Below are 55,077 nucleotides of genomic sequence, written 5' to 3'. Positions count from 1 at the left end.
GGGCCGCCATGATCGGGGTCGGGGCGGTCTGGGTCGAAGGGGCGCATATGCGCGTCTCCATCCTTGAGAAACGTGTCGCGCCGCCTCTCCGCAGGGTGATCATCACTTACCAATGGGTGCTGACCGTTGCATTGGCCGGGGCGATGACCTGGTTTTCCTACGAATATGTCGGCAAGGTCGGGTTCTTCAAAACGCCAGGGTTGCAGATCTCTCGTTCCTGGCCTGTCGCGATCATGCCGCTTGGGTTTGGGCTGCTGTTCCTTTTGGCGCTGTTGAACGGGCCCAAAGCCATGCGCGACCAGGTGGTCGAGGGTGATCAATGATAACTGTTATGCTTCTTGTGATGCTGATCCACGTGCTGATCGGCATGCCCTTGTTTATCAGCCTCATGGTGACGGCTGTGGTCGGTTTTGGCTTTGTCGGCTTTGATCAAATGAGCCGCATCTTTCCGCAACAAACTTTTGGCGGTATTGATGTGTTTTCCCTGATGGCTATCCCGCTCTTTATTCTGGCCGGAAACCTGATGAACAATGGCAATATGACGCCGCGTTTGCTGCAACTTGCCGACCGGCTGGTCGGGCATCTGCGCGGCGGGTTGGGGCATGTGAATGTTGTGGCCAGTGTGTTTTTTGCCGGGATCAATGGGTCTGCCGTTGCGGATACCTCTGCCTTGGGGACGCTTTTGGTGCCGGGAATGCGCAAAGCGGGCTTTCCGGGGCATTACGCAGCCGGTTTGACCGCTGCCAGCTCGCTGATTGGCCCCATCATTCCGCCGTCGATCTTTATGATCCTTTATGCCAGTCAAACCGGCACTTCTGTGGGCAGTCTGTTTCTTGGTGGAATTTTGCCCGGCCTGGCGCTTGGGTTGGCTTTTATCGCGATGAACGTGATTTATGCGCGGATCTATGGTGTTGAAAAACAAGCGAAACGCGCAAGGTTGCGTGAAATCGCCTGTGCCGCCTATCGCGCGCTACCCGCATTGGTCGCGCCGATCATCATTGTTGCAGGCATTGTCTTTGGCGTTGTCACGCCGACAGAGTCCGGGGCCCTGACGGTGGCCTATGTGGCCATCTGGGGCGTTGTCAGTGGCAACCTCAATCTTCGCAGTCTTTGGGCATCGTTGCGTGACACGGCGGTTCTGACCTCTGCTGTCTTTGTGATCATTGCCATCTCTTCGGTGATTTCCTGGCAATTGGCCTTTGCAGACGCGCCAGAAGCCTTTGCCGAATTGCTGGCGCCCTTTGCCCATAGCCCGACCTTGACCTTGATCGCTATTTCCCTCGTGACCTTTGTCACCGGGATGTTCATGGAGGAAGTCTCGGCGTTGATGCTGCTCACACCGATTTTCTTGCCGGTTGCGCAGGTGACTGGCATTGATCCCGTCCATTTGGGCATCGTGATTACCCTGAATATCACCATTGCCCTGATCACACCGCCTATGGGGGCCTGTATCTTTGTGGCCTCGGCTGTAGGTAAGGTCGATATTGCACGGCTTTTTGTGGCAATCTGGCCGTTCATCGCGGTGGCGCTTAGCGTCTTGATGATCATCATTCTGGTGCCAGGTCTGACCACCTGGCTCCCCTCAATCCTGAAGTAACCATGACATCACCTCAAAATCACGCATTGGATTGGGACGCTGCCGGTCAGATTGCCCCCGGAACCAGTGATGAGCCGCTGGTTCCAACCTCGACCTGCGCGCACTGGATCACATGGCCGGTCTATTTCAAGAATGGGCTGGATGGGGCTTTGGCGGAAGTGTTGGTTCGGGCAAGTGTCTATGACCGCCTTATCAAGGCGTCGTGCAACCTGCCCGAGGGTTACCAGCTGGTGCTGCTGGATGGCTGGCGCTCCAAGGAGGTGCAAAACACCTTGTTTCACACCATTCGCCAGCAAGTGATCGCGGATCACCCCAAGCTTAAACCCAACGAGATTGAACGCTTGACGCTACAATTCGCCTCGCGTCCGTCAGACGACCCTTTGCGCCCAAGCCCGCATATCACCGGAGGGTCTGTTGATGTCACTCTTGCTGACCCGGATGGGCAGTTTCTGGATATGGGCAGCCAGTTTGACGAGCCAAGCGAGCGTAGCTGGACGCTGGCTCAGGTCGAGCCGCACCATATGGAAAGACGTCATGTGTTGTTGCAGGCCATGACCACGGCCGGTTTCACAAACTTACCCAGCGAATGGTGGCATTTTGACTACGGGAACTGGGTTTGGGCCTGGTACAGCCAAGAGCCAAAGGCAATCTTTGGACCGACTGACGCCGCCTGACCTAAGCTCACGTAAAGGCTGCAGTGCATACTCAGGTGGTGGCAACAGGGTCTGCGTTAGGTCTGATTTTCCAGCTCTTTCAGCAGGTTTCGAAACACTTTCCGGGCACTGCCGGGATGGCGGATTTTCTTGGCGGTCTGGAGGTTGTGCAGGTCTCGACCAACCACAATCAACCCGACCATACCCCAATCATAGTGGGGCAGGCAGATATGGCCGTAGATGCCCGGTACTGTGAATTCCACCGTCAATTCTTCGTCCAGACCGCCATTCCAGGCGGCGGCACCTTCGGGGATCATGCCCTTTTTCGAGGCGGAGTTATGCCCCGCATCCGTCGCCAGAAACGTCACGCTATCGCCGATATCAACATGCAAAAGCGCCGGTTCAAAAACGTTGGGAATATCCGGATTGCCGCAGGCTGCGTTCAGCATCAGAACAGCATGTTTCTTGCCGTTGGACAGGGGCGCGGGACAGGCCAGCGCTCCGCTGGCCCCGGCCAAAGCCCCCATGGATAGAACAAATTCACGACGCGTAAGCATGAACCAAAAGATCCTCTCTTGGGCCGGTGCTGATTTCGATATCAACCCCGTAAGTTTCTGAAATCGCGGCCGAGCGCAGAACCTCGTCGGGGCTGCCCTGCGCCAGAACGCGGCCTTGCCCGATCAGCACCAGATGGTCAGCAAACCGGGCGGCCAGGTTCAGGTCATGCAAGGCCACCATGCCAATCGCCCCCCGCGCCGCCATGGCGCTTTTGATCTGGCTTAACACTTGCAATTGGTGGCGCAGATCCAGAGCCGAGGTTGGCTCATCAAACAGATAGACATCAGATTTGCGGATAAGCGCCTGGGCGACCGACACCATTTGCGACTGACCACCGGACAATTCGCTGACATAGGCTTCGGCCAAATGACCAATCCCGGCCAGATCAAGCGCCTGACCAACGGCGCGCATATCAGCCTCGCTGACCCGCCATCCTCGCAATTGCTTATGCGCCATCATCACCACGTCAAAAACCGTCAGCGCGGCGTTGGCCGTAAAGAATTGCGGCATAAAGCACACCCGTTTGAGCCTTTCGCGGGTGGGCAGGCTGGCGAGGTCTGTCTCGCCCAGATGCACCGCACCAGTTTCCGAGCGCAATAGCCCCGCAATCAGCCGGAACAGGGTCGATTTACCCGCAGCGTTTGGCCCGATCAGTGCGGTCAAGGTGCCGGGCGCGATTGGTGCAAAGCCGACGTCACTCAGCACCTTGTGCTTTCCATATGAAAACGACAGCCCTTTGGCCTTTAGTTTAGTCATTGCCAATGCCTCTTGCGCTGGCCCAGGATGAGCAGGATGAAAAAGGGAATGCCGATCAGCGACGTGATCATGCCAATCGGATAGACGATGCCCGGCGTGATCGCCTTGGAGGCAATCGAGGTGCCCGACAAGATCAGCGCACCACAGAGTGCCGAGAGCGGTAGAAAGCCGCGCTGGTCCTCGCCCACGATCATGCGCGCGATATGCGGTCCAACCAGCCCGACAAAGGCAATCGCCCCGACAAAAGACACCGCCACGGCAGCAAGAACCGAAACGCCCCCAAGCACGGTGATGCGCAAAAGCGAGACATTGATACCAAGGGCTGCGGCCTTTTCTTCACCCATGCGAAGCGCCGTCAAAGCCCAGGATCGCGACAGGAAATAGGGCAGGATAACCAATAGGACAGCCGCGCAGACACCAACCTTGGTCCAGGTGGCCCGTGCCAGTGACCCCATCTGCCAAAAAATCAGCTGCGCCAATTGGAACTCAGAGGCCCCGTATTGCAAAAAGGCCAGCAAGGCGTTGCAGGTGAACAGAACCGCGATGCCCACAAGGATCATCGCTTCGGGGGATACACCGCGCAAGCGCGTGAACAGGAACAGCAAAAACGAAGTGCCCATCGCGAAAACAAACGCGTTAACGGTCACCATCACGCCGCCGAACCATGGAATGACCGACCAGCCCAAAACAATCGCCAAAGCGGCCCCAAAGCTCGCCGCCGAGCTCAGGCCAAGGGTAAACGGGTCGGCCAGCGGGTTGTTGAGAATGGTCTGCATTTCAGCACCTGCCACACCCAACATCGCGCCAACAAACAGCGCCATCAAGGCCACGGGCAAACGCACCTGCCAGATGATGACCTGTTCCTTGTTGGTGGCGACATCGGGATCCAGGATCACATGCAGCGTGCGCCAAAAGCTCATATTGGCGGGGCCGGTGTTGATATCCACAACCACCAGCGTCACCAGCGCCAGCACGGCCAGGCCAACCAGCGCCGCGCGCCACATTGACCGGCGTTTATAAGCGGAAACCAGGGACAGCGCGTCGGCGGAAATAGTCTGGTCGGACATTCGAAAACCTTTCCTTTGGCCCGCAAAGGCAGATCCTTTGCGGGCGCATGTGGTTATTTTGCAGCCGGGGCTGACATCCAGAACGTGCCCGAAGGTTCAAATGGCAGGAACCGTTCGTGCAATTCTGTAAAGGTCTCCCATGGGTCCAGATCTTCAAAATCATCGGGATGGAACCATTTCGCCAATTGCTGAATGGCCACAAAGTGATAGGGCGAGTTGTAGAACTGGTGGAAAATGGCGTGGTAATTGCCGTTTTTCACAGCATCGAGGTCAGCAAAACCGGCCCGTGCCGCCAGCGCTTGGATCCGCTTTTGGTTGCCCTCATCATCAGCCTCATAACCCAGCAGGACCGAGGTTACTTCGGGTTTGAATTCGGCCCAATTGGCACCAGTGGCAACGAAATGTGTCGGATCGGCTTCGATGACACCTTCGAGGTTCAGTGTGACGGAATAGGCATTCGCCAGGGTCGAGGCATAGTTGGTGCCCCCCGCCAATTCGACAAAGCGGCCATAGTTATAGGGGCCAAAGGACCAGCAGCAGAAATCAACCTGCCAGCCGGCGGCATTTTCAACCACGACCAACGGGCGCTCTTCGGCGGGGATGGCATCGACGATATTGGTCACTTTGCGCATCTGGGCGATGTAGAAATCGATGAATTCGGCGGCGCGCTTCTCTTCACCCAGAATACGCCCCAGCGCCAGCAGCGACGGCACCACATTTTCGGTGGCATTGCGGCGGAAATCGATAAAGGCCACCTGCACACCGGCGCTGTCCAATTTTTCGATCAGGCCGGTTTCCTGTGCCTTGAACAGGCTTCCGGATTCCAAAAGCACCAGGTCCGCTTCGGATTCCAGAACCGCTTCGATGCTGAAATCACCCGCATAGGGATTGCCGAAATTGATCATGCGCGCGGTGTCTTCTGGGAACACACCTTCGAACTTGCGGAACCCATCCGGGTCATAAAGGATCAGGTCGTTGTTCCAGCCGACAATCTTTTCGAACGGGTTGCCGTCGGTCACGGCGCTGATCGCATACATCATCCGGCCTTCGCCCAGGATGATCTTGTCGGGCATTTCTGGTAGGGTGACTTCGCGGCCTGCGATATCGGTAAAGGTCAAGGCTTCTGCTTGAGCATCGGTTGCTGACACGATCAAGGTCGCGCTGGCTGCAATGGCCCCAAGGAAGCCGCTCAGGGATGTCTGCAAAGACATGGCGGTCTCCGAATTGGTTGATTACACCGCGCCTCTTAGGGGGAGTCGTTTAAAAAGCCAAGTATTTTTGTCAGTTAATTTCGGACGGTTTCGAACATGGGTGAATCTGCCCACAGAGATGGCCAGTTAGCTCAACATGTGTTAGGTCGTGTTGACATTCATTTGCACCATTTGAGGGCACAGACGAGGTTTGTGAAGCCTAGATAGTTGCGTGCGAGTTTATCGTAGCGGGTTGCGATGCGGCGAAAGTGTTTGATCTTGCTAAAGAACCTTTCGACAGCGTTGCGGTCCTTATAGAGCGCCGCATCGAACCTACGCCACGATGCCGTCGTGGTGCGACGGGGAACCACAGGGATCGCCTCTGCCGCAGCGATTGCACGCATTGCGCGCGCGCCATCATACCCTTTGTCCCTTGCCCGACAGGGTATTTGCGCCGCAAATATCCCGAGAGGGAACCAGATCGAACTCAGCTTTCAGCCCCTCAAGCAGGGGTTCGGATTGGGTGATGTCATTGCGTTGCCCGCCTGTCAGGATCAGGCGGACTGGATTGCCATGCGCATCGGCCGCGAGGTGAATTTTGCTGCTGATCCCACCTCGTCAGCACCCTAACGTTTGAGCTTCAGCCCTCCTTTTTGCGCGCCCGCGCTGTGCTGATGGGCACGAACGATGGTGCTGTCCACAAGGATATACTCGAAGTCTGGATCATCCACCATCGCATTGAAAAGACGATCAAACACGTCATCTCGGCACCAGCGATTGAAGCGCACATAGACCGAATTCCACTTCCCGAAGTGCTCCGGTAGGGCCCGCCAGTGCGCTCCAGTTCGCGCAAGCCAAAGTATGGCTTCCATGAATTTTCTATTGTCTTGACCGCTACGTCCCGGGTCCGTCGGTTTGCCGGGTAAATGAGGTTCCAGCTTCGTCCAAACTCTGTCGCTTAATTCCTGTCTGCTCAATCATGCTGGCCTCCTAACCAGTAAACAGTTTGAATCACAAACAGACACTTCTGGGAATCCTAAATGTCAACACGACCTAGGGTCGGGATCGGCTCTGTTGCACAAAAGGTTTGGAGGTCGAGCTTCCCCTTTCCCCAGCGGATTTATCCTACGGATTCAGTGAAGGGTATGCCAAGAGCGGTGTAGCGGTTTAACATCAGGATCCTGACCTGGAGCTCAACAACGTGTCGGTCGAAGTCTCGGGCCATGAGGCCTTGGCCAAGGAGTTTGACGAAATTCATCTTTGTCTCTGCGCGTCTTCGACGGTGATATTCTGTCAGTTTTCGCCAGAGTATTCGCCCAAGATACTTGCACGCCCTTACAGCTTCGTTTCGCGCGATGGCACCCGCCTTGGTTGGTGTCCAAGGTTGGGTGTTCCTGCGCGGAGAGATGATGGCAGCGGCGTCGCGAGCGGCAATTACGTTCTGGCATCTACGCGTGTCATAGGCTCCATCGGCGATAACCGTGGCGATGTCTTGGCCCGGTGGGACCTGCTTAAGCAGGTCAGGCAACATCGAGGCATCGCCGACATTGCTTTTGGGGACCCCGACCGCGCGAACCGCCAGTGTTTTCACGTCCATTCCGAGGAGGTGCTTGCGCCACAGGCGCTTTTTGCAACCGCCATGTTTGCGGGTGCTCCATTGGCCTCCACCTTCGGCCTTGATCCTGGTCGCATCAACCAACAAATGGAGCGAGCCCGATCCACTGCGGTAAGGGATGGCGACGTTCAATGCCTTCTTACGGAGGCACAGAGTGCTGAAGTCGGGAGCTTTCCAGTCAACCCGGCAAGACGCAGGAGGCTCTCGACGAACTCGTTCGTTTGCCGAAGGGGCATACCGAAAAGCACCTTCATCATAAGGAAAACCTGGATTGCTGCATCGCTGAACTCACGTTGACGACCAAGTTTGCCTGTTGGACATGCATGCTAAGGCATCTCGGGATCAAACCAGATCGGTAGCGAACCATACTGCTTCAGCGCCGTGTTGTAAGAAGGAAAGTTCCTGGTCTTCTGCTTCGCAGGGGAACAACTGCTCATGCACACTAGCTACCCCACTGGATTCAAACAGCGAAGCCCTCATACCATTTGTGCAACAAAGTCTATCCAGTGTGTCGCGGTCTGCCGGTGGAATAAAATACCCGACCACAAAGGTTACGATCGCCACGATGGCAGGTTCCAACGTTATGGGGAGTTGCCATCCCAAACGCTCTCGAAGCACCCATAACAGCACTGAAGAAACGGCTGCGGCAAATGCTGCTCCGTTAACTTTCCTCGCGGGATAAGGCGTGGCCATGTTTGCCATAATACCCTCCTGTTTTTTACTGTGATTTTAGAAAATTGCGTACAATTGGAGGCCGGGTTAGAAACGCGGGCCACCAATTGCGACAGGGTTAGTGATCGGGGTTTTCCATCAGAAGCGCCGCGCGCAAGAGCGCGGGAAAGCTGTCGACCAACTGACCAGATACACGCGGTCCATCAACTGGATGCCAACGTCCTTCGTGAGAGCCAGGCGTCTCCCATACGGGGTTCGGACCACGCAAGATGAGGCCGATGATCGTGCCTGCCACGATGTGACTGCCAAGTGGACCAAGGTGCTGACCACTGCCTAAAAGCTCGGCCTCTTTTAGCGTGTAGAACCACAAGGGGGTTTCATCGTCGAACCCACCGCTCTTGATCTCGCCAGAAGTCCTACCGGAGCAAATTTCAGCCTTTGTCAATTTGCGGAACGACATGCCCAGCGCCTCAAGCCCATTTATCGCGGACTGTGCGGTTGGAAGATTGTGCAAGAACCCACGCCGTACATTGCGTGCCAATAGATTTCTGGCAATCGGGTTTGGCTTCTCGTTTTCCATCCGCGTCAGTGGGTCGGCCAGGACGGTGTCAATGCGACGGGTCGAGCGATCTGCAAATTGGGACAATGGATGCACCAATCGATCCCAATCGGCCCCCCAATTTCCTGGCAGTTTTGGTCCATTGCCGCCCATTGGTTCTCTGGGCGGGATACCATTTGCCGGATCACCGGCGGATTTTGGCACTGACCCAGTGAAAAGGAACATAAACTCAAAAGCTGCGCCCGAGGGGATCAACGGCGACGGGCCACGTCCGAAATTCTCGTTCCAATCATACGTTCCGCGAACCATAGAGTGACCAAAGCGGAAGCAGGCGGTTGCAAACTCCAGAGGCATAGGCAAGGGGTCGCCCTGGTTCCAATGACATTGATTTAACAGCGCGTCATAGAGTTTCGGGCCATCGGAAAGGATTTCCCGTACAACTTTCGGATCGCAGATGGCAGGGAGCCAGATGTTGAGAACTAGCCACTGATAATACAAACGAACCTGGTGGCGCGCCCATTCAAACACTTCGTTCTCGTCACCTGCTTTGCGCGCATGGGGCCATTCTTGAACCACCCGGTTGTGAAAGCGTAAAAAGGCAAGATGTAATTGAGCGATGAATAAGTTCTCATCGTTTCGCGCGTCGGCGATAATGGCGCGTGACCGATTGAGCGAACCGTCAGGATGCATGAACAATGCACGGTGTGCTGCCGGCAATGCTTCGATGTCGCCCTCTGTAAAAGCGCCAGTTTTAAGAAGGTGATCCAGTCGCAATAAGTCGCCGCCAGGATCGTTTTCCGGAAACCTTACGCGCCGATCCAGATTGCCGTACGTACCAATCCACATCATCGCACGATCTTTTGGAAAACGTAGCAAACCATTGAGCTTGTTCAACGAGGCGTTTCCTGTGTCGCGCTCGGACCCGTACAGGCTGTCGAGATCGAAGCGACCCGTGCGAGTATTGATCAGTTTTGCCAAAACATGATTGCGGGATTGTGGTTCAAATGGACCGTCTATTTCGGGCAAAGGGGCTGCGTCATCGCGTTGTGATAAGCCCGTGATATCGTGGTCCACGAACTGACCGAAATACGTAAAAATTGGAGGGAGGCTGGAATGATTCTTGTCTGAGGGATCATCACTTTCCACCATGTCCTGGTGAACGGCATCCAACGCCAAAAGCGTGCCCTCGCCAAACTCAGCTTCAGCGGCAGTTTTGAAGAAATAGTCAAAACTGGAGCAATCGGTTTCTTCTTGCCCATCGGTAATTGGGATGTGTTGGCCGTGACGAAATGAAACAAGCATTAAAATATCTCCAGGATCCGGAATGTCTTGATATCGACAACATGAAACAGAGAGCGTGAACTGATCGTGATTGGGGGGCATCAGGGCAAGACGGGCTTTGGATAAGCGACTTTGGTTTCGTGGGGCACCGGTTTGTGACCTTGCTTTTCGCCTGCATGGGCGTGCCGATTTGACTGAAATTGCGTTATGTGTTTCTATTTTTGGCGGCCTTTTTGTTGGCCTGGGAGGTGCACGGTTTCCATCACACCTGAGTTGTGGGGCAAGCAAGCTATGGGGGACAAATGCCAGTCGTGGCACATACATGCGCGCGGACGCTTTAAGATAGTTTCCGCCGATAACGGCGATTTGACTCCAAGCAATCGAAAAGAACGTGCCATTGTTGCGTTGCTTGCCACATGCAACGATTTCCGAGCATCGCGACTGTGGTTGCAATCTATACTTTGGTCCAACAGTCCTGCTGAAAAGTCCGCTAGCAGTCTGCGAACTGCGCTCAAAAACTTGCGGCGCGCTTTTTCGGATCCTGACTTGATTGATGCCGACCGACATGAAGTTTGGTTGACCAAAAATGTGCAAGTGACGCGTGACACGACCGACGGTACACCTGCTGAGCTATTGGAACTGGTCGACGCGCCGGATCCGGCTTTTGATGAATGGTTGCGTGATCTAAGAGCACAAGATCCTGCGGTTACAACCGAGCCAGCTGCCCATCCTTCTTCTGTGAACACGGGTGACGAGGAGCAGTGTGGTACGACGTTAATCATCATTCGCTCAAACAGCGCTGATGCAACGGCACAGACCAAATTTCTCGAAACCGTTTTGGCGGACACAATATCCCAAAGGTTTGAATCGGAAGGGGCGGATACGGTTTTTGCGCTGGCGGAACCTTCGGAAGATCGCTTGGCGCAGGCGTCTACGATCCTTCACCTTGAAATGGTTTCAGTGATCGAAGCCGGGTTCTGGTCTGTTCACTTAAGATGTTTAGCCGACAAGGATCGTCGTTTTCTTTGTTCTGACCGATTGCGCCTAGCCTTGGAATCGAAACACGACTCGCTGACTGCGCAGTTGTCGAGTTTTGTCTCGCGCGCAATCAGCCAGATTATGGCGCGGTATTATGCGTGCCGTAACGCGAGCGTTTCGCCTTTGATGATGACCACGCGGGCTGCCGCGAGGCTTTATGACCCAAGTCTTGAAAGGGTCATCGCCGCGGAACAGGATTTGTCTTGTCTTGAGACGAGTGAAGCCTTGGCTACGTCCATATCGTGGAGAGGATTCGCAAAACTGGTACGCTGTCTGGAATTCCGTGAATCAAACCAGACAGAGGAAGCGCGTGCTCTGGCACAGGATGCTGTCGACATGCGCCCCGGCAATCCGTTGGTTGTCGCCATTGCGGCGCGGATCGAAATGGATCTCATCGGAGACCTGGATTATGCGGATTGGTTGGTCCAAGCTGCGCTCGGCGGTTCGGATGGAAACCCTTACGTCCTACAAGCCGCTGCCCGCATCGCCCTTAAACGCGGTCGAACAGAAGACGCGCAGCGCCTCGCGCAAACCGCGCGTCTTGCGGCTGATGGATTGCCGCACGCCTTTGCTTGGGACGTTGAGCTATGTCTCACCGCGTTGGCGCTAGGAGATTTCTCGGGTGCCCATGACGCTGCGCGCCGGGCCCACCGCAGCAATACGCGTCACCGCGCATCGCTTCGTTACCTGATTGCCACCAGCCTTTTGGTTGATGACCAGTTCGAAGCAAAACATGCGGCTGACCGTTTGGCTGGGCTGGAGAGCGGGTTTCGGATCGAACATCTAAGGAAAAGTGATTATCCGATCCACACGTTGCAAAATCTTGGATTGGTGGGTGAACTCCAGTATCAGTAACAAGCGAGCACATCCTCTGTTCAAGGTGTACTCGCCTGGTTGCAGATCCAATGTTTTCAGCAGGATGCGCTGTTAATGCGCAAGTTCTCCAGCTTTCAAGGCCGCTGCCATCGAAGTCCCTTGTCCCCGGAAGCGATCTTTACTTGCGTTGCCTAGGACTGCTGGGCCAATGAAAGGACCGATAGGCAGCAGGTCAAACTCCTCGATCGGATCGAAGCCCGTTGATAACTTTACTGCGTGACGTGCCGCTGTCCCGTCTTGGGTTAGGCTTGCATAGTTCGCAGGTTTGCCGGTTTCATCTTGGCTGGTAACAACGACCACATTAGGGTGTTTGGAGGTCGCAATAATCGAAGCGGTGCCTTTGCGGCGCACAAGCGGCAGTTTTGCGTTAGCGTTGGACGGATTATCTTCGAGCAAAGGCATCCCAACAGCATCCGCCTTTTCATAGCCGACATCCTCGAACCAGGAAGAACGCGCCGGCTTAAACGGGTCTGCCTCAAATCCGGTTTCATCGCGCAACACCCAAAGATCCGCGGCGCCGCGGCCCGCGCTAAAAGACCAACAACCAAATGGTGCTGTCGCAACACCGCTTTTCCGCGTGGCGGTTGGAATCAAACTGAGCCGTGAGCGTTTGAGTCCATTGTCGTCTTTCACCCACAACGCGCCTATCGGTGTGCCGTCCAAATCTACACGATGTAGCCCAAGCACTTGAGGTAGTTGTGCAAATGCGCCTCCTGGCGCAGCGACCTCAATTGGGGGATCGTCCATGCCCTGTACGACTTCTAGCGTGTTCGCAGAGAAATCTTCGGGTTGAATGCGCCAACCTATCTGCTCTCCCGTATGCAAGGTCGCGTGCACCTGATCTTGGAGGTGGTTCCCTATCGGAACAACAAGCTCGACCTTCCCATGCCGTGCATGTAGTTCACAGAGGGTTTTTTCAAGCGGGACCAAGACGTCGGATCTTATTTTTTGAGGCCCCCCAGTAAATCCGTAGGCCATCAAAATGACCATCCTGAACCTGTCGCTTAGTTCCTTTGACTTCCTGTAAATCGACACTTGCTGCACAAGGGCGCGGATCGCAATATGCATGATGCCCGACATCAAGCCTCCCGACAAATCCCGCAGAACCGACGCTGGCAATTCCAACGCGTGCAAGGGTTTGTCCTGTGGCATCGTTCGCAACAGCAAGTCCATCATCGCGGTGCCGTGAGCTGACCCCGACGGCGAATTCAAAGGTCGCCGTGCGCATTCGGCAAAGACACTTTCAGGAAAGGCTTTCTCCATTTCCTCACGGTTTTGTTGATCCGAGCGATCAACAAAGTCTGCAATCTGCGTTGGCGTCAGGTGTGGATTGGTGATCACCCCGTTTTCCAGTTTGAGACCGCCGATGGTGGCAAACCTACTGGTTTTTGTTGCGTTGGTCGGATCAGTGGTCACTGCGACAGGATTCCAAAATGAGATACCCGCATCAATCATTCCGATTTCAATATCGTCGGCGGCCGTTTGGTCCTCTTTGTCCCCGGTGAATGGCAATTGACTTCCAAGCCTTAATCCGCCGGCAGGCACAAAGTGCCCCAACGAAACCGGCTGGTATTTTTGAAGCAAGATGAGCGGGTCGTCTGAATTCAGTTCGTCCTCTCCAGCTATGCTAGGCCATAGGTTCTTGAACGGGTCTTCCACGTCGTCACTGCGTTGGAGTTGGATGACACTTAGCGTTTCAGGCGTATCAGCGAAATAAACTGCTTGGCGCAACTCGTTGTTTTGAAACGTGTCTACGATCATCGGAAGACCCGCAGGCAACAGGTTCACAGGTGCTGGGGCTGGGGTTTCGAGTGGTGTGAAACTTAACATTTTGAGCCCCTTCCTAAGCGTAGCCCAGTTCTGCCCGCGACAGATCCATCGCGTGTTGTAGCACCCCAGCATTTGAAGGGCTTGCAGCGATGTAGTTCGGTTGCTGGGGTTGCGCCTGTTTCGTGCCTAGTTTTCCGCTTTTCATCAAACCTGCTTGCCCTGCGCCTTCCCAAACAGGTTCGCGCGTGGTGTCCAGATGGCCGCTGCTAATGCCCAGCCGGACAGCAAATTCCTTTGCGACCAGTGTTGCCAGAATGCGTCCGGCATACCCGTCTTTTTCGTAATGTACTCCAGCCACAATTCGGTTCTCTTCGATACGCGCTGCGATCAGGCGAAGCTCTTGCGACGGTTTATTGAAGATCATGGCTTCCATTACATAGGCCATGGCCCATGCCTCTGTTGCGTGTCCGCTTGGTGTCGCGCCGTGTGCAGGGGTTCGGATCACCGGACCAATACCACCTGTGACATCGGCGGGCCTTGGAACGTTCAACAGAAACTTTGCTTCTACTACTAGTTTTCCGACGGCTGCCAGAACCGCGTCTAAAATCGACATGGTAAACGGATGGGTATCCCGAGTCATCGGATAGGCCAAAGCGAGAAAGCTCAGAATATCGGCTTGCTGGCCAACGATTTCATTCATTCGTTCCGCGCGAAGCCATCGACGGTTCTGGATTTGGGTCAAGGCGGGACCATCGGGAACTGCAGGCTCTAAGTCACCAGAACCACCTGCCAACGTCTGTTTGGTTCCGTCTTTCTCAACGTGCACTTTTGTGTGGTCGCCGCTGATGGACAAACCTTTGGACAAGGCTTCCGTCATCAAAACGTGACGGTGCAAGGGTTGAAGTTTCCGAAACTCTTCTTTGCTCGCAGCCTTCGGCGTTTGGGCCGTCACAACAAAGCTACTTGTTGCAAAGCTTTGCGAAACTGAGTTCAGCGCATGGCTCAATTGGGTTGAACTGGCACCTCCGGCGTGATTCAGGTCCGGCAGTGCTGAAGTTTGGCTGGTTTGGGACGTCTGGCTGGTTTGCGACGTCTGGCTTGTCTGCAAAAATGGCATTTCTAGGTTCCCCCGTTTGTCAACACACCTGGCGAATAGGTTAAGTGTCGACCTAGTCGCCTGGCAAACACTGAAATTTCACGGTGGGTTCACGGAATTCCTGATCTGCCCTATTAGCCGCAACTAGGCAAATTCGATGATAGCGCCGAGGTGGAAGCTGGTCGGGTGACTGCGTTTCTAGCATGGCAACCGTTCGGCACGAATTTGTCATGTTTGCCAGTAGCGAAGATCATGCGCTAGCCCAATGGCGTTATCCAAAACCTGGGTGACGCTCGAGATAGGACACGGCCAAGGCTTCCGCATCTCTAATGAACCGGGCGTTTCGTGCGCCCGTTTTATCCTCGTTGGTACGGCTGATATTCCAGCCGACATAGGTCACGGCCCTGAGTGCAAGGAACAGGTCAAGATGGGTCATATCCAGCTGGCGTTCCGCGTGATAGCCCGAGATCAAAGCGGATTTCAGGGTGTCAAAGTCGGGCAAGGTTAGGTTTTTCAGCAGGGCCGTTGCGATCTCGAACAGGCGAAAACCAAACCCGCCATCGTCGAAGTCGATGAGATGAAGTTGGGGCCCCTGAACCATTACATTGCCTGGCACCAAATCAGCGTGGATCAAACCGAAGTCGAGTGACGGGGCAAGTGCGGCGAGATCGCTGCGCGCTTTTTCGCGAAACGCGAGCAACAAGTCCCGCTGCCCGTTCGAGAGAGCCGGGTTGTCCCAGAAGCGATCCCAAAGTGGGGCGTCTCCCACCAGCCCGTTGGCATCCCAAACAGGGCGCGCGCTGTCCGCAGCCCCCGGCCAGGCGTCGCTTGCTATGTGCAGCTTTGCCATGTTGCGCCCCAAGGTTTCAAAAGTGAGCTCCCGCGCCGCCGCGCCCATTTCGAGCAAAGAGCGATCGAGCGTGCTGCCCTCCAACCAGCCAAGGACATCGACCTGTATGCCATCCACGATCTGGAGGTGCGATCCACTCAAGCTCATTCGCGGCGTCGGCACGGATAAGCCTGATTGCGAGACCCATGCCATCCAGTCAAGCTCCGCCGTCAATTGTGCATCGGTCCGGTATCTGGCGCGATGCAAACGCAGTGCGAATTTACCCGCCGGGTGATCAAGACGGTAGACGGTGTTTTCGCGGGCAGCGATCAAGGTGACCTCTGCCCCTTCCAAACCCCAAAGGGGAAGGGCTTTTTCGGCCGTCGTCATAGGTGCACCGGCGTTTCTGACACCACCTCATCCAGCGTATCAAACAGCAGATCGGCGTTCTGGATCGAGAAGGGCATTGGTGGGCGAATTTTGAGCGCGTTCTTGTAGCGTCCCAGTTTCGAGAGCACGATCCCGCGATGGCGCATGGCATTGATGACACGGTCAGTGAATTCGCTTGCCGGGGTTTTGGTGGTGCGATCAGTCACCATTTCTGCCCCGAAGATCAGGCCTGAGCCGCGCACGTCCCCGATCACCTCATGCTTTTTTGCGAGCTGGTTCATGCGCATGCGCGCATGTTTCCCGACAGCGAGCGCGTTGCTTACAAGATCTTTGTCTTCGATTTCCTCCAGCACAGCCATTGCCGCCGCACATGAAACAGGGTTGCCGCCAAAGGTGTTGAAATAGCGATATCCCTTGCGGAACTCGGCAACGATCTCGCCACGGGAAACAACGCCGCCGATGGGGTGGCCATTGCCCATGGGTTTGCCAAGCACCATCACATCTGGCACCACACCCATCTTTTCATGCGCCCACATATGGGTGCCCGTCCGCCCGAAGCCCGATTGCACCTCGTCGCAGATAAGCACCCCACCGGCCTTGCGCACGACCTCTGCTGTAGGTTTCAGCCAGCCATTTGGATGATCTGGGAAACCTTCGTTGAGAAAATAGGGGCAAACGACAAGGGCGGCAAAGCCGGTGTCGTCTTCGTTCAAAGCCTCAATCTGGTCGGCGACCTGAGCGGCGAAAATTGTGCCATCGGGATCAGGGTTTCGATAGCTGTCCGGTGCGTCCACAAACCGAAAATACTGACCCAACCCAAAGCCAACGGTCGGGATGTTGGACTTGCTTAGCTGGCTGACTAGAGAAGTGTTGCCGTGATAGGTCGCGTCAGTGGCAATGATCCCGCGTTTGCCCGTGACGGCTTCGGCCATGCGCAGGGCGATGTCATTTGCCTCGGATCCAGTGCAGGTCAGGATCGCGGTATCCAAGGATGCGTCCATCGTCCCGGTCAGGCGTTCGATATAGGCAAGGATGCCCTCGTGAAGGTAGCGGGTGTGCGTATTAAGCGTTCTGGCCTGCTCGCAAATCGCGTCAACAACACGTGGGTTGCAATGCCCGACATGAGGCACGTTATTGTAGCAATCCAGATATTTGCGTCCATCGGCATCCCATAGCCAGACGCCTTCACCCTTCACGATATGCAAAGGGTCCTCGTAAAAGGTGGAAACGTTTGGCCCCATCAACCGTGCCCGGTCGGCCAATAATTCAGCGTTTGTACGTGTCATAGATCAATGCGAATGCCGTCGTGACCGACAACAAGCTCTCCAGTATAGTGATCGGCGCAGGCGTCCTGCCAATCCTTTGGACCATAGGTCGGATCGTCGGACGGGATCAGGTGGGACAAGGCCAGGCGCTTGACGCCTGCATTTGTAGCCGTAATGGCGGCATCATGGGCAAAAGTGTGGGAGCGCAGCCAATGCTGCATCAACTTATCTGACCCATTGCCGACCCGTTCCATGAGCGATGGAAGAGCGGATTCAAGCATGGCCTCGTGAATGAGCAAATCAGCACCCCGCGCAAAGTCCTCAAGCGCCTTGATCGGTGCCGTGTCGCCGGAAAACACAACGTGTTTGGTTTCCGTTCTGAACGAAAAGGCGAAACTGTCGATCAGGGGGGGGTGCGCGTTTCGAATTGCCGAAATCGTCAGCCCATCGCGCTCCAAAACCACACCTTCGTCAATCTCATGCACCCGCACGAACGCACGTAGATCGTCGCGGCCGTCGTCATCGATGCGCAGGTCGATATCAGCCTTCATGGAGGCTACGAACCCGTCCCAATAGGCCCGAATGCCTTTGGGTCCGTAAATGTCTACGGGCGTCACAAGCCCCGAACACCAAGCGGTGTGGATTAGGGGACCAAGTTCCAGATAGTGGTCCGAGTGCATGTGGCTGATAAAGATCGTTGAGAGCGTCTTGAGGTTCATACCTTGATCCACCAAGCCTCGCGTCACGCCGAGGGCGCAATCCAAAACGATCTGTTGTCCATTCATGACGAGTAGGTTGGAAGTGGGCATTGACGATCCCGGACGGACCGCAGGCCCACCTTTGGTGCCCAGAAGGGCAACGTATTCGCTGGTCATAGTGTGGCCTTTCAGATGGCAGCGAAACCGGCGTCGAGCGCGGTTAGAATTGTGTCGGCGTCGGCTTCGGTCAGAACCAGAGGTGGCGACAGGATCAAGTTGGGGCCAGAAACACGCACCATGGCCCCGTTTTGATAAGCAACTTCTTGAACCTTGGCGGCGGTGCCCCCATCGATAGGTTTCTTGGCGGCGCGGTCGCTGACCATCTCCATGGCCGTCATGAGGCCATGGCCGCCGCGCACATCGCCGATGATGTCGTATTTCTCCATCAGGGCCTTGCACCCTTCATAGAGCTGCGTGCCGCGTGTCGCGGCATTGTCAACGACGTTCAAACGTTTGGTTTCTGCCAAACAGGCCAAAGCGGCAGCTGCGCCGACGGGGTGGCCGGAATAGGTGTAACCGTGCCCGATTTTTGCGGCCGGGTTGCCTTCGAACACCTCGATCATGCGGTCGCCAAGCATAACGGCCCCAAAGGGGAAGTAGCCGTTGGTGATGGCTTTGGCTGTACACATCATGTCTGGCTGAATGCCCCAAAGGCGTGCACCGGACCATGCGCCGGTACGACCATAGGCGGTGATGACCTCATCGGTGATCAGCAAAATACCATTGCGGTTACAAATCTCCTGAACCGCAGGCGCGAAAGAGGGATGCGGCGGGATGACACCACCTGCGCCGAGGATCGGCTCCATGATCATTGCGGCAATCGTATTGGCACCCTGAAAGGCGATTTCGTCTTCCAGCGCCTGAAGGCAAAGCTGGGCCAGCCGTTCCGGATCGCTCTCATTGAACGGGTTTCGATAGGTGTAGGGCGCTGGAATATGGTAGCAGCCCGGCAAAAGTGGTTCGTAGGCATTGCGGAAGTTTGCGTTGCCGTTCACCGAAGCCCCACCGATATGCGTGCCGTGATAGCCTTTCTTGAGGCTCAGGAACTTGGTGCGTCCCGCATCACCGCGCAATTTGTGATACTGCCGTGCCAGACGCAGCGAAGTCTCGACGCTGTCGGACCCACCCGATGTGAAGAACGCGCGCGACAACCCGTCAGGCGCGAAGAACTCGGACAATTCGTAGGACAGTTCGATTGCCGCGTCATTTGATGTGCCACGGAACGTGGAGTAATAGGGCAGGGTATCAAGTTGTGCCGCGATGGCGTCTTTCACAGGCTGGCAGGAATAACCAAGGTTGACGTTCCACAACCCGCCAACCCCGTCCACGACACGATGCCCGTCAATATCGACAATCGACACGCCATCTCCGCCTGTGATGATCTTGGGGGGCTGTTCGATACTGTCTTGGGGTGATGTCATAGGGTGCCACATCATACGGCCGTTGTGTTCCTTGAGGAAGTTCGAGTCTTTCATGATGTGGATTCCATTTCGGTTGGATTGTTGAGAGAGGCGGTCCATAGGGCCTCGATAGCGTCAGGGATGGTGCCGCCCCAATTGCGGGTAATTTCCCGTGCGGCGATAATGAGCTCGGATTTGATGCTGCATTCGAGTTCAGCGGTGAACCTCGACGCGACACTTGCCACTGCCACGGCACCTGCAAAATGGCCTGTGTGGTCAAAGACAGGTACTGCGAGGCCTTGGGTTTCGGTTGCGAAGCTCTTGTCGCCTCTCCCGAAACCGGTGAGACGGACATCCTCGACCAAGGTCTCAAGCTCGGCCTCGGTGGTCGCTGTATTTTCAGTGAAGGCTTCCAGATTGGTGACGGCTGTGCGCAATAGCTCTTCCGGCCCAAAGGCCAAAGAGCACAGGCCCGAGGCTGTCGCGTGTAGTGGAAAGACATTCATGTCTATGACTGCCCGCGTCGAGTGGTGTGGGGATTCGCAATCGCACAATCCATAGAGGACATTGCCTGAGAGTAAGGTCGCGTGTGCAGTTTCACCGGTTGCGTCTGCCAGGGCGGCGAGCGCTGCTTTGGCACCATCTTTACGCGGAACAGTTGCTTCTCTTACCTGGGCCAACTGCAGAAGGGCGGGGCCAAGCCGATATTGCTTTGTTGCGGGGATTTGCTCAACAAAGCCTGCTGTTTCAAGCGCTTGAAGGTGTCGGTAGGTGGTTGCCTTGTCGCGTCCAGCGATACGGCACATCTGGGACAATCCGATCTCGGGACGAGACGTTGAGAAGTAGGACAGGAGCGTAAGGGCTTTGGTCGCAGATGACATTATTCGCATCTCATTTTGGCTGATCTGAAAAAAAGTTTGACACAAGTAAATTAACAAGGCAACCTTTTTGTGCAACGACGGTTCAATATGCGAACCGCAGTAGGGAGAAAGAAATGCCGAAGTTTGCTAAATCTGTTTCTGCGATGGCTCTCGCCATAATGGCCGTCGCGGGTGCCGCGCAGGCGGAGTACCCGGAAAAGCCCGTTGAGTTTGTCGTGCCGTGGCCTCCAGGCGATTTGGAAGATGTGCTGACCCGAATGATCGCCGATGATTTCTCTGAGGCCTATGGGGTGCCAACAGCCGTCGTAAACAAGCCGGGTGGGGGTGGCGGCCCGTTTCCCGGCGCGATCGAAGTCGCGAACGCGCCTGCGGATGGTTACACCATCGGCTCATTCATCATTGCGATCCCCGTAGTTGGGCCTCAGATCGGCATTCCGGAACTGAACCCTGACCCCTTCGTGCCGCTTGGAAACTTCCTGACCTATCCCTTTGTTGTCGCAACCAGCGGCGATGCGCCTTACAGCACGATGGAAGAACTGGCGGCCCATGCAAAAGACAATGACGTTGTACTTGGGCACTTTGGCGCGCCTCTGGTTCCGACGCAGGTGACCATGGGTCTGGCCAAGGAAATGGGCTTTTCCTATGCGTCCGACGCTGCATTTGATGCGCTGGACTGCAACACATTGGCTTCGGGCGACGTGGACGTGATCAACACGACCCTGCAACTGATCTTGCCGTGCCTTGACGATGTCAGCGTGCTGGCCTCCATCGGGTCCGAGCGGATCTCGCTGACACCTGACACACCGACCGTGGCCGAACTTGCCCCAGGTCTTGATGTTGCTCTGTGGAACGGTTTGTTTGTTCACGCCGACACCCCGCAGGACGTGCAAGACAAGATTATCGCGGTTGCAGAGAAGACTATGATGTCTGAGCGCGCACAGACGCTCGCAGCGGAGACTGGTGCATTGGTTTATTGGCAGTCTGCTGCTGATGTCGTCTCGCAGATCGAGAAGGATATCGACACAATGTCCCGTATCGAAGGCATGCTTGCTGAATAAAGCGATACGCAGACGGCTGGGCGGCACCCTGTTGCCCAGCCGTTCTTAGATCAGGGGGGCGACATCCGCCATGTTACGCGTGAAAACGCTTCAAGCACTCTTCAAGCGATACCGCAGACCCGGTGACATTGTTTTTGCCTGGTTCGCCTTGTTCGTTTCCGTTTTCCTTTTGTCGCAGCTTGCGGATCAAACCGCGTGGCGAAGCGGTGGGAAACTGTTTGCTCAACCTCGCTTCTGGCCAGCCGTTTCGCTGGGCGCGATGACATTGTTTGCAGCGTTCCATTTGCTTGGTTCGGCATTGTCTGAGCGGATCCACGGGCGCTGGCAAGAGGTCTGGCTGTGGATCAGTTCGCTGGAATTTGCGGGCTGGTTTATCGCCTATGCGGTTGCGGTGCCCTACGCTGGGTATCTGCCGTCGACCGTAATCTTTGCCGTCGTGCTTACCTTTCGCGTTGGGTATCGCAAAGCCTCAACCCTTGGCGCTGCAGCGATCGCCGCCATCGTCATCGTCTTGCTGTTCAAAACGATGCTGAAGGTCAATCTTCCCTCCGGCCTGATCTATGAGAGCTTGCCCGATGGGCTGCGCCAGATCATGCTGACCTATTTCTGATCGGAACTGGAAATGGAAAACCTCCTAGCCGGACTTGAACTGCTCGCCCGATGGGATGTGATGCTTGCCCTATTGGTGGGATCCATCGGTGGCGTCATCATTGGCGCTATTCCCGGGGTCGGGCCAGCTGTCGCGATTGCGATCTTGTTGCCTGCAACTTTCTCCTTTGAACCGATTGTCGGGTTAACGATGCTGCTCGGCATCTACGGATCCTCCATGTACGGCGGTGCCATTCCAGCGGTTTTGATCAACACACCGGGTACGGCGGTCAATGCGCTGACGTCATATGACGGCTACCCGATGACCCAAAACGGTGAAGCCCACCGTGCTGTTTCCATCGCCTATTCCGCGTCGTTCTGGGGCGGTATCTTTGGCATCTTGTGCCTGATCCTGCTATCACCCGTGTTGGCCTTGGTTGCACCTATGTTCGGGAGCCGAGAGATTTTCCTAGCGGCCCTGCTTGGAATCATCCTCGTCATCCTGGCCCATCGCGGTCAGATTTTTGCAGCCGGTTTGCTGGCGATGCTTGGTATATTCCTGCAAACAGTCGGCCTGGATGCCGTGACCTATACGCAGCGTTACACCTTTGGCCAATCCTTCCTGTCATCTGGCGTAAACCTGATCGTTGTAGTGCTGGGGCTTTTCGCGCTCAGCCAAGCCTTCTTTCTGTTAACAGCTCCTGACAACAGCCCCGACGCAAAACCCATTGCAGGCCGCATGACGGCAGGGATCAAGGAACTGTTGAAACACAAGCGTGTGGCCAGCGTTGCATCCGGATTTGGTGTCATCCTTGGCATGATCCCAGGCACCGGTGAATTCACGGCGCAGTTCATGTCCTACACCTACGCGCAAAAGACCTCAAAGGACCCCGATCTGTTCGGCAAAGGGTCTCCCGAAGGATTGATCGCGTCAGAGGCTGCCAACAACGCGGTTCCTGCCGCCGCCATGATCCCGCTGCTGGCGCTGGGTATTCCGGGTGAGGCGCTGACAGCGATGATGTTGTCGGTGTTCTACGTGCACAACGTGATCCCGGGCCCCCAGTTGTTCCAGAACAATATCGATCTTGTTTACGGCCTCTATTTCGCGCTGATCGCACTGAACGTTATTGTTATGGTCTTCTTGCTGTTCTCGACGAATTTGCTGACCAAGATCATTCGCGTTCCCACGCGCTTTTTGGGTGTCATGATCCTGTTGCTGTCGTTCGTGGGAGTTTACTCGCTGCGCAACTCTCTAACGGATTGCATGATTGCGGCGGGCTTTGGGGTGTTCGGTTTGATCCTCAAACGCCTCAACCTGCCGATTGTACCAATCATTCTGGGCATGGTTCTGGGTGGCATCATGGAGGTCAAACTGCGTTCGGCCATGCCGCGCCTGAAGACGCCACTTGATATGATCGACCGGCCTATTGCGGCCATTCTGTTCGGGCTGATCCTTTTGGTGCTCGCACTCCATGTGCGCACGCTCATCAAAGAATGGCGCGCGCATCTGCCCGAAGAAGACCACGACCTGCACGACAGTCAGACAAGGTAACCCCTGATGGACCAGACCAAAATTGATGTGCTCCGCGCGCAACCCCTTTCTGCCTTTACCCATCTGATTGATGGAAAACAGGTGCCTGCGTCCGATGGGGGTACGATGGATGTCATCTCTCCGATTGATGGGCAAGTCATCACAACTATGGCTGCGGGTACAGCCGCCGACATGGAGGCGGCGATTGCCTCAGCGCGGGCTGCCTTTGAAGACGGCAGATGGGCCGGCCAACCTCCTGCGGCGCGCAAGAAGGTGCTGTTGAAATGGGCCGACTTGATCGAAGCCAATGCGTTGGAACTGGCTGTTCTGGGTGTGCGAGACAATGGCACAGAGATCGGCATGGCGATCAAGGCCGAGCCGGGATCGGCGGCCGCGACGATCCGCTACTATGCGGAGGCTCTCGACAAGATTTATGGCGAGATCGCGCCGACCCCCGGTGACATCCTCGGGTTGGTTCACAAGGAGCCTGTCGGGGTTGTCGGGGCCATCATCCCGTGGAATTTCCCGATGATGATTGGCGCGTGGAAGCTTGGGCCCGCCCTAGCGATGGGCAATTCGGTGGTCCTGAAACCCGCGGAGACAGCGTCTCTTTCGCTGATGCGAATGGCCGAGCTCGCGTTGGAGGCAGGCCTGCCTCCGGGGGTTTTGAATGCCGTCACCGGCGAGGGGCGCGTGGTTGGCGAAACGCTGGGTCTTTCCATGGACGTAGATGTGCTGGTTTTCACCGGATCCGGCGGCACAGGCCGGCGGTTGATGGAATATTCCGCTCGCAGCAACATGAAACGGGTCTATCTGGAGCTGGGCGGCAAATCTCCGAACATCGTTTTTGCAGACGCCCCCAATCTGGATGAGGCGGCAAAGGTCGCGGCAAGCGGTATCTTCCGCAATTCAGGTCAGGTCTGCGTGGCCGGATCACGGTTGCTGGTTGAGGCTGCGATCCATGATGAGTTTGTCGCCAAGGTCGCTCAGGCTGCCGAAGCAATGCGCGTCGGCGACCCGCTCAAGGTCGACACTCATGTTGGAGCGGTCAACTCAGAAGAGCAACTCAAGGCCAACCTCGGCTTCGTGGAAATCGCGAAAACCGAAGGCGGAGAAGTCGTCACTGGCGGGGATCGGATACTGCAAGATACTGGCGGGTACTACATGGCACCGACCATTGTCACCGGAGTGACCCGTGACGCAACGCTCGCCCAAAAAGAGGTCTTTGGTCCCGTGCTGGGCGTTACCCCGTTTGAGACGGAAGGCGAGGCCATCGCCCTGGCGAATTCGACCGTCTACGGTTTGGCGGGTGCGGCATGGACATCCAATCTTGGCCGCGCGCATCGGATGGTGCGAGGGGTTCGCACGGGCGTCATGCACATAAACACCTATGGTGGTGCCGATGGGACAGTGCCTTTGGGCGGCGTTGGTCAATCGGGCAACGGGGCCGACAAGTCTCTGCATGCCATTGAAAAATACGTAAATCTCAAAACCGCATGGATCAAGCTGTAGGGCCTTATGATGTCTGACAAAACTATTCTGGTGATCGGCACTTACGACACAAAAGATGACGAACTGGGATTCCTTTCCGATGTGATCCGCAATCAGGGCGGCAATGTCGTGACGATGGATGTCTCTGTCTTGGGCGATCCGTCCAAGCCCACGGACTACTCCAAACACGATGTTGCGGGGGAGGGCGGCAGCACCATTCAGGCCGCCATCGATAGCGGTGACGAAAACCACGCGATGCAGATCATGGCCAAAGGGGCCAGTTTGCTTGCCGCGCGGCTACATTCTGAAGGCGTGTTCGACGGGACGATCATTCTTGGCGGCACAATGGGTACCGATCTGGCGCTTGATGTCGCCTCCGCGCTTCCTTTGGGCGTGCCAAAATACATTGTCTCAACGGTATCGTTCTCGCCGATTATCCCGGCTGAACGACTGGCGGCTGACACGCAGATGATCCTTTGGGCTGGCGGGCTTTACGGGTTGAATTCGGTTTGCAAGGCGTCGCTGTCTCAGGCGGCGGGTGCAGTTCTGGGCGCGGCGCGCGCGGTGCAAAAACCCGACCCAAGCAAGCCTGTGATCGGGATGATGTCGCTGGGCACTTCCGCCTTGAAATACGTGATCCCCCTCAAACCCGCCTTGGAAGCGCGTGGTTTCGAAGTCGCGGTGTTCCATGCCACGGGCATGGGCGGACGCGCTTTCGAAAGCCTTGCAGGGCAGGGTGCCTTTGCCTGTGTCCTCGATTTCTGCACGCAGGAGTTGGGCAACCACGTGAATGGATCCAATATTTCTGCGGGGGCCGATCGCCTGACAAATGCGGGTCTCAATGGGACGCCTCAGATTGTCGCCCCGGGGTGTTATGATCTGGTGGATGTGGTTGGTTGGAAACCGCTGGATGCCAAATGGAAGGCCCATGTGAAGCACGAACACAATCGGCTATTAACGTCTATCGTGCTTGAACCGGCCGAAACAAAGCTGGTTGCGCAAGCACATGCAAAACAACTGGCGACGGCCAAAGGCCCGGTGGCTATGATCCTGCCGCAAGACGGGCTTGGTGAATGGGATCGCGAAGGCGCAGAATTGCATAACCCCGACGGTTTGGCGGCGTTCCTGGCTGAGCTCGAAAACACGCTTCCCGATACCGTACAAGCTTACCGCATTCCGTGCCACATCAATGACAGCGCTTTCGCAGACAAGGCTTTGGAAATATTCGACGCTTGGTGCGCCGACGGCACGGTTAAGTTCTAGGGCCTGTGGACACTCAGCATGGATCATCAGCGCGAGACCCATTTTGCCGCTGACAAGGCGATTTTCCCGCAGCGATCTGGTTGATCGGCAGGGGAAATCAACGAAGGCAGAGGCAAAATGGGCCGCGCAGCTCCGCTGTTTCGCCAAAATTGCTCATTTCATCGTTATTTTCGCTCGTATTAGCCCGCTAGTGCTGCGCTCAAATGCCTAGAACTGAGCAATTTTGGACTGAAACTGATGACCTATGGTGAGTGTCCACAGGCCCTAGTCATGTGCTCCTGGGTCCAGCATTTGCAAAAGGTCAAGTAAGGTTTCGTAATTGTCCTCACCCAGGGTTTTCTTGAAGCCAGCCACAATCTGCGTGGCCTGGCTCAAGTGATCGTCGATAATCTTCTGGCCGCTCGGTGTGATTTCAACGAATTGACGCCGGCGGTCCTTTTCGTCGCGCGTTTGTGTCACCAGCCCCTTTTCGCGCATCGTCGCCGCAATCCGCGTCATGCTGGGGAACAATAAGCTGGATCGATCCGCCAAGGTCTTGGTGTCCATCTGACCATATTCGGACAGCACCCGCAGCACCCGCCACTGCTGCTCGGTGATTCCCGTTTCCGACAGCATGTCGCGGATGGGCGACATAACGCCCTCGCGCGCACGAATAAGGGCGATTGGTAAGGATCGTGCAGTGGAAGGAAGTGGTCTGGTCATAGCGGCCTCGAAAATCTGAGTGACAATGACATGCACCGCAAAAATCGAGTTGACAACATGACAATAATTAACATAGCAATCATTAACGAAGCAAGGAAATGACATGCCGCACTTTCACATCGACTATTCAGCGAACCTCGAAGCTGTCGTTGACATGGCGGCATTGTGCGAAGCAATCCGCGCCGCCGCAGCCGAGATTGACACTTTTCCTGCGGCGGGCATTCGCGTCCGCGCAACGCGCGTTGATCATGTCGCTATGGCCGACGGCAATCCCAAACACGGGTTCATCGATCTCAGTGTGAGGTTGCGGGAAGGTCGCCCAGATTCCGTCAAGAAAGACGCGATCAATCGTATTTTCATGGCGCTCAAAGACTTCATGACTCCCGCGATGGAAAACCATTCCATCGCCCTGTCTGCCGAGATGAGAGACATTGACGCCGACCTTTCACCCAAATTCGGAAACGTCCGTGACCACCTGGAGGACTAGCCATGACCAAACTAGACGAAAACATCTCTAAACTGGGTGGTTATCTTGGCCGCTTTCGCGACACAGGTATCTTGAACCGTATTGCAGGGCAGGATGTTGCGGGCGCCAATGGCACATTCCAAAACACGTCACCCGTCGACAAATCCGTGATTTGTGATGTTGCGCATGGCACCGCGGAAGACATCGACGTCGCTGCAGGCGCTGCACATGACGCCTTCGCCGCGTGGCGCGATATGCCGGCTTTAGAACGCAAAAAAATCATGATCCGCATTGCCGAAGGCATCGAAGCGCGCGCCGAAGAGATTGCTCTATGCGAATGCTGGGACACCGGACAGGCATTTAAATTCATGTCCAAGGCCGCACTGCGCGGCGCCGAGAATTTCCGTTATTTTGCGGATCAGGTCGTGCAGGCGCGTGACGGTCAGCATCTGAAATCTCCGACCTTGATGAACATCACCACACGGGTGCCAATCGGCCCCGTCGGTGTGATTACGCCGTGGAACACGCCATTCATGCTGTCCACATGGAAGATTGCTCCGGCTCTGGCTGCGGGGTGCACAGTCGTCCACAAACCCGCTGAAGCCTCCCCGCTGACCGCGCGCTTGTTGGTTGAAATTGCTGAAGAGGCTGGCTTGCCTCCCGGTGTGTTGAACACCGTGAATGGTTTCGGCGAAGGGGCCGGCAAGGCGCTGTGCGAGCACCCCAAGATCAAGGCGATTGCCTTTGTCGGCGAAAGCCGCACAGGGAGCCTTATCACCAAACAGGGGGCGGATACGCTCAAGCGCAATCACCTCGAACTGGGGGGCAAAAACCCTGTTATCGTCTTCGATGACGCCGATCTGGATCGGGCGCTCGATGCGGCGATCTTCATGATCTATTCGATCAACGGTGAGCGCTGCACCTCATCGTCGCGCCTGTTGATCCAAGACACTATCCGCGAAGAGTTCGAAGCCAAGCTGATCGAGCGCGTCAACAACATCAAGGTTGGCCACCCGTTGGATCCGGCGACGGAAATCGGCCCGCTTGTAACTGAAGAACACTTCAATAAAGTCACCAGTTACTTCGACATCGCCAAGCAAGACGGTGCGACCGTTGCGGCAGGGGGCGTCACCGTTGGGGATGAGGGGTATTTCGTTCGTCCGACCCTGTTCACGAATGCCAACAACCAGATGCGTATTGCACAAGAAGAGATCTTTGGCCCCGTGCTGACCTCCATTCCTTTCTCGACCGAGGAAGAGGCCCTGCAAATCGCCAACGATATTCCCTATGGCCTGACTGGCTATGTCTGGACCAACGATTTGACCCGCGCCTTGAGGTTCACCGATAAACTCGAAGCCGGGATGATCTGGGTAAATTCAGAGAACGTCCGCCATCTGCCGACACCGTTCGGCGGCGTCAAAGCCAGCGGCATCGGCCGCGACGGCGGTGATTGGTCTTTCGAATTCTACATGGAACAAAAACATATTGGTTTTGCCCTTGGCCAACATAAAATCACCAAACTGGGAGCAAACTAATGGGAGAGATTGTCCTCGCCGCCAAATGCACTCATGTGCCGACGATGCTCATGTCCGAACAGGACGGCCCGGTGAAAGGGGCCCGCAAGGAAGCCATTGACGGCCATTTTGAAATCGCCCGACGTGCCAAGGAACTCGGCGCGGATACCGTGGTGATTTGCGATACGCATTGGGTCATCAATGCGGGTTTTCACATCAACGCAAACGACCGCTTTGAAGGGCTGTTCACCTCGAACGAGTTCCCACAGTTTATTCAGGACATGCCCTATGACTATAAGGGAAACCCTGAACTGGGCGATGCCATTGCACAAGAAGCGTCGGACCGTGGTGCCTATACTCTCGCGCACCACCTCGACAGTCTAGAGTTGGAATATGGCTCACTCGTGCCCATGCGGTTCATGTCGCGTGCCCATGAAATGAAGGTCGTGTCGGTCGCGGCATGGTGTACCGTACATGGCCATGACGAAAGCCGCATTGTCGGCGAGGCGATCCGAGCCGCCGTTGAGGCCTCCGACAGCAAGGTTTTGCTCGTCGCGTCCGGTTCATTGTCACACAAGATCTGGCCGAACAAGGACTATGCCGCCAACAACGGCACCTTTACGATCAGCTCCGAATTCAACCGCCAAATGGACCTGCATGTCCTCGATATGTGGCAGCGCGGTGATCACGCGACATTTCTCAAGATGTTGCCCGAATATGCAGAATACTGCTGCGGCGAAGGTTCCATGCACGACACTGCGATGCTCTATGGTGCGCTCGGTTGGGACGCGTACGATGCGCCCTGTGAGGTGATCACAGACTATTTTCCGTCGTCGGGCACTGGCCAGACAAACGTCATCTTCCCCGTTCAGTAGGAGGCCCCGATGCCCGTACCTGCACCTAATCTTTATCCGGATTTCAACACGATCCGACTGAGCCACGTTTGCTTGAACGTGAAAGATCTCGACAAGTCCAAAACCTTTTATACTGATATCGTCGGCCTTCAGGTCACTGATGAAACCGATAGCCACGTTTATCTTCGGGCGATGGAAGAACGCGGTCACCACTGTATCATCCTGCAAAAGTCAGATCAGCCCGGTACGGTTGAAGTCATGGGCTTCAAGACCTTTGACGAGGCCGATCTTGATCGCGCTGAAGCCTATTTCAAAGCCAAGGGGCGTCCGACCGAATGGGTTGACCGCCCCTATCAGGTAAGGACGCTGCTGACGTCGGACAACATGGGAATTCCCCTGGAATTCTATCACAAGATGGACCGGTTGGAGCCCATCCACCAGAAGTATGCGCTTTATCGCGGCGTGAAGCCGCTCCGGATCGATCACTTCAACTGCTTCTCTCATGATGTTGATGCTTCGGTCGCATTCTATTCTGATTTCGGTTTCCGCGTGACCGAATACACCGAAGATGATGACAGCAAGAAGCTTTGGGCGGCTTGGATGCACCGCAAAGGCGGCGTGCACGATATGGCGTTCACCAACGGGACCGGACCGCGCATGCACCATGTTGCGTTCTGGGTGCCGACGCCGCTCAATATCATCGACTTGCTCGATCTGATGTCGACCACAGGCTACGTAGATAACATCGAACGTGGGCCGGGGCGTCACGGTATTTCCAACGCCTTCTTTCTCTATATCCTTGACCCCGACGGGCACCGGATTGAGATCTATTGTTCCGACTATCAGACCGTCGATCCGGATCTGGAACCGATCAAATGGGACTTGCAAGACCCGCAGCGGCAAACCCTTTGGGGCGCACCTGCGCCTGAAAGTTGGTTCAAGCATGGAACGGCATTTGTAGGCGTGGACACCAAGGATTCTGAAATCCAAGCCAGCCCGATTATCGCACCATGACCCTCGATCTAAACAACCCTGATCTGATGCGTGAGGCGGCCCTCGTTGGGGGCCGCTGGATCGCTGGCGATGCAACAACAGGCGTTGCCGTTACCAATCCTGCTTCGGGCGTAGTCCTTGGATATGTGCCTCGTTTGGGTGCCGCTGAGACGCTTGAGGCGATTGACGCGGCGCAGGTTGCGCAGAAAGCGTGGGCCGCACGAACCGCAAAAGATCGCTCAGCGGTGCTTCGACGTTGGTTTGATCTGATGATGGCCAACCAGAGCGATCTGGCGCAAATCCTGACTGCAGAGCAGGGCAAACCCTTGGCTGAGGCCGCAGGCGAAATTGCCTATGGCGCGTCCTTCATCGAATGGTTCGCAGAAGAAGCCCGCCGTGCATATGGCGACATCACACCTGGGCATGCGCCTGACAAGCGTATCCTGTCAGTTAAGCAGCCGATCGGTGTGGTGGCCGCAATCACGCCTTGGAACTTCCCGAACGCCATGATCACTCGCAAGGCCGGGCCCGCATTTGCCGCAGGCTGCGCCATGGTTCTGAAACCAGCGGGACAAACGCCGTTCTCGGCCATTGCACTGGCGGTTTTGGCTGAGGAGGCAGGGCTGCCGCCCGGCCTGTTTTCGGTTGTAACCGGGGCGGCGCGCGACATCGGAAAGGCCATGACCGACAGCCCGATAGTCCAAAAGTTGACTTTTACCGGGTCCACCGAAGTGGGGGCGAAACTTTATGCGCAATGCGCGCCGACGATCAAAAAGCTCGGCCTCGAATTGGGGGGCAACGCGCCGTTCATCGTTTTTGACGACGCCGATCTGGATGCTGCCGTCGAAGGCGCGGTGATTGCGAAGTTTCGCAACAATGGCCAGACCTGTGTTTGCGCGAACCGCATCTACGTCCAGTTGAGCGTCTATGATGCTTTTGCCGAAAAGCTGGCCGCCAAGGTCGCAACATTGCCAACCGGCAATGGAGTCGACAAGGGTATTGTTTTTGGCCCGCTGATTGATGAGGCCGCCGTCCAGAAAGTCGATGAGCATGTCGCGGATGCAACATCCAAAGGCGCTCAGGTTATTTTGGGCGGCAAGTCCCATGCGCTTGGCGGCACGTTCTACGAGCCAACCATCTTGACAGGTGTCACCAATGACATGGCCGTCGCGACCGAGGAGACCTTCGGGCCTGTTGCACCGTTGTTTAAATTCGAAACTGAGGCCGAAGTCGTTGCTTTGTCCAATGACACGGAATTTGGACTGGCGTCGTATTTCTATAGCCGCGACCATGCCCGCGTTTGGCGTGTCTCGGAAGCATTGGACTACGGCATGGTTGGTGTGAACACCGGCCTGATTTCAACTGCAGAAGCACCCTTTGGGGGCGTCAAGCAATCGGGGCTGGGTCGAGAAGGCTCGCGTCACGGATTGGATGACTACCTCGAAATCAAATACATCTGCTTAGGCGGCATCGAAGAGGCGTAAATGATGGACTGGGACGGTTTCGCAGACTGGAGCAAACACATTGCCGACTGGGGCGCGCGGTATCACAAAACGCTGCGCGATCGGCCAGTGCGCGCCCAAACCAAGCTGGGCGAGGTAGCGTCACGTTTGCCAGCTAATCCGCCAGATCAGCCCGAAGACATGGCGGCGATCCTGCGCGACTTTGAAGACATCGTGATGCCGGGCATGACACATTGGCAGCATCCAAGATTTTTTGCCTATTTTCCTGCCAATGCGGCCCCAGCATCGATGCTGGCCGAACAATTGGTCAACACGGTTGCCGCGCAATGCATGCTTTGGCAGACCTCGCCTGCCGCCACCGAGGTTGAGGGGCTGATGGTGGATTGGATGCGGCAGGCATTGGGTCTGACCGAAGGTTTCACCGGTGTTATTCAGGACAGTGCCTCTTCGGCCACTTTGTCTGCTGTTTTGACCATGCGGGAACGGGCAACCGGATATTCGGGCAATCGCGAAGGGCTTTCAGGCAAGGGGCACTTGCGGGTTTATTGTTCGGATCAAGTACACTCTTCGATCGATCGGGCATGTTGGGTCGCGGGCATCGGGCAAGACAATTTGGTCAAGATTGAGGGGAACGGCCCGCTCCATGGCATGGACGCCGATGCCTTGGATACTGCAATCCGTAAGGATATCGCGGCGGGGCACTGCCCGGCAGGCGTCATTGCCATCACGGGGGGCACGGGTGTTGGCGCTTGCGATGATCTGGCGTCAATCCTGAAGGTCGCCAAGGCGCATGACCTTTACACCCATCTGGATGCTGCCTGGGCTGGTTCAGCCATGATCTGCCCCGAAATCCATGAGCAGTTCTGGGATGGCGTCGATGGTTTCGACAGCATCGTTTTCAACCCGCACAAATGGTTGGGTGCGCAGTTTGATTGCTCAATCCAGTTCCTGCGCGATGCTACGCCTCAGCTCAATACGCTCAAGATCGAACCGGAATACCTCAAGACCTCGGGCGAGGCTGTGACCAATTATTCGGAATGGACGATCCCGCTGGGGCGTCGTTTCCGCGCGTTGAAACTGTGGTTCCTGATCCGGTCATATGGGCTCGAAGGTTTGCAAACGCGTATCCGCAACCATGTCGCGTGGGCGGGTGACCTCTGCGAAGCGATCCGAGGGATGGATGGCTTTGAGATCACGACCGACCCGATCCTAAGCCTGTTTTCATTCCGCTGCCCCGGCGACGATGCCGCTCAGCAACGTCTGGTCGATGCGATCAATGACGACGGGCGCATCTACCTGACGCAGGGCGCGTTTCAGGGCCAAAAAATCATTCGGGTCCAAGTCGGCCAATTCGAAACTACGCGCGACGACGTCATGATGGTCCAGACCGTCGTCCAAGACATCTGGGAGCAGATCAAATGAAATTCGCAACCTATACCGCCTCTGGACAAACGCATTACGGCGCTGTCACCGACGCAGGCATGATCGCCCTTGAGACGGCGTTTCCACAGTACCCAACGCTTTTGGACGCCGTTCGCGCCAACGATCTTGAGGCTCTGGGTAAGGCTGCCGAGGGCAAGGATGTAACGCACAAGGAATTCCAATATGAGATGGTCCTGCCCAACGCGCCGCGCATCCTCTGCGTTGGGGTGAATTTCCCTGATCGCAACGCGGAATACAAAGACGGCTCCGCGCAGCCGAAATACATGTCTTTGTTTCCGCGTTTTGCCAGCGGCTTCACGGGACACGAGCGCAACCTTGTGCGCCCCCCTGAAAATCACACTCTCGATTACGAAGGCGAAGTTGCCATCGTGATTGGCAAAGGTGGCCGCCGCATTTCACAAGACGACGCCTATGATCACATCGCCGCCTTGACCCTTTGCAACGAGGGCACGATCCGCGACTGGGTGCGTCATGCGAAATTCAACGTGACGCAGGGCAAAAATTGGGACAACTCGGGCTCTATCGGTCCTTGGCTCGTGCCTTTCACCGATGCCAAGCAACTCGACGACGCACGCATCGTGACGCGGGTCAACGGTGAAACCCGTCAAGATGATGTGCTCTCTCGCATGATGTTCCCGGTCCGCCGCGAGATCGAATATATCTCGACTTTCATGACATTGCAGCCGGGCGACATCATCATCACGGGCACGCCAACGGGCGCAGGCGCGCGCTTCGATCCGCCGAAGTACCTCAAGCCAGGGGATGTGGTTGAAATCGAAGTCGAAGGTATTGGCATATTGCGCAATGGTATTGAGGACGAAGTGGTATGACACCCGAAGATCACGCAGCAGTCGCAGCCGCCTTATTGGAGGCTGAAAAAACACGCGAGCAGGTTGGTCTGCTGACACTGAAGCACCCCGAAATGGGCATGGACGATGCCTATGAGATCCAAAACGCAATCTATCGCGCCAAACTGGCCGAAGGGCGCAAGGTGATCGGCTGGAAGATTGGCCTGACCTCCAAAGCCATGCAATACGCGCTTAACATCGACATTCCCGACAGCGGGATTTTGTTTGATGATATGGTGTTCGTGAATGGCGGCACCGTGCCCAAAACACGGTTTATACAACCCCGTATCGAGGCCGAAATTGCCTTTGTGATGAAGCAGACGATCGGCGGTGAAAACGTCACGCGCGCGGATGTCATTGCCGCGACAGACTATGTCGCGCCGTCCATCGAAATCCTTGACACGCGTATTATCCGGGCAGACGCACAAACGGGCCAAACCCGCAGCGTTTTCGACACGATCTCCGACAATGCCGCCAATGCTGGCCTCGTTTTAGGGGACGCCAGACACGCGATCGACGCCTTGGATCTTCGCTGGGTTGGGGCAATCACCTCGCGCAATGGTGCCGTGGAGGAAACGGGTTTAGGTGCCGGGGTACTCAATGATCCCGTCGAAAGTGTCGTCTGGTTGGCGCGGCGTATGGCTGCATATGGTCAACAGATCGAAGCCGGACACATCATTCTTTCAGGAAGCTTCATTCGCCCCATAGAGTGCCCGTCAGGCACACAAATCCATGCGGATTTTGGGTCCTTTGGAACCGTCGACATCAATTTCGCGTAAGGAACATCTTCATGCCAGCGCCTTTTAATCCTTTTAAGCACGCCATCGCCAAAGGTGACTTGCAGCTAGGTTGCTGGCTGGGCTTGGCTGATCCCTATGTCGCTGAGATCAGCGCAGGGGCTGGGTTTGACTGGCTGCTGATTGACGGAGAGCACGCACCCAATGATCTGCGTTCAATCACGGCGCAATTGCAGGTCATTGCAGCGCGTGACGCACATGCCGTTGTCCGCCCGCCCATTGGTGAAACATGGCTCATCAAGCAGTTGCTGGACGCAGGGGCGCAAACACTTCTGATCCCCATGGTTGAAAGCGCAGAGCAGGCGCGCAAACTTGTCGCGGCCGTCACCTACCCGCCTCACGGCGTGCGCGGAGTCGGGTCGGCCTTGGCCCGCGCGTCTGATTTCTCGGCAATTGGCGATTACCTGACCACGGCCCGCGACGAGATTTGCCTGCTTGCACAGGTCGAGAACCTCAAAGGTATGGCAGAACTGGACGAGATCTTGGCTGTAGATGGTTTGGACGGTGTTTTCATTGGTCCGTCAGATCTCGCTGCGGATATGGGCTATATCGGCAAGGCCGGACAAGCAGAAGTGAAGGAAGCCGTTTTGGACGCCATCCAGCGCATCGTCGCCTCAGGCAAGGCTGCGGGCATTTTAACTCTCGACGAAGAGATGCAGCAAAAATGCCGCGCGCTTGGGGCAACTTTCATTGCGACCGAAATCGACGTGACCTTGTTCGCCCGCAACATGCGTGCGGCAGCCGCGAAAGCAACCGAAAAACTCAAGCGACGATAGCGCTTTGAATGCGAGAAGGGGCGGTCCAAACGTGTGAACCGTCCCGCTTAAAATGTCGGCGAAGTGTTGGTCCAGACAGACGATCACGACGCAACCTTCGCTACGATCTATGTCGTGAAGGTCATGTAGGTCTTTCTCTGCCTGAGGGTGGGACACTTGTCTCAAAGGTATCATCCCCACACCCACTGGAGCACGAAAAGCAGCGCCGCGAGAGGAATACTATCAATGCTATTGTAAACGCCCCTGATGGGGCAAAGAAAGGAGAAAGCTAAGTGATTGAAAATAAATGGAGGCGAGTACCGGAATCGAACCGGTGTACACGGATTTGCAATCCGCTGCGTCACCACTCCGCCAACTCGCCGCCGACTGGCTTAATGCCCTGTGGTTCAACGGCTTCTAGCAGCGCCCCAAAATGGCTGCAAGAGTGATTTTGAGTTCTGCCACACACTTTGCCACACATTCCTGTTCTGTTCATGTTCTCTTCCATGTGACGTTTTCGCGTTTTCTTTGAGCTTCTTCGGCCCTAGCCCGTTGACGCACGCTTTTGGTGTAGTGGCGAACCATTTCTAGGCTTTGGCCGGTGATGCTTCCAATTTGATCGTCGGAGCAACCAGCAAGCAAGAGCTCAACCCCGGCAGTGTAACGGAGCGAATGCAGATCGTACGCCTGCGCCCCAACGGCCTCTCTCGCCTTGCGCATCGCCTGAGCGGCACTTCGATATGCCCAAGGGCCGGGAGTTTTGGTTTTCGACATGTCTTTGGGCAGAATAAACAGCGACTCTTTGTTCCGGTCAGCAGCGGCAAGAGCTGCGCGCAAGTGCTCTGTCATAGGTATTTCGAGCCGCTTGCCTGTTTTGCTCTGTTTAACGGCAATGGAAGCACCGCGAATGTGAGACCACTGCATCTTGAGAACATCGCCAATCCGTTGACCTGTACCAAGGCACAGCTCGAAACACGTCCGTTCACGAGTGCCATAACCAAAGGCTTTGCGAAAACCCTCGACCTTCTCGGCGGGCCACTCCTGACGCTCTTGCTTCTCATATTTGAGCGCCTTCAATCCCTTGGCGGGGTTTTCGTCGGTTTTTTTCAACAGGCCCATGTCTTTTGCGTGTTCAAGTACGATCGATAAGACGCGAGCGCGGTAGTTCGCAAAGTGCGGGCTGTGTTGCTTAGCCCAGGCGTCGCGCCACGCGATCACATGGTACCGTTCGATTTGCTTTGGCGAGAGTGTGCCCAGCTTGTCAGCAAAATACTGGAGATGCTTGTCATAGTCCGAGCGTGTCCGCGGGGCGAGGTCTCCGAATTTTGGTAGAGATTTATATTGCTTCAGAACTGAGGCCATGTCTTTTCCGATTGCTACCGGTTCTGGCTGCGCAATCAGTCGCTCGCGTTCTTGATGCAAGGCGAAGGGAACCGGGGTACCCTCGGGAAACTGAGTTTCGAGCCGGACCTCGATAATCTTGCCTGCGACGCGCTTACGAAACAATAAAACGCCGTCTCGTTTGCGACGGTGAATGTAGGAGGGAAGATCCTTGCCTTTGGTCATGGGTCTATCAAATCCGCTGGGTTTACAGGCTTCAATGTTTCGGGCGGCGAAATAGTAACCACCGTTCTCTTGGTTTCGATTTTGACAGTCACCCCGGTTTCTTCGACCTGGGCAACTGCTTCTTTGATGATGGCTGCTGAAATTCTTGGTGCCCCCATCACGCGGCCCTCCTTTGATCAGCCTGCGCATGGTCAAGCCACTGCGCGGCGGCGGCGTTCATCATTTCGGGGAAAGAGCGGCTGCGCAGGCGCGCGCGTTCCGGGCCGCGTGGCATGCGGTGGATCTTGTTCCACTTCTTCCATTCGTCGCTGCCGCGCTCGGGTTCGGTCAGGCTGTTGGTTGGCGTCAGCTCGGGCAAGCCGTCCAAGTACCAGCCAGTTGCCTTGTAGGCCGGTGCGCCGAACCAATGCGGTTGAACTATTTGCGGAGCGGGCAGGTCCTTTGGCATGCGGTCCTTGGCCAGATCATTCATTACCGGATTTTCCAGCGCACGGCGCTTGATCGGAGCCTGCCAACATGCGGTGAAGATGCTGACGCCAAGCTCAAACTCAGCTTTCATTTCGTCCCAGGTGCGCCCCTGCGGCAATTTCTTGGGCGGTGTCCATTTGCCCGGTCCGCTCATCCAGCGGCGACCTGACCGGCACAGGCGTGTGCAGGGCGGGTGCATGACGCATAACAGGTCCCAGCCCTCATTAAGGATGCCATCACGGATGTCGCACTGGATGTGCCGATTGCTGCGATCCTCGGCAGGTAGAATGTCGCAAGACCAAACATCGGCCCCAAGAGCATCAAATGCCCGCCGCGCGATACCAGAGGTCTCGCAGCCTATTAGAACGCGTAGGGTCATGTGGCGGTCTCGGCTGCGTTCAGGATGTTTCGGGCGGCGCGGAGCCAGTTTTGCGGCAGCTCTTCCACCGCCTCGGCCATGGCATAGACGCCAGCGACCTCGATCGATGAGAGAAGCGGGGAATAGAACGGCTGGCCGTCCGGCCCGGGCCATACGCTGGGCAGATCCCAGCGGCCGCCATTGTTCTGGGCGAGGTTCTTGAGCGCCAATAGCTGCCCATCTACCGATACTGCCTCGATCAGCCCAACCGCGTCGCGGATCACGGAGAGGTTCAGGGCTGCGCTCATAGCGTCCACCCATATGGTGAAACCGCCAGAGGAAATAAAAGCGCCCGCGGGGAATCATGCGGACACAATTCACCCGCGGGGTGGGCGACGGTGTGTCCAGCACCAACCGCCCGATCTGCTCCGCTCATGTCAAAAGGACAATTCACCCCATGAACGTTGCAGAATTTGTGCGCGAGCTTCGGCTCGCTTTTGAACTTGCCCAAAATACGCCACAGCAAACCCAGTTCTTTGTTATGGCTCTTCTTCTTGCGATCGCATTGGTTCGTAGAGGTGGGTGATTGGAGCATGGGTTGCCCATCTGAACCACACGGGGGAACCGCCAGAGGAAAAAAAAGCGCCCGCGGGGAATCATGCTCGCATAACTCACCCGCGGGGTGGGCGGCGGTGTAACCAGCACCAACCGCCCGATCATCCCGCCTTTGAAGACGAAAGAAGACGGAATGAAATCTCTGAAGGAAATTCGGATTATGGTCGCCACCCTCTACAGCAACCCGGGCCTGACAGTTTTCTTGGCTGTCATCGCATTGGCAATCTTCGCTTTGTGGCGTGTGGGCTGAGTTGTGCATGGGGTGCCTTGTAAGTGACAAACACTAATGTGATATTTATCACCCCAAAAGGTGAATAGCAACCCTAAAGGTTATGCACTTTGCTTTGCTATGGTTGCGTAGGAGATCGGCATTTCAATCGCGCAAATCCTGTTTCCCTCGGGAGTGCGCAAAGTTGGCCCGTACCGTCGGGAGGGGAGGCCAATTCCCGTTAGCCAGCGAATGTATGCGGGCGGCATGAGGGCAATGAGCCTTTGAACTCCCGTGGCCCTTGCGTGACTCGCCAGTGCTAAGGCGTTGTGGGTAAGGACGGCGTTTCTTTCTTCCGGTGCTAGTAGCGGATCGACGGTGAAGCGGGTGGCTTCCAAGGTATCGCTGTCTGTGGGTGGGCTGTCGCAAATTTCGGTTGGAATGCCTGGTAGCTTGCCCAGCGATGCATCTCGGATCATGTACGACCAGTCACAGGAGTTGAAGCTGCAAGGGATTAAGCGTGACGCTGCAAGAGCGCGACCGTTTTGGTGACTAACAACGTAGGTAGTTGCGCCTGTGTCGTACTGGTCCCACTCCACCTGATCGGTGTGGGGGATTTGCCATTTCATTTCGTCAACAAACAGCGCCTTTCTTAGGCAATGATGTTGCCACCAAAGGTCGCCATGTTCGTGAATTGTCTTCCAAGTGATGATTGCAGTTTCCATCGACCCCTCCAATTGTACAACTGGGAGGATAATCGCGGGAAACTTGAATTAATGCCCGTGGTTTATAAGGTGATTTTCCACGTCAACACGGGTGCAAACGTTGACCACAACCAAGAAATTGGTAACGCCTATGTGGCGTTGGATGGTAAGCTTGCGCTGTTTGATTGCATCAATTGACACCCCAAAGGTTGCCGCAACTTCTTTAGTTCTAAGGCCCATCGCAAACAGATTCACCAGATCCAATTGTCCAGCACTCAATGATCGAGCCTTATTTACAAGCTGTTGAAGGTGATACTTGCGAACCAGCCCCAGAATTTCCTTTGCATGAGTGGCGTTGGAGGTGTTTGTGGCTGACAGACCTGCTATGCATCTGCTGCCACCGATGAAACTAGAAGCCACCCAGCCGCTTTGAAGTCCGAAATCGTTCGCAGCGGTAGTGAATTCGCTGTGATCGGGGCCTAATTGCCATGGCTGGATGTCCGAGCCTTGCAGACCCATTCGGATAACAGGGTCGACGAACGCCCAATTCTTTTCATTGTAAAGCTGTTGCCAATCGTTGGCGTAGTTTGACGCAACTTCGATCTCGCCTGTCAAAAAGTTCCCGACCCCAATCGCGAAACCCTTGTCAGCAATGTTCCCCAACGGTTCGGGTGCGCCCTCAAGAAATAGCATAATGTCACCTCGAAATAACCTTATAGGGTGATACTATTCCGCAAGTGGTGGACATGCAACCTCTGGGGGTGTACTGATGCTGAAAGGCGTCAGGAAAGTGTTTTGAGATGTCACAGATTGAGAGCCCGAAATTGCGGCTTGTTGAAAAGATTAAAGAGATGGACGAAGAGACGGCCCTGAAGTTCCTAAAGCGTCTTGAGGAAGAGGTTTATTCTAGCTCTTCCAAGAGCTCTAGCGCCCGTTGAGCGCGGTCGTCAGACATTTCCGCAACCATAGCGTAGAGGCGGTCTTTGGTTTCGCTGAGCGGGTTTTCGGAATCAAGGATTGCCAGGTTCGAGATACTTAGGACACTACAGACAATATCAAGTGTTTCGTGCTTCATGCTGTGGGTGTCCCCCCGCAGGAATTTACCAACCGTGTTCACGCCAATGTTACCCTCATCCGCGACTTTTTTCGCGGTGTACCCCTTGAAGGCCATAATTGCCTTCAGGTTCCTTCTGCGGCGTTCCCAAATATCCATAGTGCATTCTGCCTGATTATTCTCGGGGTCAGTATTTCACCTTTTAAGGTGATTTTAAAGATACCTAAAAGTTAGGTGGACAACCCCTTTAGTATTAGTATAACCCTAAAGGGTGAAAAAACACCTTGGAGGTGAAATTGAGCGCAGCCCCAACCGTCCCCTTTGAATTTCAGCCGGATGCGGACCAGTTTCGAGTTTGGCTGGATTCCGCTCTAGCTAAGTTGAATTTAAAGCCTGGCACGGCGGCGCGTCTGGCAAAACTGCCGACCAACTCGATCAAGAAATTTCTTTCGGGTGACAACCGAGAAATCCATGTTGGAACTGCCGCCAAAATCCACGCGTTTCTCCTAGTGAAAGCAAAAGAAGAAGGCGTCACCCTTCCTGAATGTCGTTGTGACCAATCGACAGAAACCCGAGAGGCAGAGGGATGATCGGCGCAAAGCTGACACCCCAAGACATAGCTATTATTGAGCTGTGGGGCAGGATGCCCAGCCACAAAAGGGCTGAAGCATTCCAGTTTCTCAGAAAAATGCGTGGTGTGGAGTCTGACACATGACTTCATCACGCCACCAAAAGCTCGATCAACGCTATGGTCTGGATGGCAAGCCAAAGCCAGAGCGCGAACAAGACAGCGCGCATCGTAAACCGCGCAAAGCGTTGATTTTCAGACAACAGTTTAAAGAAGAGCCTCAGCTCTTTGACGGTATTCATTCCGCTCTTTCCTTGATTTGGGGCGGAATGGTGAGTGTGGCGGGTCGGGAAACCCCTCACGCGTCCCGCGCGTTTTCATTGAGCCCAACCTCAGTGGATTCGCGCGGGCTTTCCTCTGGCGGTTCCCCCGTTTGGTCGGTGCGGGATCACCATGGGCGATCGCGGCAGCGATTTAAGGCGGACACATGTCCGCCACCTTCAGCAAGTTTTGAGGGAGGCCAATTATGAGCCATCGAGCGGTGAATTGGGCGCTTGAACAACGTCAATTAAAACCGGCACCATGGCGCGTTTTGGTCATGCTTGCTGACCGGCACAACAAGGACACGTTACGTGTGGACCCGGAGCAGGCGCTGCTTGCCCATGATTGCAACATGTCCCGATCCACCGTCAATCAGCACCTCAAAGACCTAGAGGGCGGCGGATTGATCATCCGTGTACAGAGGGTCAATCCAAAGACCCAAAAACAGATGCCGACCTTCTATGTGTTGGCAATTGATTTTGACAATCCGCCGGAGGTTGAACATGCCGTGTCTGATTTTCGGACACGGATTATAGAAGTTCAAAACGGGAACAAATCGCTTAGCCATGTCCAGAATTCGGACACGGGAGCCGTGTCCGGAAAATCGGCAATCCCGTGTCCGAAAAATCGGCAATCCCGTGTCCGGAATTCGGACACTAACCCTGTAAAAGAACCAGTAAAGGAACCTTGTGTGTCCCGTGGCCACACACAAGATTTCGTTTTCTCTGATTTCTTTGAAAAGTTCACGGCGGCTTATCCCCGGGCCGGGAAACGCGATCTGACCGAGGCGGCACTTCGCGAGGCGCTGGGCGAGGGGGCAGACCCAAACCAGATCCTAGCCGCGGCCAAGGCCTATGCCGAAGAGCAGAAGGGCAACGCACGCCAGTACATCGCCTATTCCGAAAACTGGGTGAAGGCAAAGCGCTGGGAAGGGCACGACGTTTCCGGTCAAAAAGTGGATCGTGACCTCATTCTTCGCCAAAGAGCCAAAGCGATCAAAGAATGCCAACCATGGGTGGTTGCGCATGTCTCGGCCACCTCGGCCCGTGAAATGATCGAACTTGGTTTGATCACCGAGGCGGAATGCAAAGCGGCGGGGGTGATGAGATGAGCGCCCACGCAGACCCAGCCACCCACGGCACAGTGTTTGGCGAAGCGGTTGTGACCGTCGATCTCACCCTTGGCGACTGCGTTATTCGCGCCCCACGCCCTGGCCCCATTTTGCCAGTTCAGCGCCGGGTTCGGTTTCACAGCGTCGAGGAAATTCAAGCGGCGTATCAGGTTCAGATCGGTTTGGCCCAGACCGATCCAGTGGCGGGCGACATTGCCCGCGCGCTGAAATTCGCGGTCCAGCAACTCCAATCACATCAGGAACGTCAGTCATGAGCGATCAAACCGAAACGGGTGAAAGCTACGGCATTGCAGCGGGTGAGCTGAAACAGTTCATCGAGCGGATCGAGCGCCTTGAGGAAGAAAAGAAAAAGGTTGGCGAACAGATCAAGGAAGTCATGGCCGAAGCCAAGGGGCGCGGATATGACACCAAGGTCATTCGCAAGGTCGTCGCCCTGCGCAAGCGCGACGCTGACGACATCGCCGAAGAAGAAGCGGTGATGGAAATGTACAAAGCCGCGCTGGGCATGGCCTAATGGTGGAACGTATCAGCGCCGCGCAACTGCACGAGATGCAGGCCAAGCCCAAAGGGCAACCGCGTGTGCGCGGCGCACAACGTGTGACCATTGGCAATGAGAGCTTTGACAGTCAGGCCGAGGCGACGCGTTGGCAGCAATTGGAGCTGTTGCAGCGCGCCGGGAAGATCAGTGGTTTACGCCGCCAAGTGGATTTCCCCCTGATTGGTCGCGATGGCCCTATCATGACAGACGGTGGCAAGCGGCAACGCGTATACCGGGCCGATTTCGTCTATGTTGATCACGACCTGGGCATCACCGTTATCGAAGACAAAAAGGGCCATGAAACCGAGGTGTTTAAGCTGAAGCGCGCCATTCTCGCCGCTCAGGGAATTTCGGTGGTCTGCACATGAGCCTGTTGAAGCAGTTCAACGCCATGCGCCCCTTTGGCGGGTTCAATCTGATCATGGCCGACCCGGCTTGGCACTACACCATGTTTTCCGAAAAGGGTGAGGCCAAGGCCCCCCAGGCCCATTACGACACCATGTCGCTCGATGACATCAAGGCCATGCCAGTTCAGGCGCTTGCAGCTCAGGATTGCCTGTTATGGCTATGGGCAACCAATCCACTGCTTCCCGAAGCGCTGGGCGTCATGGATGCCTGGGGCTTTACCTTCAAAACCGCCGGCACATGGGTGAAACGCACCAAGCATGGCAAGGATGCCTTTGGAACCGGCTATATCTACCGATCATCCAATGAGCCGATTTTGATTGGAACCCGTGGCGCACCGAAGACCACGCGCGGTGTTCGTTCCACAACGGCAAGCTATTCGGATTGTTGCCCCGCTGAAGTTCCCGCCAGCTCGATCACGATCGAAGCGATTGCGCGAGAGCATAGCAGAAAGCCGGATGAGGCCTTTCAAGCGGCTGAAAAACTGATGCCTGACGCCAAGCGCATCGAGCTGTTTTCGCGCCAGAAACGGAACGGCTGGGCCGTATGGGGAAACGAGGTGGAGAAATTTGATGCCGCCTAAGCCGTCCACCAAGCTGCCGGAATCTGTTCAGGAAATTGCCGATGTTATTGGCCGCGAAAAAGCGCTCGATTTCATTCGTCAGCTTCCCCGATCCGGTTCGCGCAAATGGCGGGCCTGTATCTACATCCCGAAGAGCCTGCCGATGGATCACGAGCTGGTTTCGATGCTGGGCTGGGAAGATGCGAACAAGATTTGCTACGCCTTCTCAGGGATGATCCTTCAGCCTTCGACACTGAAGGGCATGGAAAGGGCGCATCGAAATAAGCAGATCGCGCGGGCGCATGCCGAAGGTGTCCCCGTCAGCGAAATCGCCGATGTCTACGAGATGTCGAAATACCAAATTCGCGAAATCATTGCCCACGCCAGAAAATCAGAGAGGGAGGCCGCATATGGCTAACGCACACATGAGGCGCATTATCGCCCATTGGACAGCGGGGCGCGGTCGTGCCTCAGCCAGTGACAAACAGCACTATCATCGCTTGACAGAATATGACGGTACGCATGTGCGCGGAACCGAGGCGATCGAGGACAACATCACCACCGGGGATGGGGATTATGCAGCGCATACCCTGCGCCTTAATACCGGGTCTATCGGGGTGGCCATGTGCGGAATGCACAATGCCAAGGAAACCCCCTTTGACGCTGGTCCATCTCCGATCAATGAACCGCAGTTCCACGCCTTCTGTCAGATGATTGCCAGCCTATGTCTGGAATACGGAATCCCGGTCACGCCTGAAACCGTGTTGACCCATGCTGAGGTCGAGCCAACGCTTGGGGTGAAACAAAAGGGCAAGTGGGACATGACCCGTTTGCCATGGAAACCTGAATTGCGTGGCGCGCGCCCGGTTGGTGACTATCTGCGCAGCCGGGTCAATGCTGTGCTGGGAAGCAAACCGGTTATCGCAACCAATCGACCAACTTTGCGTTTTGGTGATCAGGGCGTTGCTGTGGCCGAGCTGCAAACCGATATGGCCGCGCTGGGTTATTTCAGCGGGCGAATGGACGGTGATTTTGGCCCTTTGACCCGCGCGGCCCTGTTGGCCTTTCAGGCAGACAACGGCTTGGCAACCGATGCTATCGCCGGAGCCATGACCTGGCGCGCGCTGGGCGAAGCCAAGCCGCGCCCAATGCGTGCGATCTCGCAAGCTGAAATCGACGCGGAAAGCGGAACGGCCAAGGATGCGCGTATGGTTGCGGTGGTCGGCGACATAATCGGCGTCGGTGGCGTTGCGGGGATAGCGAAGCAAGCGCAAAAGGCGTCCGAAACAGTCGAGGCGGCGTCAGGTTTGCTTGGCACATTGTCAGCGACAGTTGTCCAGTATTGGCCCGCATTGGTGTTCAGTGGTGGCTGTGTGGTCGCATGGCTCGCTTTGCGCGCTCTGTCTGGATCGCAACGCAAGCGCCGTCTACGCGACGCACGCGAGGGGCGGAGTTTGGCACGATGATCGAACGTCTTGCCATGGCACTGTCTCGCTCGACATGGGGGCGATACCTGATGCTCTTCCTTGCTGGGCTTGCTGGCGTGTCCGCATGGGGCGAGGTCAAGCAAAGCAGGGGACGGAAGGCCGAACGGGCCAAGCGTTCCGTTGAAACACTCAAATCAATCAGGAGGATGCAGGATGCAGGCGCGTCTGTTGCTACCGATCGCAGCTCTATTGTTGAGCGGATGCGCGCAGGGCGTTTCTAACGCTTTGCCACCGGTAAAAGAATATTCGCCAGAGGTGCAGGCGCGGGCGGCTGATGAGCTTGAAGCCCTGCCGCCCAATAGCGTGCTGGCCATGATGATCGCTGACTATGCGGTGTTGCGTGCGCAGGTGAGGGCCGGTCGATGATGCCAAAAGAGGCGAAGCAAACACGCACGTTACATGTGAACTTCTATGCGCGCGGTAACGGCTCGTGCCATTTCACCCGAGAAGCGGCAGACAAGTTCGCCAAACATCTTGCCGATGAAAACCCGCGCATCGCCTGCCGCCCCGTCGCTGCGTTGATCGGTGATGGTCTGGGCCGCAAGGATGGTTGCGGGCGCGATGAAAGGCTGGCGCATGAATGAGCGGGTCCTTCCTGGCGGGGTAAGCCTAGTGGGTGTCCAACGTCGCAAAAAGAAACTTGTGCGTGGGCTGGAAAAGCCATTTCGTTTCGTTTTGGCGGCGGGCTGCCTTGGCGAATTGGCTGGGTGATTTGATTGGGCGGGGCATCAGAACCAACCTGCGGGGTGGAAGAAATTGCACGCCTGTTGAAGCTGACACCGCGGCGGGTCCAGCAGCTCGCAGAAGAGGGCGTTATTCCCAAATCGGCTCGCGGGAAATACAAAATAACTGAGGCAGTTCAAGGGTATATCGGCTACCTGCAAACCAAGGTTCAGGCCCCGCAAGGTGAGAGTAAGAACGCTCTGAATGAAGCGCGGGTCCGCAAGACAGTGGCAGAAGCAGAGATCGCCGAGATGGAAGCGGCAAAGATGCGCGGCGATCTGGTGGACGCAGACGAAATGCGCGAAGCGCTTGGGGTGGTCGTTTCGGAAATCCGGGCCAACCTTTTGCGGAATGTCCCAACTCGGATCGCGTCGCGCGCAAAATCCGAGCGGAAAGAGTCTGCCATAAAGGCAATCGCGAAAGACGAAATCTCTCTTTCATTGCGGCGGTTGTCGGAAACTGACCCTAACGATTTGGTGGGGGTTTCCTGATGTCGTGGCCCTATGGCGCAGCCGCCTTCAAAGTAGCCACGGCGGTTCTGCGGGGCTTGGCACCACCTCCCGAATTGAAGCCTTCGGAATGGGCCGAGCAATCGGTTCACATTCCGATCGGCAACGCCATTCCTGGCCTTATCAGTTTCGATAATGCCCCGTATCAGCGCGAGCCACTGGATCTAACCATCGACCCGACATGTGAACGCATCACGCTTAAGTGGGGTGCGCAGGTTGGCAAAACGCAACTTGCCCTGTGTGCCCAGGCTTATCGGATCACAGAAGATCCGGTTTCGCAGCTCATGATGCAGCCGTCAGAAGGGGATCTGCAAACATGGCTCACAACCAAGTTCAATCCCCTGGTCGAGGCCAATAGCGAGTTAGAGGCCACCATCGCCACGCCGCGGGCAAGGAAAGGTGTCAACAACACGCGGATGAAATCCTATCCGGGCGGGTGGTTGATGTTCGCTTGGTCCGGGTCCCCGAAAACTCAGCGCGGTCGATCTGCGCCGTTTATCGTCTGTGACGAAACAGATGGCTATGACCGAACCGCCGAGGGTCACCCAGTCGGCCTTCTTTGGGAGCGGGCAAACACATTTGGCGATCAGCGCAAGCTGATTGAGATTTCAACGCCAACTGTAAAGAAGATATCTTGGATCGATCATGCCTATGAGCAAGGCGATCAGAGGCAATTCCACGTCGCATGTCCCCATTGCGGTGGCGTACAAACGCTCGAATGGTCAAACGTCAAATGGGACAAGGATGCCGACGGAAACCACCTGCCCGAAACTGCTTACTATGAGTGTCGAACGGATGGCTGCGTTTGGTCTGATACCGATCGGTATTATGCCATTCGAAATGCGGAGCGACTGGGCCATGGATGGAAAGCAAAGAAGCCGTTTCGAGGTCATGCCAGTTTTCATCTTAGCGGGCTCTACTCCTGCTTTGTTGAGCTTCAAAAAATTGTCCGATCATTCCTGGACAAGAAGGCGGCCAATGACATTCAGACATTTGTGAACGTCACGCTGGCCGAAGCCTGGGAGGAAGAAGCCGAGAAGGTCGAAGCTGATGCGTTGATGGCGAGGGCTAAGCCCATGCCGGCGAAGATCCCCGCGGGCGTCGCCTTGCAGACTTGCGGCGTTGATATGCAGGAAGACCGGCTCGAACTTGAACGGGTCGGCTGGGGGCTGGGTGAAGAAAGTTGGAGTCTGGATACGCAAGTATTTTGGGGTGATCCTCTCAAACCGGAAGTCTGGGCGCAACTGTTCGAGTACCTCGATCAAACTTTCGAACATGAAACCGGTGCGAAGATGCGCATCGCCGCGACCTGCGTTGATACCGGTGGTTCAGGTGGTTTGACCCAGGCCGCATATGAGCAGTTACGCGGTAAGCAGCGGCGCAATATCTTTGCGATCAAAGGTGGGAAAGGTTGGGATAAACCGATTGCCTCGGCTCCGTCTAAATCGCGAAGCGGCAAGAGAGGGCGTCCGGTTACTCTATTCACCCTTGGTGTCAATGACGCCAAGCTTGTTGTGTTGCGTCGCTTCCTTCAGGAGAAACCCGGCCCAGGCTATTGCCATGTAGACATCGAGCGCGATCCTGAATGGTTCCAGCAACTTACCGCCGAGCGACTGGTTACCCGTTTCGTGAAAGGCTTTCCGGTTCGGGAATGGAAGAAAACCAGAGATCGAAACGAAGCGCTCGACTGCCGTGTCTATGCTTATGCGGCGCTCAAAATCCTCGACCCCAATATCCCGCTACGCATGAGACGGTTGAAACCGGCCCCTGAAACTCGCGACGCGTCTGAAAAGGTGGGGGAACCGACAATGGAAGTTTCGAAAAAGCCTAGCAAGACTAGGCGGCGAAGGGCTCGCCGCCCCCGTGGCCGCGGCTTAGGGTCGAACATCAAAGCGCGGTAGTGTCGGTGTAGCTAAGCCTCTGTATCGACGAAACTTTAAGCATGCTAAGCGAAGCTTGCCTGCAAAACTAAAGGAATTGACTGCGACGCCGCCTGCAAAGTAGGAGAGATCGTCGTCAACAATAAGATTGTAAACGACCTCTCGTTCCTTCGTAGCCTCTACAGATGCAACGCAAGTCCTAACTATTTGGTTGGATTCATTTAATTTAAAAAGGTGGTCTCCGCGTCTTAGAAAACGCGTGCGTACAACTCCTCTAGATGTTAAGAATGGGTGACCCCAAGTTGCTCTCAGCTCTTGGGAATGCCCTGTCAGGCAAATTTTCCAAATTCGAGCTGGTCTGTAACGTCGAACCTCGAAAACTCTGCTAATATTTGTTTCTCCAGATTTCGAAAGACTGAGGACCGAACTACTCTCGGAGACTTCTTCGATTGGAACAAAGCCATCAAGAGTAGAAATCTTAGTGCCGACTGCAAAACACCCTCCGCCATTTAGTTCTTCTTGTTTTCTTCTATGTTCTTCTTGTTTTTGAGTAATTAACGATTGGTTGCTTCCGTTCGTCATGCCGCTATCGGCCAACCGCTCATCAATTTTGCGTTGCTCGTATTGTTTCTTCTGAAAATCGTCCATTTCCACACCCTTTATTTAATAGTTTCAGCTTAGACGGACACCGCCTTTTAAGCGAGTCAAATCAATCTGGCGGTGGGAAACCGCCGGAGGACTGACCACTTTCGATGCCTCATTGTCTAAGTGCGCAATAATGAGGCAAGTCGTGTTGAACTTTTTTCCGACGTCGATCACAGCAGGTCTTAACCTGAAATGTGAGGTGATTTCACACGAATTTCTCGCGCCGGAATGGGAATTGCACGCCATTTTGCGGGGGCCTTCTGCGATTGATTTGGTTTCAATTGCAATCGGAACGGCTCACCAGTTCGCAGTTTCGGCAAGTGACACCCAGGGCTGGAACGCAGGAGATTATGCCGCCTCAATTCGGGCGGTTTCCGGGGGCGATGTCCATGAGGTTGAAGCCGGGCAGGTGAAGATTACACCCGACTTGGTGGGCTTGGAGCCTGGTCACGATGCGCGCGGCCATGCGCAAAAAGTCCTGGACGCTATTGAGGCTGTGATTGAAGGGCGGGCGAGCAAAGATCAGCAAAGCTACACGATCAACGGGCGCGCCTTGGTCCGTACCGCCATTGCGGATCTGCTTTTGCTGCGGGACCGGTACAAGAAAGAGTTTGCACGTCAAAAGGCGGGCGGACCTGGCAAACTCCTGCGGCGCAAAGTCAAAGTGGGGTTTAGTCGCTAATGTTTGGCCTTGGAAAACGCAATCAGTCGGAACCGGCCCAGCGTGTCGAACCCGTTGTAGAGGTCGAAGAGCGCGAAAGCCCCATCCCAAAAATCCGCCGACGCGGCAACCGGCAAAGCGGCGTGGTCGGTCAGCGTTCCTTTGATGCGGCAATCTCTGACCGTCTAACCGCGAATTGGTCAACAACACCCTTAAGCGCCGATCAGGTGATCGATCGCAATCAACGTGTTCTTGTGGCGCGGTCTCGCGAAGAGGCGCTCAAGAATGACTACATGAAAAGCTATCTGCGCCTGTGTGAACAAAACATGGTGGGGCACCGTGGGTTTTCGCTTCAGGCACAAACCCGATTGAGCGACGGGAGCCTTGACCGGCCTGCCAATGAAGCGCTGGAAGCATGGTGGAAGAAGTGGCAGCGCGCCGAAAACTGCGACATCACCGGGCGACGCAGTTTCCGCCGGATGTGCAAGAGCGCTGTTCGCACCGCCGCAAAAGACGGTGAATTCATGTTCCGCGAAATCAAAGGTGCGAAGGCGGGGCCGATGGGGTATGCGCTGCAAACTTTGGACCCGCAACGTTGCCCTGTCGATTACAACATAGATCGCATGCCGAATGGTCGCTTTGTTCGGCAGGGGATTGAATACAGCCGCGAAGGCCGCCCTCTGGCTTTCTATTTCATGACCGGCGATCCGGCGCATTCGGGTTATACCTTCAATGGTTCCAGCCTTAAGCGTGTGCCTGCCGCTGAAATCATTCATGGTTTCTTGGATGAGATCGAGGGTCAGCGCCGGGGTATCCCATGGGCTGCGACATCGCTTTGGCGACTGCATATGTTGGGCGGCTTTGAAAAGGCTGCGTTGACCAGTGCTCGGGCGGGCGCTGCCGTTGGCGGGTTCATCGAATGGAAAGACGGAGAAGGCCCCGAAGCGGATGAAGAGCTTGAAGATGAAGAGCTCTATATCGAGCCTGAAGGGGGCGTGTTCCAAGAGTTGCCCGCCGGTGCCCAGGTCAAGGAATTCAACTCGCATTACCCGGCTGGTGAGTTTGGGCCGTTTCACAAGGCCATGTTGCGCGGTGCGGGTGCGGGCATGGGCGTCGCCTATGTCAGCTTTGCAAACGATCTGGAAGGTGTGAATTTCAGCTCAATCCGGCAAGGTGTTTTGGATGAGCGCGACCATTGGATGGATTTGCAGGAATGGTTGATCGAAACATTGATCGATCGTTGCTACCAATCGGCCTTGGCTCCTGCGCTTTTGATGGGGCTCATCGCGCATGGTGGCATTCGGCTACGCCCGGAGCGTATTGAGCGTTATCGCAATGTCTATTGGCAGGGGCGTCGATGGGCCTGGGTAGATCCGAGCAAGGATATTCGGGCCGAAATTGACGCCAAAAACAACCTCCTGACATCGCCGTCCGAGATCATCCGTCGAAAAGGCGATGATCCAGACACGACCTGGCGCACATACGCAGCCGACATCAAAGCAATGCAAGCCGCCGGGATGCCCGAAGCTTTCATTATGGCCGCCGTTTTAGGCGTGCAGCCTTCAGCGCCTGCGCAACCCAAACCCGAAAAAGACCAATCTGAGGAGAGCGACAATGACAAAGATGATCCTGAAGAAGAATAGCCTTGCCGCGTCTTGGGTCGGCTTTGGTCTGACCCGCGCGCTAACCGTCGAGCAAATCAATGCCAATCGCGGCGCATCGCCATTGCAGCGTCATGCTGCGGTGCGCAATGTGGACGAAGAAGCGCGCACGGTTGAGGTTGCTTTCAGTTCTGAAGAGCCTGTATCGCGCTGGTTTGGTGACGAAATTCTCGATCATTCGCCCGGGGCAATGGTTCAGACGCGGCTGCAAAATGGCGCGGCTGTTCTTTGGAACCATGACGCTGATATCCATATCGGTGTGGTGGATTCTGCGACCATCGATCCTGACCGGGTAGGGCGCGCGGTTCTGCGGTTTGGGCGATCTGCAAAGGCTGAAGAAATTTGGCTCGATGTTGCGGCGGGTATCATTCGACATGTGTCCGTTGGTTACTTTGTTCGCGCGATCAAAACCGAAGAGCGGGAAGGCCAGCGCGACAAGGTGACCGTAACTGAATGGGAGCCCTATGAAATCTCGTTGGTGAGTGTTCCTGCCGATCCGACCGTAGGGGTGGGGCGAGCGGTGGGGGAACCGCCAGAGGAACCCGGTTCCCTAACCCCCAATAATGACCTGCAAACAACTGCCACCGAACCAGAAGGACCGGGCGAAATGCACACCAAAATTCTCCGCAATGCAAACGGCGACCTTGTCCGGGCCAAGGTTGATGACGACGGGAACATTGTGGAAGTTGTCGAAGTTCTTGAGCGCGCGGCGGATACACAAGCTTTGGTTACACGCGGCACACAGGCCGAACAACAACGCACCGCAAGCTTGCTGGAAATGGGCGAGCAGTATTCTGCACAGCAATTGGCCGCCGAGGCGATCCGCAACGGCACCAGCGTTGATGAGTTCACCCGCACATTGCTGGATCACGTCAATGGTGGCGATGGGGGTGGAAACGAGCCCCTAGACGATAATGCCGGTGAAATCGGGATGACCGAGTCCGAGGTGCGCCGTTTCAGTTTTATTCGTGCGGCCCGTGCGCTCTTGCACCCGGAAAGCCGCTCTGCACAGGAAGAAGCAGCTTTTGAGCGCGAGGCGTCGGAAGCTGCGCAGCAGTCAATGGGGCGCTCTTCTGACGGGATCACCGTACCCGTTGACGTGCTCACCCGTGCCTTGAACACATCGACATCTGGCGCAAACCCTGGTGACACTGGCGGATTCTTGGTGGATACAACGCTTGCCTCTCAATCCTTTATCGAGATGTTGCGCAATCGTGCGACGTTGCTTTCCTTGGGCACCCCTATGGGCGGGCTCGTTGGCAATCTCGACATGCCGGGGCAAACCGGCAGTGGCAACGTCTTTATCGTTGGCGAAGATGAAGATGTTGGCGAAGGCAGCATGGACACTGGGCTTATCAAAATGTCGCCGACCACCATTGGTGTTTTTGGTAGCGTTACGCGCCGCATGTTGCAGCAATCGTCTATGGATGTTGAATTGCAATTCCGGTCCAGCCTGGCCACAGATCTTGCACTGGGTGTTGATCACTATGGTTTCTATGGCGACGGCGTGGGTAACAATCCGTTGGGTGTGCTGAACACAACAGGAATCAATGCCGTCCCATTCGCGGGCCAGCAACCGACCTATGGTGAAATTATTGAAATGGAAACCGAAGTGGCGCTGGACAACGCATTGACCAGCTCGGTGCGTTACGTCGGCAACGCCAAGTTCCGCGGTCACTGCAAATCGACTGAAAAGTTTGCTGGGTCCAATGGGCAACCTGTCTGGGAAAACGGCAATACCGTGAACGGTTCCAAAACCGAAATTACCAACCAGTTTGCAAATGGTGATGTTCTTTTTGGCAACCTCAAGGACGTGCTGATCGGCCTGTGGGGCGCGCTGGATATCCTGGTTGATCCCTATACCAAATCACTCTCAGGCACCCGCCGCATCGTTCTACATCAGGATTTTGATGTCGCTCTGCGCCGCAAAGAAAGCTTCTGCCTGGGACGTTCTGTGTAACGCGACAAGAATAGGGGCGGGGCAGCCCCTTCCTTCCCTTTTTTCGGAGAAAGAACATGGTCGATAAGTCAAAAACAATCAGCATCACAATTACTGCCGCTGTAGTTGTTGATGGGCAAATCATCACTCCGGGTGAAACTGTTGCGGTGGATGAGGCGGTCGCAAAGGATTTGCTTCGCCGCGAACGCGCCAAGCTGAATGCTGCGGATGATGACGACAAGCCTCTTTCCAAGATGACCAAGGCCGAGCTTCTCGAAGAGGCAGAGTATTGGAATCTTGATGTCTCGGATAACTTGACCAAGGCGCAATTGGTCGAAGCGATCGAGAAGGCCGAAGCCGAGTAAGGCCCATGCCCCACCCTGATTGGGAAGACCTCTCCGACTTCTTTGATCCAGATGAGTTTGCGACTAAGGCAATTATCACTCGTGGAGCTGAAGCTGTCGCAGAGGTCTTTGGCATTTTTGACGATCCAACTGACGTTGCCAGCCTTGGCGAGTTCGAATTGGAGCATCCGAACCCTCGTTTTGTTTGTGCCGAGGTGGAAGTGTCCTTGGTTCACGCCAAGGATGTCGTCACGATCGAGGGCAAGGCCTTTGATTTAATGCGCGCGCCAGAGCTGGACGGAACGGGGCTGGCCGTTCTGCACCTCGCGACGCCGAATGTGATCCACGATGCTGGCCTTTGATTTTGATGACCGAGAACTTGAACAAGTGGCGGATGAATTTTCGGCCACACCCAAGCAAGTTGACCTGGCGCGGGGGCGCTCACTTAAGCGCACCGCCGGCACATTGCGGCGCTTATCATCAGCAGGGCTCAAAACCGAGCTAGGTTTGCGAAACGCCTCGGCGTTGCGGCGCAGGATCAAAGAGTACCGCGTCGGCAAAGGTAGCAACTCGATCAAGCTCTGGTATGGGGCCAATGACTTGCCAGTTTCCGCGTTCAAAGGCCGCCCGCAAGAGGTGGCAGGTGGGGTGAAATACGGGGAAACGATGATCCACGGGGCGTTTTTCGCCAAGATGGGTGGCAAGCGCCGGG

The 55,077-nt window shown here is 55.8% G+C and carries 59 protein-coding genes, 1 tRNA gene and 2 pseudogenes (2 of these 62 running past the window's edge); 35 read left to right on the top strand and 27 right to left on the bottom strand.

What is annotated here, in order from left to right:
- The 3 genes in view from CLV87_RS03620 to CLV87_RS03610 are tightly spaced (at most 8 nt apart) and all read left to right on the top strand, a layout consistent with a single transcriptional unit that may run on beyond the window.
- Positions 1-323: the 3' portion of a TRAP transporter small permease gene (locus CLV87_RS03620; protein WP_208293326.1), read on the top strand. It extends 139 nt beyond the left edge of the window; the window shows 323 of its 462 coding nt (coding positions 140-462); the start codon falls outside the window, past its left edge; its stop codon occupies positions 321-323.
- An 8-nt stretch (positions 324-331) separates the two neighbouring features.
- Complete coding sequence (locus tag CLV87_RS03615) at positions 332-1,597, top strand: TRAP transporter large permease (protein ID WP_208293325.1); 1,266 nt, start codon at positions 332-334, stop codon at positions 1,595-1,597.
- Positions 1,598-1,599: 2 nt separating this feature from the next.
- Positions 1,600-2,271, top strand: a complete 672-nt coding sequence (locus tag CLV87_RS03610; RefSeq protein WP_099243402.1) for a M15 family metallopeptidase — start codon at positions 1,600-1,602, stop codon at positions 2,269-2,271.
- Between the two features lie 56 nt (positions 2,272-2,327).
- Here the strand turns inward: CLV87_RS03610 and CLV87_RS03605 are convergent, their stop codons facing one another.
- The 8 genes and pseudogenes from CLV87_RS03605 to CLV87_RS03575 form a co-directional block, all read right to left on the bottom strand.
- Positions 2,328-2,807 carry a pseudoazurin gene (locus tag CLV87_RS03605; RefSeq protein WP_235871829.1) on the bottom strand — a complete coding sequence of 160 codons (480 nt, stop codon included), beginning with the start codon at positions 2,805-2,807 and terminating at the stop codon, positions 2,328-2,330.
- On the bottom strand, positions 2,791-3,564 hold the full coding sequence (locus tag CLV87_RS03600; protein WP_099243404.1) for an ABC transporter ATP-binding protein: 774 nt from the start codon (positions 3,562-3,564) through the stop codon (positions 2,791-2,793). The genes CLV87_RS03605 and CLV87_RS03600 overlap by 17 nt, the downstream gene beginning before the upstream one ends.
- Positions 3,561-4,631: a FecCD family ABC transporter permease gene (locus tag CLV87_RS03595; protein WP_099243405.1), complete on the bottom strand. Its 1,071-nt coding sequence runs from the start codon at positions 4,629-4,631 to the stop codon at positions 3,561-3,563. Before CLV87_RS03595 ends, CLV87_RS03600 begins: the two co-directional genes overlap by 4 nt.
- Positions 4,632-4,684: 53 nt before the next feature.
- Entirely contained in the window at positions 4,685-5,842 is a 1,158-nt protein-coding gene (locus CLV87_RS03590) for an ABC transporter substrate-binding protein (RefSeq protein WP_099243406.1), read from the bottom strand.
- Between the two features lie 158 nt (positions 5,843-6,000).
- Positions 6,001-6,798 (bottom strand): annotated as a pseudogene (locus CLV87_RS03585) (IS5 family transposase).
- A 143-nt stretch (positions 6,799-6,941) separates the two neighbouring features.
- A pseudogene (locus CLV87_RS03580) lies at positions 6,942-7,873 on the bottom strand (IS5 family transposase).
- Complete coding sequence (locus CLV87_RS23780) at positions 7,779-8,138, bottom strand: hypothetical protein (RefSeq protein WP_166652631.1); 360 nt, start codon at positions 8,136-8,138, stop codon at positions 7,779-7,781. The pseudogene CLV87_RS03580 and the gene CLV87_RS23780 overlap by 95 nt, the downstream one beginning before the upstream one ends.
- Positions 8,139-8,226: 88 nt before the next feature.
- On the bottom strand, positions 8,227-9,969 hold the full coding sequence (locus CLV87_RS03575) for a peroxidase family protein (protein WP_166652656.1): 1,743 nt from the start codon (positions 9,967-9,969) through the stop codon (positions 8,227-8,229).
- A 525-nt stretch (positions 9,970-10,494) separates the two neighbouring features.
- On the opposite strand from CLV87_RS03575, the gene CLV87_RS03570 reads away from it, so the two are divergent.
- Positions 10,495-11,841, top strand: a complete 1,347-nt coding sequence (locus tag CLV87_RS03570; protein WP_099243408.1) for a tetratricopeptide repeat protein — start codon at positions 10,495-10,497, stop codon at positions 11,839-11,841.
- Positions 11,842-11,913: 72 nt separating this feature from the next.
- On the opposite strand, the gene CLV87_RS03565 is transcribed toward CLV87_RS03570, so the two are convergent.
- The 7 genes from CLV87_RS03565 to CLV87_RS03535 all read right to left on the bottom strand — a co-directional run bounded on the left by CLV87_RS03565 (position 11,914) and on the right by CLV87_RS03535 (position 20,308).
- Positions 11,914-13,623, bottom strand: coding sequence for a hypothetical protein (locus tag CLV87_RS03565; protein WP_099243409.1), 1,710 nt, complete (start codon positions 13,621-13,623; stop codon positions 11,914-11,916).
- Positions 13,624-13,705: 82 nt separating this feature from the next.
- Positions 13,706-14,749, bottom strand: coding sequence for a phosphatase PAP2 family protein (locus CLV87_RS03560; protein ID WP_099243410.1), 1,044 nt, complete (start codon positions 14,747-14,749; stop codon positions 13,706-13,708).
- Between the two features lie 250 nt (positions 14,750-14,999).
- A complete protein-coding gene (locus CLV87_RS03555) occupies positions 15,000-15,947 on the bottom strand; it encodes a phosphotransferase enzyme family protein (RefSeq protein ID WP_099243411.1) in 948 nt (315 codons plus the stop codon).
- Positions 15,944-17,233 (bottom strand): aspartate aminotransferase family protein, encoded by a 1,290-nt coding sequence (locus CLV87_RS03550; protein WP_099243412.1) that lies wholly within the window; start codon positions 17,231-17,233, stop codon positions 15,944-15,946. Before CLV87_RS03550 ends, CLV87_RS03555 begins: the two co-directional genes overlap by 4 nt.
- On the bottom strand, positions 17,230-18,021 hold the full coding sequence (locus CLV87_RS03545) for an MBL fold metallo-hydrolase (RefSeq protein ID WP_235871828.1): 792 nt from the start codon (positions 18,019-18,021) through the stop codon (positions 17,230-17,232). The genes CLV87_RS03550 and CLV87_RS03545 overlap by 4 nt, the downstream gene beginning before the upstream one ends.
- Positions 18,022-18,098: 77 nt before the next feature.
- Entirely contained in the window at positions 18,099-19,445 is a 1,347-nt protein-coding gene (locus CLV87_RS03540) for an aspartate aminotransferase family protein (RefSeq protein ID WP_099243414.1), read from the bottom strand.
- Positions 19,442-20,308: an IclR family transcriptional regulator gene (locus tag CLV87_RS03535; protein WP_235871827.1), complete on the bottom strand. Its 867-nt coding sequence runs from the start codon at positions 20,306-20,308 to the stop codon at positions 19,442-19,444. The genes CLV87_RS03540 and CLV87_RS03535 overlap by 4 nt, the downstream gene beginning before the upstream one ends.
- Before the next feature lie 56 nt (positions 20,309-20,364).
- Between CLV87_RS03535 and CLV87_RS03530 the strand changes: the two genes are divergently transcribed.
- From CLV87_RS03530 to CLV87_RS03510, 5 genes are all read left to right on the top strand, one after another.
- Positions 20,365-21,309, top strand: a complete 945-nt coding sequence (locus CLV87_RS03530) for a tripartite tricarboxylate transporter substrate binding protein (RefSeq protein WP_099243416.1) — start codon at positions 20,365-20,367, stop codon at positions 21,307-21,309.
- A gap of 70 nt (positions 21,310-21,379) precedes the next feature.
- Entirely contained in the window at positions 21,380-21,919 is a 540-nt protein-coding gene (locus CLV87_RS03525; RefSeq protein ID WP_099243417.1) for a tripartite tricarboxylate transporter TctB family protein, read from the top strand.
- A 12-nt stretch (positions 21,920-21,931) separates the two neighbouring features.
- Positions 21,932-23,449: a tripartite tricarboxylate transporter permease gene (locus tag CLV87_RS03520; RefSeq protein ID WP_099243418.1), complete on the top strand. Its 1,518-nt coding sequence runs from the start codon at positions 21,932-21,934 to the stop codon at positions 23,447-23,449.
- Positions 23,450-23,455: 6 nt separating this feature from the next.
- Positions 23,456-24,940 (top strand): aldehyde dehydrogenase, encoded by a 1,485-nt coding sequence (locus CLV87_RS03515; protein WP_099243419.1) that lies wholly within the window; start codon positions 23,456-23,458, stop codon positions 24,938-24,940.
- A 9-nt stretch (positions 24,941-24,949) separates the two neighbouring features.
- A complete protein-coding gene (locus CLV87_RS03510) occupies positions 24,950-26,182 on the top strand; it encodes a Tm-1-like ATP-binding domain-containing protein (protein ID WP_099244813.1) in 1,233 nt (410 codons plus the stop codon).
- Positions 26,183-26,446: 264 nt separating this feature from the next.
- On the opposite strand, the gene hpaR is transcribed toward CLV87_RS03510, so the two are convergent.
- On the bottom strand, positions 26,447-26,884 hold the full coding sequence (gene hpaR / locus CLV87_RS03505) for a homoprotocatechuate degradation operon regulator HpaR (RefSeq protein ID WP_099244815.1): 438 nt from the start codon (positions 26,882-26,884) through the stop codon (positions 26,447-26,449).
- 103 nt (positions 26,885-26,987) lie between these two features.
- On the opposite strand from hpaR, the gene CLV87_RS03500 reads away from it, so the two are divergent.
- Genes CLV87_RS03500 through CLV87_RS03460 form a run of 9 tightly spaced genes read left to right on the top strand, consistent with a single transcriptional unit; the run spans position 26,988 to position 36,038 of the window.
- Positions 26,988-27,371 carry a 5-carboxymethyl-2-hydroxymuconate Delta-isomerase gene (locus CLV87_RS03500; protein WP_099243420.1) on the top strand — a complete coding sequence of 128 codons (384 nt, stop codon included), beginning with the start codon at positions 26,988-26,990 and terminating at the stop codon, positions 27,369-27,371.
- A 2-nt stretch (positions 27,372-27,373) separates the two neighbouring features.
- Positions 27,374-28,885: a 5-carboxymethyl-2-hydroxymuconate semialdehyde dehydrogenase gene (hpaE, locus tag CLV87_RS03495; protein ID WP_099243421.1), complete on the top strand. Its 1,512-nt coding sequence runs from the start codon at positions 27,374-27,376 to the stop codon at positions 28,883-28,885.
- Complete coding sequence (gene hpaD, locus CLV87_RS03490) at positions 28,885-29,739, top strand: 3,4-dihydroxyphenylacetate 2,3-dioxygenase (protein ID WP_099243422.1); 855 nt, start codon at positions 28,885-28,887, stop codon at positions 29,737-29,739. The genes hpaE and hpaD (CLV87_RS03490) overlap by 1 nt, the downstream gene beginning before the upstream one ends.
- A 9-nt stretch (positions 29,740-29,748) precedes the next feature.
- Positions 29,749-30,732 carry a 3,4-dihydroxyphenylacetate 2,3-dioxygenase gene (gene hpaD, locus CLV87_RS03485; protein ID WP_099243423.1) on the top strand — a complete coding sequence of 328 codons (984 nt, stop codon included), beginning with the start codon at positions 29,749-29,751 and terminating at the stop codon, positions 30,730-30,732.
- Entirely contained in the window at positions 30,729-32,195 is a 1,467-nt protein-coding gene (locus CLV87_RS03480) for an NAD-dependent succinate-semialdehyde dehydrogenase (RefSeq protein ID WP_099243424.1), read from the top strand. The genes hpaD (CLV87_RS03485) and CLV87_RS03480 overlap by 4 nt, the downstream gene beginning before the upstream one ends.
- Before the next feature lie 3 nt (positions 32,196-32,198).
- Positions 32,199-33,596, top strand: coding sequence for a pyridoxal phosphate-dependent decarboxylase family protein (locus CLV87_RS03475; RefSeq protein WP_099244817.1), 1,398 nt, complete (start codon positions 32,199-32,201; stop codon positions 33,594-33,596).
- Entirely contained in the window at positions 33,593-34,447 is an 855-nt protein-coding gene (locus tag CLV87_RS03470) for a fumarylacetoacetate hydrolase family protein (protein ID WP_099243425.1), read from the top strand. The genes CLV87_RS03475 and CLV87_RS03470 overlap by 4 nt, the downstream gene beginning before the upstream one ends.
- Positions 34,444-35,244 (top strand): 2-oxo-hept-4-ene-1,7-dioate hydratase, encoded by an 801-nt coding sequence (hpaH, locus tag CLV87_RS03465; protein ID WP_099243426.1) that lies wholly within the window; start codon positions 34,444-34,446, stop codon positions 35,242-35,244. Before CLV87_RS03470 ends, hpaH begins: the two co-directional genes overlap by 4 nt.
- 11 nt (positions 35,245-35,255) lie before the next feature.
- Positions 35,256-36,038, top strand: a complete 783-nt coding sequence (locus tag CLV87_RS03460) for an aldolase/citrate lyase family protein (protein WP_099243427.1) — start codon at positions 35,256-35,258, stop codon at positions 36,036-36,038.
- A gap of 287 nt (positions 36,039-36,325) precedes the next feature.
- Here the strand turns inward: CLV87_RS03460 and CLV87_RS03450 are convergent.
- The 8 genes from CLV87_RS03450 to CLV87_RS03420 all read right to left on the bottom strand — a co-directional run bounded on the left by CLV87_RS03450 (position 36,326) and on the right by CLV87_RS03420 (position 41,149).
- Positions 36,326-36,399: transfer RNA gene (locus CLV87_RS03450), tRNA-Cys, on the bottom strand.
- 110 nt (positions 36,400-36,509) lie between these two features.
- Positions 36,510-37,583 (bottom strand): tyrosine-type recombinase/integrase, encoded by a 1,074-nt coding sequence (locus CLV87_RS03445; RefSeq protein ID WP_166652655.1) that lies wholly within the window; start codon positions 37,581-37,583, stop codon positions 36,510-36,512.
- The gene (locus tag CLV87_RS23775) at positions 37,580-37,744 is read right to left on the bottom strand and encodes a hypothetical protein (RefSeq protein WP_166652654.1); all 165 of its coding nucleotides are present in this window, start codon (positions 37,742-37,744) and stop codon (positions 37,580-37,582) included. Before CLV87_RS23775 ends, CLV87_RS03445 begins: the two co-directional genes overlap by 4 nt.
- Complete coding sequence (locus tag CLV87_RS03440; RefSeq protein ID WP_099243430.1) at positions 37,741-38,430, bottom strand: hypothetical protein; 690 nt, start codon at positions 38,428-38,430, stop codon at positions 37,741-37,743. Before CLV87_RS03440 ends, CLV87_RS23775 begins: the two co-directional genes overlap by 4 nt.
- The gene (locus CLV87_RS03435; protein WP_099243431.1) at positions 38,427-38,717 is read right to left on the bottom strand and encodes a hypothetical protein; all 291 of its coding nucleotides are present in this window, start codon (positions 38,715-38,717) and stop codon (positions 38,427-38,429) included. Before CLV87_RS03435 ends, CLV87_RS03440 begins: the two co-directional genes overlap by 4 nt.
- Positions 38,718-39,354: 637 nt before the next feature.
- The gene (locus tag CLV87_RS03430) at positions 39,355-39,957 is read right to left on the bottom strand and encodes an acyl-homoserine-lactone synthase (protein WP_099243433.1); all 603 of its coding nucleotides are present in this window, start codon (positions 39,955-39,957) and stop codon (positions 39,355-39,357) included.
- Positions 39,958-40,005: 48 nt separating this feature from the next.
- Entirely contained in the window at positions 40,006-40,629 is a 624-nt protein-coding gene (locus tag CLV87_RS03425; RefSeq protein ID WP_099243434.1) for a helix-turn-helix transcriptional regulator, read from the bottom strand.
- A gap of 208 nt (positions 40,630-40,837) precedes the next feature.
- Positions 40,838-41,149, bottom strand: coding sequence for a helix-turn-helix domain-containing protein (locus CLV87_RS03420; protein WP_099243435.1), 312 nt, complete (start codon positions 41,147-41,149; stop codon positions 40,838-40,840).
- Between the two features lie 137 nt (positions 41,150-41,286).
- Between CLV87_RS03420 and CLV87_RS03415 the strand changes: the two genes are divergently transcribed.
- Positions 41,287-41,580: a hypothetical protein gene (locus CLV87_RS03415; protein ID WP_133840681.1), complete on the top strand. Its 294-nt coding sequence runs from the start codon at positions 41,287-41,289 to the stop codon at positions 41,578-41,580.
- 130 nt (positions 41,581-41,710) lie between these two features.
- On the opposite strand, the gene CLV87_RS23770 is transcribed toward CLV87_RS03415, so the two are convergent.
- Entirely contained in the window at positions 41,711-41,860 is a 150-nt protein-coding gene (locus tag CLV87_RS23770) for a hypothetical protein (protein WP_166652653.1), read from the bottom strand.
- Positions 41,861-42,099: 239 nt separating this feature from the next.
- Between CLV87_RS23770 and CLV87_RS03410 the strand changes: the two genes are divergently transcribed.
- From CLV87_RS03410 to CLV87_RS03375, 8 genes are all read left to right on the top strand, one after another.
- Positions 42,100-42,990: a helix-turn-helix domain-containing protein gene (locus tag CLV87_RS03410; protein ID WP_141561252.1), complete on the top strand. Its 891-nt coding sequence runs from the start codon at positions 42,100-42,102 to the stop codon at positions 42,988-42,990.
- Positions 42,987-43,265: a hypothetical protein gene (locus tag CLV87_RS03405; protein WP_099244819.1), complete on the top strand. Its 279-nt coding sequence runs from the start codon at positions 42,987-42,989 to the stop codon at positions 43,263-43,265. Before CLV87_RS03410 ends, CLV87_RS03405 begins: the two co-directional genes overlap by 4 nt.
- On the top strand, positions 43,262-43,525 hold the full coding sequence (locus CLV87_RS03400; RefSeq protein ID WP_099243438.1) for a DUF2312 domain-containing protein: 264 nt from the start codon (positions 43,262-43,264) through the stop codon (positions 43,523-43,525). Before CLV87_RS03405 ends, CLV87_RS03400 begins: the two co-directional genes overlap by 4 nt.
- On the top strand, positions 43,525-43,917 hold the full coding sequence (locus tag CLV87_RS03395; RefSeq protein ID WP_099243439.1) for a DUF1064 domain-containing protein: 393 nt from the start codon (positions 43,525-43,527) through the stop codon (positions 43,915-43,917). Before CLV87_RS03400 ends, CLV87_RS03395 begins: the two co-directional genes overlap by 1 nt.
- A complete protein-coding gene (locus CLV87_RS03390; RefSeq protein WP_099243440.1) occupies positions 43,914-44,537 on the top strand; it encodes an MT-A70 family methyltransferase in 624 nt (207 codons plus the stop codon). The genes CLV87_RS03395 and CLV87_RS03390 overlap by 4 nt, the downstream gene beginning before the upstream one ends.
- Positions 44,527-44,934, top strand: a complete 408-nt coding sequence (locus tag CLV87_RS03385) for a Mor transcription activator family protein (RefSeq protein ID WP_099243441.1) — start codon at positions 44,527-44,529, stop codon at positions 44,932-44,934. The genes CLV87_RS03390 and CLV87_RS03385 overlap by 11 nt, the downstream gene beginning before the upstream one ends.
- Positions 44,927-45,982 (top strand): peptidoglycan recognition protein family protein, encoded by a 1,056-nt coding sequence (locus tag CLV87_RS03380; protein WP_235871825.1) that lies wholly within the window; start codon positions 44,927-44,929, stop codon positions 45,980-45,982. The genes CLV87_RS03385 and CLV87_RS03380 overlap by 8 nt, the downstream gene beginning before the upstream one ends.
- Before the next feature lie 174 nt (positions 45,983-46,156).
- Positions 46,157-46,369 carry a hypothetical protein gene (locus tag CLV87_RS03375; protein ID WP_099243443.1) on the top strand — a complete coding sequence of 71 codons (213 nt, stop codon included), beginning with the start codon at positions 46,157-46,159 and terminating at the stop codon, positions 46,367-46,369.
- A gap of 29 nt (positions 46,370-46,398) precedes the next feature.
- Here CLV87_RS03375 and CLV87_RS03370 read toward each other — a convergent pair whose 3' ends face one another.
- Positions 46,399-46,581: a hypothetical protein gene (locus CLV87_RS03370; protein WP_133840680.1), complete on the bottom strand. Its 183-nt coding sequence runs from the start codon at positions 46,579-46,581 to the stop codon at positions 46,399-46,401.
- A 138-nt stretch (positions 46,582-46,719) separates the two neighbouring features.
- Here CLV87_RS03370 and CLV87_RS03365 point away from each other — a divergent pair, with 138 nt between their 5' ends.
- Both CLV87_RS03365 and CLV87_RS03360 read left to right on the top strand, forming a co-directional pair.
- The gene (locus CLV87_RS03365; protein WP_133840679.1) at positions 46,720-47,217 is read left to right on the top strand and encodes a hypothetical protein; all 498 of its coding nucleotides are present in this window, start codon (positions 46,720-46,722) and stop codon (positions 47,215-47,217) included.
- A complete protein-coding gene (locus CLV87_RS03360; RefSeq protein ID WP_099243446.1) occupies positions 47,217-49,136 on the top strand; it encodes a phage terminase large subunit family protein in 1,920 nt (639 codons plus the stop codon). Before CLV87_RS03365 ends, CLV87_RS03360 begins: the two co-directional genes overlap by 1 nt.
- Here CLV87_RS03360 and CLV87_RS03355 read toward each other — a convergent pair.
- Complete coding sequence (locus tag CLV87_RS03355; protein ID WP_099243447.1) at positions 49,110-49,763, bottom strand: polymorphic toxin-type HINT domain-containing protein; 654 nt, start codon at positions 49,761-49,763, stop codon at positions 49,110-49,112. The genes CLV87_RS03360 and CLV87_RS03355 overlap by 27 nt on opposite strands.
- Positions 49,764-49,905: 142 nt before the next feature.
- Here CLV87_RS03355 and CLV87_RS03350 point away from each other — a divergent pair, with 142 nt between their 5' ends.
- The 6 genes in view from CLV87_RS03350 to CLV87_RS03325 are tightly spaced (at most 56 nt apart) and all read left to right on the top strand, a layout consistent with a single transcriptional unit that may run on beyond the window.
- The gene (locus CLV87_RS03350) at positions 49,906-50,442 is read left to right on the top strand and encodes a hypothetical protein (RefSeq protein ID WP_235871823.1); all 537 of its coding nucleotides are present in this window, start codon (positions 49,906-49,908) and stop codon (positions 50,440-50,442) included.
- The gene (locus tag CLV87_RS03345; protein WP_099243448.1) at positions 50,442-52,064 is read left to right on the top strand and encodes a phage portal protein; all 1,623 of its coding nucleotides are present in this window, start codon (positions 50,442-50,444) and stop codon (positions 52,062-52,064) included. Before CLV87_RS03350 ends, CLV87_RS03345 begins: the two co-directional genes overlap by 1 nt.
- Complete coding sequence (locus tag CLV87_RS03340) at positions 52,036-54,042, top strand: phage major capsid protein (RefSeq protein WP_235871821.1); 2,007 nt, start codon at positions 52,036-52,038, stop codon at positions 54,040-54,042. Before CLV87_RS03345 ends, CLV87_RS03340 begins: the two co-directional genes overlap by 29 nt.
- 56 nt (positions 54,043-54,098) lie before the next feature.
- Entirely contained in the window at positions 54,099-54,386 is a 288-nt protein-coding gene (locus tag CLV87_RS03335) for a hypothetical protein (protein WP_099243450.1), read from the top strand.
- A gap of 5 nt (positions 54,387-54,391) precedes the next feature.
- Positions 54,392-54,727, top strand: coding sequence for a head-tail joining protein (locus CLV87_RS03330; protein WP_099243451.1), 336 nt, complete (start codon positions 54,392-54,394; stop codon positions 54,725-54,727).
- On the top strand, positions 54,714-55,077 hold the 5' portion of the coding sequence (locus CLV87_RS03325; protein WP_099243452.1) for a phage tail protein. Its footprint extends 176 nt past the window's final position; the window shows 364 of its 540 coding nt (coding positions 1-364); its start codon is at positions 54,714-54,716; its stop codon lies off the right edge, out of view. Before CLV87_RS03330 ends, CLV87_RS03325 begins: the two co-directional genes overlap by 14 nt.

This window comes from Pelagimonas phthalicica, from assembly GCF_004364805.1.
Lineage (GTDB): Bacteria > Pseudomonadota > Alphaproteobacteria > Rhodobacterales > Rhodobacteraceae > Pelagimonas > Pelagimonas phthalicica.
This window is presented reverse-complemented; position numbering and strand designations above follow the sequence as displayed.

What these genes read in the sequence shown, in the direction of transcription:
- CLV87_RS03615 (WP_208293325.1), top strand. Translation starts at nt 332, where the DNA reads ATGCTTCTTGTGATGCTGATCCACGTGCTGATCGGCATGCCCTTGTTT.
- CLV87_RS03610 (WP_099243402.1), top strand. Translation starts at nt 1,600, where the DNA reads ATGACATCACCTCAAAATCACGCATTGGATTGGGACGCTGCCGGTCAG.
- CLV87_RS03605 (WP_235871829.1), bottom strand. Translation starts at nt 2,807, where the DNA reads ATGCTTACGCGTCGTGAATTTGTTCTATCCATGGGGGCTTTGGCCGGG.
- CLV87_RS03600 (WP_099243404.1), bottom strand. Translation starts at nt 3,564, where the DNA reads ATGACTAAACTAAAGGCCAAAGGGCTGTCGTTTTCATATGGAAAGCAC.
- CLV87_RS03595 (WP_099243405.1), bottom strand. Translation starts at nt 4,631, where the DNA reads ATGTCCGACCAGACTATTTCCGCCGACGCGCTGTCCCTGGTTTCCGCT.
- CLV87_RS03590 (WP_099243406.1), bottom strand. Translation starts at nt 5,842, where the DNA reads ATGTCTTTGCAGACATCCCTGAGCGGCTTCCTTGGGGCCATTGCAGCC.
- CLV87_RS23780 (WP_166652631.1), bottom strand. Translation starts at nt 8,138, where the DNA reads ATGGCAAACATGGCCACGCCTTATCCCGCGAGGAAAGTTAACGGAGCA.
- CLV87_RS03575 (WP_166652656.1), bottom strand. Translation starts at nt 9,969, where the DNA reads ATGCTTGTTTCATTTCGTCACGGCCAACACATCCCAATTACCGATGGG.
- CLV87_RS03565 (WP_099243409.1), bottom strand. Translation starts at nt 13,623, where the DNA reads ATGATCGTAGACACGTTTCAAAACAACGAGTTGCGCCAAGCAGTTTAT.
- CLV87_RS03560 (WP_099243410.1), bottom strand. Translation starts at nt 14,749, where the DNA reads ATGCCATTTTTGCAGACAAGCCAGACGTCGCAAACCAGCCAGACGTCC.
- CLV87_RS03555 (WP_099243411.1), bottom strand. Translation starts at nt 15,947, where the DNA reads ATGACGACGGCCGAAAAAGCCCTTCCCCTTTGGGGTTTGGAAGGGGCA.
- CLV87_RS03550 (WP_099243412.1), bottom strand. Translation starts at nt 17,233, where the DNA reads ATGACACGTACAAACGCTGAATTATTGGCCGACCGGGCACGGTTGATG.
- CLV87_RS03545 (WP_235871828.1), bottom strand. Translation starts at nt 18,021, where the DNA reads ATGCCCACTTCCAACCTACTCGTCATGAATGGACAACAGATCGTTTTG.
- CLV87_RS03540 (WP_099243414.1), bottom strand. Translation starts at nt 19,445, where the DNA reads ATGAAAGACTCGAACTTCCTCAAGGAACACAACGGCCGTATGATGTGG.
- CLV87_RS03530 (WP_099243416.1), top strand. Translation starts at nt 20,365, where the DNA reads ATGCCGAAGTTTGCTAAATCTGTTTCTGCGATGGCTCTCGCCATAATG.
- CLV87_RS03525 (WP_099243417.1), top strand. Translation starts at nt 21,380, where the DNA reads ATGTTACGCGTGAAAACGCTTCAAGCACTCTTCAAGCGATACCGCAGA.
- CLV87_RS03520 (WP_099243418.1), top strand. Translation starts at nt 21,932, where the DNA reads ATGGAAAACCTCCTAGCCGGACTTGAACTGCTCGCCCGATGGGATGTG.
- CLV87_RS03515 (WP_099243419.1), top strand. Translation starts at nt 23,456, where the DNA reads ATGGACCAGACCAAAATTGATGTGCTCCGCGCGCAACCCCTTTCTGCC.
- CLV87_RS03510 (WP_099244813.1), top strand. Translation starts at nt 24,950, where the DNA reads ATGTCTGACAAAACTATTCTGGTGATCGGCACTTACGACACAAAAGAT.
- hpaR (WP_099244815.1), bottom strand. Translation starts at nt 26,884, where the DNA reads ATGACCAGACCACTTCCTTCCACTGCACGATCCTTACCAATCGCCCTT.
- CLV87_RS03500 (WP_099243420.1), top strand. Translation starts at nt 26,988, where the DNA reads ATGCCGCACTTTCACATCGACTATTCAGCGAACCTCGAAGCTGTCGTT.
- hpaE (WP_099243421.1), top strand. Translation starts at nt 27,374, where the DNA reads ATGACCAAACTAGACGAAAACATCTCTAAACTGGGTGGTTATCTTGGC.
- hpaD (WP_099243422.1), top strand. Translation starts at nt 28,885, where the DNA reads ATGGGAGAGATTGTCCTCGCCGCCAAATGCACTCATGTGCCGACGATG.
- hpaD (WP_099243423.1), top strand. Translation starts at nt 29,749, where the DNA reads ATGCCCGTACCTGCACCTAATCTTTATCCGGATTTCAACACGATCCGA.
- CLV87_RS03480 (WP_099243424.1), top strand. Translation starts at nt 30,729, where the DNA reads ATGACCCTCGATCTAAACAACCCTGATCTGATGCGTGAGGCGGCCCTC.
- CLV87_RS03475 (WP_099244817.1), top strand. Translation starts at nt 32,199, where the DNA reads ATGGACTGGGACGGTTTCGCAGACTGGAGCAAACACATTGCCGACTGG.
- CLV87_RS03470 (WP_099243425.1), top strand. Translation starts at nt 33,593, where the DNA reads ATGAAATTCGCAACCTATACCGCCTCTGGACAAACGCATTACGGCGCT.
- hpaH (WP_099243426.1), top strand. Translation starts at nt 34,444, where the DNA reads ATGACACCCGAAGATCACGCAGCAGTCGCAGCCGCCTTATTGGAGGCT.
- CLV87_RS03460 (WP_099243427.1), top strand. Translation starts at nt 35,256, where the DNA reads ATGCCAGCGCCTTTTAATCCTTTTAAGCACGCCATCGCCAAAGGTGAC.
- CLV87_RS03445 (WP_166652655.1), bottom strand. Translation starts at nt 37,583, where the DNA reads ATGACCAAAGGCAAGGATCTTCCCTCCTACATTCACCGTCGCAAACGA.
- CLV87_RS03440 (WP_099243430.1), bottom strand. Translation starts at nt 38,430, where the DNA reads ATGACCCTACGCGTTCTAATAGGCTGCGAGACCTCTGGTATCGCGCGG.
- CLV87_RS03435 (WP_099243431.1), bottom strand. Translation starts at nt 38,717, where the DNA reads ATGAGCGCAGCCCTGAACCTCTCCGTGATCCGCGACGCGGTTGGGCTG.
- CLV87_RS03430 (WP_099243433.1), bottom strand. Translation starts at nt 39,957, where the DNA reads ATGGAAACTGCAATCATCACTTGGAAGACAATTCACGAACATGGCGAC.
- CLV87_RS03425 (WP_099243434.1), bottom strand. Translation starts at nt 40,629, where the DNA reads ATGCTATTTCTTGAGGGCGCACCCGAACCGTTGGGGAACATTGCTGAC.
- CLV87_RS03420 (WP_099243435.1), bottom strand. Translation starts at nt 41,149, where the DNA reads ATGGATATTTGGGAACGCCGCAGAAGGAACCTGAAGGCAATTATGGCC.
- CLV87_RS23770 (WP_166652653.1), bottom strand. Translation starts at nt 41,860, where the DNA reads ATGAATACCGTCAAAGAGCTGAGGCTCTTCTTTAAACTGTTGTCTGAA.
- CLV87_RS03405 (WP_099244819.1), top strand. Translation starts at nt 42,987, where the DNA reads ATGAGCGCCCACGCAGACCCAGCCACCCACGGCACAGTGTTTGGCGAA.
- CLV87_RS03400 (WP_099243438.1), top strand. Translation starts at nt 43,262, where the DNA reads ATGAGCGATCAAACCGAAACGGGTGAAAGCTACGGCATTGCAGCGGGT.
- CLV87_RS03395 (WP_099243439.1), top strand. Translation starts at nt 43,525, where the DNA reads ATGGTGGAACGTATCAGCGCCGCGCAACTGCACGAGATGCAGGCCAAG.
- CLV87_RS03390 (WP_099243440.1), top strand. Translation starts at nt 43,914, where the DNA reads ATGAGCCTGTTGAAGCAGTTCAACGCCATGCGCCCCTTTGGCGGGTTC.
- CLV87_RS03385 (WP_099243441.1), top strand. Translation starts at nt 44,527, where the DNA reads ATGCCGCCTAAGCCGTCCACCAAGCTGCCGGAATCTGTTCAGGAAATT.
- CLV87_RS03380 (WP_235871825.1), top strand. Translation starts at nt 44,927, where the DNA reads ATGGCTAACGCACACATGAGGCGCATTATCGCCCATTGGACAGCGGGG.
- CLV87_RS03375 (WP_099243443.1), top strand. Translation starts at nt 46,157, where the DNA reads ATGCAGGCGCGTCTGTTGCTACCGATCGCAGCTCTATTGTTGAGCGGA.
- CLV87_RS03370 (WP_133840680.1), bottom strand. Translation starts at nt 46,581, where the DNA reads ATGCGCCAGCCTTTCATCGCGCCCGCAACCATCCTTGCGGCCCAGACC.
- CLV87_RS03360 (WP_099243446.1), top strand. Translation starts at nt 47,217, where the DNA reads ATGTCGTGGCCCTATGGCGCAGCCGCCTTCAAAGTAGCCACGGCGGTT.
- CLV87_RS03355 (WP_099243447.1), bottom strand. Translation starts at nt 49,763, where the DNA reads ATGGACGATTTTCAGAAGAAACAATACGAGCAACGCAAAATTGATGAG.
- CLV87_RS03345 (WP_099243448.1), top strand. Translation starts at nt 50,442, where the DNA reads ATGTTTGGCCTTGGAAAACGCAATCAGTCGGAACCGGCCCAGCGTGTC.
- CLV87_RS03340 (WP_235871821.1), top strand. Translation starts at nt 52,036, where the DNA reads ATGACAAAGATGATCCTGAAGAAGAATAGCCTTGCCGCGTCTTGGGTC.
- CLV87_RS03335 (WP_099243450.1), top strand. Translation starts at nt 54,099, where the DNA reads ATGGTCGATAAGTCAAAAACAATCAGCATCACAATTACTGCCGCTGTA.
- CLV87_RS03330 (WP_099243451.1), top strand. Translation starts at nt 54,392, where the DNA reads ATGCCCCACCCTGATTGGGAAGACCTCTCCGACTTCTTTGATCCAGAT.